The organism is Candidatus Clostridium eludens (genome assembly GCF_045310515.1).
In the GTDB taxonomy this organism is placed as follows: domain Bacteria; phylum Bacillota; class Clostridia; order Clostridiales; family Clostridiaceae; genus Clostridium_B; species Clostridium_B eludens.
On record NZ_JBJHZX010000017.1, the window covers coordinates 57,672 to 104,729 of the forward strand.

Genomic DNA, 47,058 nt, shown 5'->3' on the forward strand with positions numbered 1-47,058 from the left:
CATTACAAAGGCCTTTTATTATGTCAGAATTACTGTATCCCATTTGCTGTTTGTGTATCATATCTGATTCTGCAAATACGGCACATCTTCCAGCTATTCGGGCAGGGCAGGTAGATTTCAAAGCATAATTTCCGAATTCTTCAATAGGAATATCCAGTCTTTCTGCTTGCCTATCAAGAAAAGAACCTGTTCCGGCGGCGCATACTGTATTCATTGCAAAATCTAAAACAATACCATTTCTCAAAATTATTATTTTAGAATCCTGGCCGCCTATTTCTATTATAGTTTTTACACGGTTGTTCAGATTTAAAGCTGCTATAGCATGAGAAGTTATTTCATTTTTTGTTACGTCAGCTCCTATAATGGAAGATGCAATTTGTCTACCGCTGCCAGTAGTACCTACAGCTTTTATATCTGTATTTTTATATTTATTTTTCAGTAGTCTAAAGCCTTCTTGAATTGCATTTATAGGCCTTCCTTTTGTTCTAAGATATAGAGAATCCAGTACAGCTATATTTTCATCTACTATTACAATATCTGTACTTACAGAACCTACATCAACTCCCATATAATACATTGTTTTTTCTCCTTTCAAGTAAATCTAAAAAAGCTTCTATTCTGGTAATATACCCAGCTTCCCCAGTCATTTCATCAACTATTAAGGTTAATATAGGAAAATTTTTATCTTTTGATATAGTGGGAAGTATAGACTTTGATACAATTTCAGGCATACATCCCATGGGAAAAATCTGAATTGCACCGTCAAAGCCTTTTTCATTTGCTAAAACAGCTTCTCCTATACATTCTCTGGCATGACCGCCTATATAAAAGGGCAGATATTCCTTAGAGGCTCTCCTTATATTCAGTGAATTTAAATTTAATGCAGAGAGAGCTGTATTTTTAATCCACCAACTTGGAGTGATACACCTTACTGTTGATACTCCATAATCCATGAGTTTATCTTCTATAAACAGGTTTGAAAAGGGTTCTATAATAGTATATATTTCACCGATTATAGAAATTTTTAAAGGAGTTTTATTTTTGCATATGGGAAGTTTATTTAGTTTCTCCATGTGTTCCTTTAATATATACAACATTTCTTTTGGGGAGGTGCTTTTAAAAGCTTTTTCTTTACATTGTTTTAGTATATTTTTGCATTCTCCTTTTTTTAATTCATAACCAGATAATAGCTTTGCTTTACTTTCAATGTTATCTATTAAATTTATTATCTTAATTCCCAGACTTGCTATTTTAAGTTTTTCTGCCGTGCTTTTTTTACTGTTTGAGGTAATTGAAATTATTCTGCGCATAAGTTCTTTTATACCTATGTCTTTGGGGTAATCTATAACTATGAAATTTAAATTGTATCCTAGTTTCTTTAGTAAATTTATTTGAAGTTCGCAATATTCTCCAAATCTACAAGGACCGCAGCTTCCAACTATTAAAATTGTATCTGCACCTTTTTCTATACTGTGAATATAATTTCCTATCATTATTTTAAAAGGAAGACAAATTTCTTCAGGTGAGTATAGTGCACCTATTTCTAATGCTTTCTTATTACTTAGAGGTGGTATTATGTAGTCAATTCCTAATCCATCAAACACAGCTTTTGCTGCAAGATATGTATTTCCCAGATGAGGAAAGGTTATCTTCATAAATTTTGACATCTCCTTTCAAGCATATCGGAAAAGGCTTCAATTCTAGTATCGAACCCTGCTTCTCCAGTTTGTTCATCTATCTTTAATACTAAGAATGGAAAGTTTTTTAATCTATCTTTGATAAGTTCTATTACTATAGAGTCTATGCCGCAAGCAAAAGAAGATATATATATAATTCCATCTATCTTCTTGGATTCTGCTAAATAAGTAGAAAAGCCATAGGAATTTTTAGCAAATGTCCAAAAGGGTTTTTTGAATAGGTGGCTGATTTCATTATCTATCTGGTGTTCATCTATAGTTTCTTCAGTAAGTATGCTGATCTTTAATTTATTTAATTTTTTCACTATATTCATATTTGTAAAACTATCATATAGATTATAAGGGTGCCCAACTAAGGCTACTTTCGTAGGAAATTTTATATTGCTTAATTCTGATTTATAAGTTTCCTGAGCCAATAAAGCTTTTTTACAAGCTTTATTTATTTCTAAAAGGTTTTTGCTAAATATTAAACCTGCGTTTAAGGCCCAATTCCTAAGTTTATTTTTAGAAAAAGCATACACAGGGTAAGTTAATGATTTTGGCATATTGGGAATATCATTTAATATCATTTCCGGCAGTCCACAAAATTTAGGACAGATGAATTCATTCTTTTTTAGCTGCATTATTCTTGGGATGAGAATTATATCACATTTATCTTTTATAGCAGCTACATGGCCATGGAATATTTTTATGGGAAGACATGCCTCATCCACACAATATTTTATTCCCATGTCTAGTATGTATCTATTAGTATCAGGAGAAGTTATTATTTCTGCCCCCAATTCCTGAAAAAAAGTTTCTGCAAAAATATGATATTTACAATATAATAATCCCTTTGGAATTCCTATTTTCATATATTTATATAAGCTGCTTTATTTTATATGAACTTTACCATTACTAACACCCCATCTTCTTTAAAGTAGGGGAGAAGAGCTTAATCTAAATAGAATATAATTTTAGCAGCATACCTCCAATCTTGAAAAATTCTATATTTGTAATACATTTCTATATTTTATCTCAAATATAGAAAAATATTCAATTGCATATGTAATAATTTTTATAGTTTATATAATAAATATTATGTAAACTATAAAAAAAGTAAACCTTCAACAAACCATATAAGCTCTGAAATAACCCAAAATCTATTTCTTGAAGTTTAAATCTAAAAAGTTTAAAATGCTCATAACCATATAAATTATATAATATAAGAGGAAGCTTAAAATAGAAGATGTCATTTTAATTTTTAAAATACTATAAAGTTTTAAACAGCTTAATCATCTATAAATAAATAATAGAGGGAGTTATGTTATTAGTAATTTCCTTATTGAACTAAATTATTTTAAGTATTTTAAAGGAATTTTACTGACTAATGTAGAATATATAACTTCGCTAAATCATTATTTAGCGAAGTTATATCTATTTTTAGAGAGGGGAAATTTTTATGCACTACAATTTAACACATATATACAATCCAGAGCTCCCAAAATACTTAAATGATTTTTTAAACTATCTTGGTACTATTAAAGGCAAGTCAAACAATACTCTAGATGGTTATAAAGTTGATTTAACAATGTTTTTTAGGTTTTTAAAATTATATAGAGGACTAGTAAAAAAAGGCTCAGAGTTTCAAGATATAAAGATAAATGACATAGATATTGAACTTATAAAACAAATAACTTTAAGTGATTTATTTGCGTTCATATCTTTTACAGAGAATTATAGAAATAATAAAAGCTATACTAGAGCTAGAAAAGTAGCTTCATTAAAATCTTTTTTTAAATATTTATACAGTAAAGCCAAAATAATAAACGAAAATCCTGCCTTAGAATTAGAATCCCCTCAAATAAATAAGAGAAATCCTATTTATTTGAGCTTAAAAGAAAGTAAGATTTTATTAAATGCCATAGATGGCAAATTTAAAGAACGAGATTATTGTATTATAACTTTTTTCTTAAATTGTGGAATGAGACTTTCTGAACTCTGCAGCATAAATATATCTAATATTAAAGACGATATTCTTACTGTAGTAGGAAAAGGAAATAAAGAAAGAACTATTTATTTAAACGAAGCCTGTTTAAAAGCATTAAAGAGCTATTTAAATTCAAGGGATGAGTATTATCTTAAAATAAAAGATAAAGATGCCCTTTTTATAAGTAAAAATTACACTAGAATAAACAAGAGATCTGTTGAGATTATGTTAAAAAAATATTTAAAAAAAGCCCAGTTAGATAGTGACAAATATACCCCTCATAAATTAAGACACACTGCAGCTACACTTATGTATAAGTATGGGAATGTAGATATAAGAAGTCTTCAAAAGATATTGGGCCATGAAAGTGTATCTACTACTCAAATATATACTCATGTGGATGATGAAAAACTCAGAGAAGCAATAAAGTCAAATCCTTTAAACCATGAAGAAGAAATAGATTCCTAAGTGTATACAGAAACAGAAATGTTTATGGTAATATTTCTGTTTCTGTATACATAAAACATATTTATTGTCTGCTTTTTATAATTCTTATTAGCCCTGGATATTCTTCACAGGCCATTTTTTCAAACTTATTCTTATCCTCTAGAATTTCTCTTAAACCATCTACATCATCTATAAATTCAATACATACCTCCTGTTCAGGTTGCTCACTGTTATTTTCATCATTTTTCATATGAGTATCATCATCAGATAGTATTACTTCGGGATTTTCTCTTTCGTAATCTTTTAGATCGTCTTCATCCTCTATAATTGTATCAATTTGTATAGCTTTCGTATCATAACCTTCTACTTCTAAACATTCTCCGCAGTTGTTACATTTTTTATTCGGATTTAAATCACATTTATAGCATTCGTTGCAATTATTACAAAGTTTTTTCTCATTAAATATACAGCAATTCATAGATATCTCAAAGCCCCTTTTTATTTCTTTTTTGGTTTACTTTTTTATTATTTACATAATATTTATTATATAAACATTGCCTATAAAACCAATAACCCTAGTATAGAACATAAGTTTGCTATTTGTCAACTTATATGATATAATTCACTCAAGTGATTCTTGGAATAAATAAATTAGAGGAGTGTTATTTTATGACGGAACGTAGTAGTAATAGACAATCTCAAATATATGAATTCATAAGATTCCAGATTAAAGAAAAAGGATATCCTCCTTCTGTTAGAGAAATATGTGCTGCCGTAGGTTTAAAATCTACCTCTACTGTACACAGTTATCTGGAAAAACTAGAAAAACGAGGATTTATAAAAAGAGATGCCACTAAATCTAGAACTATAGAAATTATTGAAAAATCTCATATAAAAAAAGAAATGATAGAAGTTCCTATTATAGGTACCATAACTGCTGGCTTACCTATTTTAGCTGTAGAAAATATAGAAGATTTTTTCCCCCTTCCCATAGACTATGTAAAAAATAATAAAGAAATATTTATGCTTAAGGTGAAGGGAGAAAGCATGGAAGATGCAGGTATACTAGACGGAGACTTATCTGTAATAGAAAGAATACATTCCGCAGAAAATGGAGACATAGTGGTAGCTCTTATTGAAAATGAAGCCACTTTAAAAAGATTTTTCAAAGAAAAAGATCATATAAGATTACAGCCAGAAAATAAAAATATGTCTCCTATTATAGTAGAACATTGCGAAATAATTGGAAAATTAATAGGTTTATATAGAAGATATTAACTGTGAACTAAGCTGCTATTAGACTATACTTGATAAAGCCATAAGTATCCCTATTTTAGCATGATCAAAAGTTAGTCCACCTTGAAGATATGCTATATAAGGTTCTCTTATAGGAGCATCAGCAGATAATTCGATAGAAGCTCCCTGTATAAATGCTCCTGCAGCCATTATAACCTGATCTGAATATCCTGGCATATCCCAAGGTTCGCATAATGCAAAAGAATCTATAGGGGATGATTTTTGAATAGCTCTACAAAAATCTATTAATTTTGTTTTATTATTAAATTTAATACACTGTATTATATCACTTCTTCTATCATTGTATTTAGGCAAAACTTCAAATCCTGCTAATTCCATAATTCTGGCACAAAAAATAGCGCCCTTTACTGCCTCTATAGAAACATGAGGAGCTAAAAATAACCCTTGATATAAAAGTCTCATTACTCCAAAAGTTGAACCACATTCCCCGCCTATTCCAGGTACTGTAAGCCTGTAGGATGCCTGCGTTACATATTCTTCTTTTCCTGCAATATATCCTCCTGTAGGTGCTATACCACCACCTATATTTTTTATAAGTGATCCTGCTACTAAATCGGCCCCTACATCTGTAGGTTCCATTATATCTACAAATTCCCCGTAGCAATTATCTACAAAACATATTAATTCTGGGTTTATTTGTTTTACAAAATTTATCATATCTCTAATTTCTGATATGGAAAAAGATTTCCTCCAGCCATAGCCGGTAGATCTCTGTATATGAATTAATTTTACCTTGTTATTTTTTATTAAATATTTTTCTATACTTTTAAAATCTATTTTATCATCTGAAGTTAAATCTATTTGATCATAATTTATACCATATTCTTTAAGAGAGCCGACTTTTTTATGGCTATGTGTACCTATTAGATTATGTAATGTATCGTAAGGAGTGCCGCAGATAGATAGCATAGTATCTCCTGGACGTAAATTACCAAAAATAGCACAACAAAGTGCATGAGTACCATTTACAAAATGAGGTCTCACCAGTGCACTTTCCGAATTGAATATTCTAGCATACACCCTATCCAATGTATCTCTACCTATATCCCCATATCCGTAACCAGATGAGTTAGTAAAATGAGACTCACTTATGCCCTCCTGTTGAAAGGCGTCTAAAACTTTTATTTGATTATATTCTCTTATTTCATCATAATATATAAATTCACTTTTGATATCTTCTAAAGCTTTCTCATATAGGAAAATTACTTTTTCATTTATTTTATATGTATTTTTAAGTTTGTCTTTGGTTATATCTAGCAAAATCATTACCTCCTAAATGTTTAATATAACACATAGAAAAGGAATAGGAAATTGCCTATTCCTTTTCTATATATGGCTTTTCAAAATAGCTTCTATATATTTTACCATAATAATTCTGGAACACAACTAGTTATTTATGATCTGTCATCTGTTCCAACAGGAGTATTAAATAGAATTGATTTTGATGGTGTAATAGTAGAAAGTGCATGTTTATATACCATCATTTGTTTGCCATCACACTCTAATATAACCGTAAAATTATCAAAACCTTTTACAATCCCTCTAATCTGAAAACCATTGGTTAGATATACAATAACCGGAATCTTATTTTTCCTGGCACCATTTAAGAAGATATCCTGTAAATTATTAGCTGGTTTACTCATAGTTTTCTCCCTCCGTAATTTTTATTTATATTGATTTTATAAATATTATAAAATTTCCTTAGTTTTATAAAGAAATTAATAGTACTGGTACTTATTTTTTATTTTAGAAAAAAATGTTTGATATAATATATATTATATCAATGTTTAGCATTTTAACAAGTTACTAAATCTATTAAGGATATAATTTACTATTTCTTTATTTGAATTAAAATCATCCTTATTTACCCATATAGCTCTTTCATCTTTTCTAAACCAGGTTAATTGCCTTTTTGCATAATTCCGGCTTCCTTTCTTAATTAAGTATATAGCTTCATCTAAAGATATTTCTCCATCTAGATATCCCATTACTTCTTTATATCCTATGCCCTTCATAGACTGCATATCACTTGTATATCCCATGGATTTCAATTTTTTAACTTCATCTATAAGTCCTTGTTCCATCATTATATCAACTCTTCTATTTATTCTTTCATATAATTCATTACGATTCATATTAAGTACAAAATAACCTATTTTATAGGGTATATCATACAGGTTAGCTCTATCACTAAATTCACCTATAGTTTTTCCTGTAAGCTTATATACTTCTAATGCCCGTATAATTCTTTTTAAATCATTAGGATACAGTCTCTCATAAGACTCACTATCTACATTTTTTAAAAGAGAATGTAAATGGCACTTTCCTTGCGTTTCAGCTAAATTTTGTAAGTAATTTCTATAACCTATATCTACCTTCGCATCGGTAAAATTATAGTTAAAAATAAGAGAGTTTATATAAAGTCCCGTACCTCCTACTACCATGGGAAATTTGTTCTTGTTATATACTTCTTCTATTGTTTTTTGAGCTAAACTCTTATATTTGGAAACATTAAAACTCTCATCCGGCTCAATAACGTCTATCAAATGATGGTGAATTCCCTGCATTTCCTCTTTTGTAATTTTTGCAGAACCTATATTCATATACCTATATATTTGCATAGAGTCTGCAGATATTATTTCTCCATTTAGGTTTTTAGCAAGTTCTATGGATATATCAGTTTTGCCCACTGCAGTAGGTCCTGTCAGTATAAATAAATTTTTCATGATTTCTCTCTCCTACTGTATTCTCTTAAATTTTTTTTCCAAGTCATTTAAGGTAAACTTTATTATAGTAGGTCTCCCATGAGGACAAGTAAAAGGTTCTTCTATAAATCTTAACTCCTGAAGTAAATGCTCCATTTCCAGTATTGATAAGTTATGTTTTGCTTTTATTGCAGCTTTACAGGCAAGAGCAGCTATGGAAAGATATTTTACCTCCCAGGTATCTCCAGAACCCATATTCTTTAAATTGTCTATCATATCCATAAATAAGTTTTTAATATCCGGTTTTCCAAGTATTACAGGAACTTCTCTTATATTTATAGTATTATTTCCAAATAACTCCACACTAAATCCAACCTTCTTAAATATATCTTCATTTTCTATATAATAAACATAATCTTTAACTGTAAGCTCCATAACTACTGGAGTAATTAATACTTGAGATACTACGTTCTCTCTTTGTATACTATTTTTATACCGTTCAAAAAGAATTTTTTCATGGGCTGCATGTTGGTCTATAATATATAAATTACTGCCAGCCTCTGCTATTATATAAGTATAGTTAAACTGTCCAATTATTTTAAAAGCCGGAAGCTTAGGAATTTTAGTTTCTTCTTCGGCTTCTTTTTTGGAAATATTTAACTTAATCTTTTCTTCTATATTATCATTAACATTTTCATAAAAACAGTCTTTTGTATCTTTTATAATATTATTCTTATTTAAATCATATTTGGATTCTAAAAAAATCCTGTTATCTTCACCAGAGTTATTGTACTGTTTTTTATTATTGCCATATTCCTCTTCTATTATATAGCTTTCGCTATTTGAAGGTTTAAAATCAATGGGAATTTGAATTTTTTCTATTTTTTGCTGTTCCTCTTTGAATTTCAGAACATCTTCTGTATCAATATTAAAAGAGTCTTTTAAGCTCTCTCTGAGAGCCATATGAACCGCATCAAATACAAACTTGAATATCATTCTTGAGTCACTGAATTTTATTTCCCATTTAGCCGGATGTACATTTATATCTACAAATTCCGGGAATATATCTAAAAACAATATAAAAAAAGGAAATTTATTAACAGTCAAAAATGATTTGAAAGCTTTTTCTACAGCAGCAGTTATAGATTTATCTTTAACATATCTTTTATTTACAAATATACTTTGATTATTCCTACTTCCCCTACTTACTTCTGAATTACCTATGTACCCATAAATTGAAACCACATCACTATGGCTTTCTATGGGTATTATATTTTCATATACATTTTTACCATATACACACCTTATAGCATCCATTACATTTCCACTACCATAGGTGACTAAAGACTTTTTACTATCTTTAAAAAATTTAAACATTATATTAGGATTAGCTAGAGAAAGCCTATTTACAATATCAGAAATATTAGCTCCTTCTCTACTTGGAGATTTTAAGAATTTTTGCCTGGCAGGTACGTTAAAAAACAGATCTTTTACTAAAACTGTAGTTCCTAAATTACTTCCTGCATCCTGTATATATTCTAAATTTCCGCCACTTATACAAATTTCCTTGCCGCAATTAAATTCCTCTACCCTGCTTTTAAGAATTACATTAGATACAGCTGCTATACTGGATAAAGCTTCTCCCCTAAATCCCATACTATATATCTTATTTATATCCTCCAAAGTGCTTATTTTACTGGTAGCATGGGGCATAAATGCTTTTTCTATATCTAAAGGATGTATTCCTGATCCATCATCTGTTATCTTTATAGATTTTTGACCTCCTTCTTCTATTTCCACAGTAATATTTTTAGCACCTGAATCTATACTATTTTCAATTAGCTCTTTTATCACAGAAGAAGGACCTTCAACTACTTCACCGGCAGCAATTTTATTAGAGGTATCTATATCTAAAAGATTTATTCTTTTCATTACAAATCAATCCTTTATATTGAAAAATATTTTTTTAAATAGACTTAACTCTCTTTATTATATCATAAAGTTTATTAAATCCATCCATAGGGGTCATATTCAGTATATCTATACCCTTAAGTTCATTTATTAAATTTTCTTTTTCAATATCTAAAAATTTTAACTGTTCACCTTGTTTAACAGTTTTTCTTTCTTTTAAATTTGTTTCTTTTACTTTTCCACTCTCCAGATTATTCAATATTTCCCTGGCTCTTTCTAAAACTTCTTCTGGAAGCCCTGCAAGTTTTGCTACTTCAATACCGTAGGATTGATCTGCCCCTCCTTCTATAATTTTTCTCAAAAAAACTATAGTATTTTCAACTTCTTTAACAGACACACAATAATTTTTTACCCCTTTTATTTTACCTTCCAATTTGGTCAATTCATGATAATGAGTTGCAAACAAAGTCTTACATCTGAGCTGATTTTTTTTACATATATATTCTATTACAGCCCAAGCTATACTTAATCCATCATAAGTGCTCGTTCCTCTACCTACTTCGTCTAATAATATTAAGCTTTTATTGGTGGCATTTTTTAATATATTTGAAACTTCCCACATTTCAACCATAAATGTGCTTTTTCCTGAAGCTAAATCATCTGATGCACCTATTCTCGTAAATATTTTATCACAAATGGATATTGAGGCATTTTTAGCCGGTACGAAACTACCTATTTGAGCCATAATAGTAATTAAAGCTACCTGCCGCATATAAGTAGATTTTCCTGCCATATTAGGTCCAGTTATTAAAAGAAGCTGGTTTTCAGAAGTATCAATATTTGTATCATTAGATATGAACTCTCCTGTAGGAATCATTTTCTCTACTACAGGATGTCTCCCTTCTTCTATAAATATCTTATCTGAAAGAGTTATTTCAGGCTTACAGTAATTATTTTCCACAGCAACCTTTGCAAGAGACGTTAAACAATCTAATTCTGAAATTATTCTGGCTGAATTCTGCATTCTATTAACTTCTTCTTCCACTTTATTCCTTACTTCTATAAAAGTATTATATTCCAGATATATTAGCTTTTCCTCTGCTCCTAAAATCTTATCTTCCATCTCTTTTAGTTCTGGAGTTATGTATCTTTCTGCATTTGCTAAGGTTTGCTTTCTTATATACCTATGTTCTGGCACCAGACTCAAATTACTTTTAGTTACTTCTATGTAGTATCCAAATACTTTATTGTAACCTATTTTTAGAGATTTTATATTAGTAAGTTCTCTTTCCCTACTTTCAAGTGAAGCTATCCAGTCCTTTCCCCTAATTTTTGCTACTTTTAACTTATCTATTTCACTATTATATCCTTCTTTTATTAAGTTACCTTCTTTAAGGGAAATAGATGGATTATCTATTATAGCTTTATCTAATAATGAATAAATATCTTTTAATTCATCCAGATTTTCATACATATTTTTTAATAAGTCTGTTTTAAAATTAACCAATATAGATTTTACATCAGGTATTTTTTCTATAGAATTTTTTAAAAAATTTAATTCCTTTGCATTTACACTTTTTGAGGATATTTTTCCTACTAATCTCTCAATATCATATATGTTCTTTAAAGCCTCACTTAAATCTTCCTGATAACATATATTGTTTGAAATTTCCTCTACTGAATTCAATCTTTCAATTATTCTATTTTTATCTATCAAGGGCTGTTCCAACCATTTCCTAAGCTGTCTTCCTCCCATAGAAGTATTAGTTTTATCTATAACCCCTAATAAGGAACCCTTTTTTTTATTTTCCCGGAGATTTTCTGCAATCTCCAAATTTCTTCTAGAATTGCTGTCTATAGTTAAATAATCTACTATATTATAATATTGAAATTTATTTATATGTGAAAGATCTGTCTTTTGAGTCTCCTGCACATACTTTAAAAGAGAACCACAGCATTTTATAGCTTCAGGCGTATATTCTTTTAAATTCAAATCTTTAAACTGTTTGCTTAATATTTCTTCTTCATTTTTTGAGAAATAACATTCATTTAATTTACTAAATGATTCGTTAAAAACTTCCTCTATGCCCTTTAGTATAGTAGAATCTATATCCTGTTGAATCAATATTTCTTTCGGATAATATTTACATATTTCATCTAAAATTACGGATAAATTAAAAGGAGTGTCTGTACAATTAAACTCTCCCGTAGATATATCCGCAAAACATAGTGCGCAATTAGTATGTTCATCATTTATGTACAAACACATTATATAATTGTTTTTATTTTCCTCTAAAAAAGTAGCATCCGTATAGGTTCCTGGAGTTATTACTTTAATAATTCCTCTTTTTACAATACCCTTAGCTTGTGTAGGATCTTCCAGTTGCTCACATATGGCTATCTTATATCCTTTACTTACTAACCTTCCTATATATGAATTTGCAGCATGATAAGGTATACCACACATAGGAGCTTTTTCCTTAAATCCACATTCTCTTCCTGTAAGAACTAGTTCTAATTCTGAAGCTGCTATTTTAGCATCATCAAAAAACATTTCATAAAAATCACCTAATCTAAAAAACAGTATACAGTCTTTATGATTTTCTTTTATTTCCATATACTGTTTCATCATTGGAGTTAGCCCCACCTTATTTCCTCCTTTTCATCATATCTGCTTACCTAAAAGCGAAAAAGAAGTTGCTTTGGTTATTTCAACTTTTACTAATTTTCCTATAAAAGCTTTATCTCCTTGAAAATTAACCAGTTTTCCAGTTCGGGTCCTTCCCATAAGTTTTGTATTGTCATTTTTACTAGGACCCTCTACTAATATTTCTTCTATTCTTCCTTCATAAACTTTATTCTTTTTTGCAGCAGATTCATTTATTACATCTACAAGCCTGTTAAATCTTTCATGCTTTACATCATCAGAAATTTGATCTTCTATTTTATAGGCAGGAGTACCTTCCCTTTTGGAATATATAAATGTAAATGCGGAATCAAACTCTACTTCTTTTGCCAAGTTTAGTGTCCCTTGAAAATCTTCCTCTGTCTCCCCAGGAAAACCTACAATTATATCCGTAGTTATAGACACTCCTGGAATTTTATCTCTTATTCTACTTACAAGATTTAAATACTGTTCCTTGGAATAATTTCTGTTCATTTTCTTAAGTATGCTGGTAGAACCTGATTGTACCGGCAGATGTATATGTTCACATATTTTATCACACTCTGAAATCACATCTATTACGTCTTCAGTTAAATCTTTAGGATGAGAAGTCATGAATCTGATTCTTTCAATTCCATCTATATTATTAATTCTTTTTAAAAGTTCACTGAATTTTAGATTTGGATTTAAGTTCTTTCCATAAGAATTTACGTTTTGACCTAACAGGGTAATTTCTTTATATCCTTTGGAAACCAACCCTTTTATCTCATTTTCAATATCTTCGGGGTTTCTGCTTCTCTCACGTCCCCTTACATAAGGTACTATGCAGTAAGCACAAAAATTATTGCAGCCATACATTATAGTTACAAAAGCTTTTACATTGCTTTCTCTGTCTATTGGAACTCCTTCTACAATTCCATCCTCTTTATCCTGTATTTCTATTACAGATGTATTTTGCTGCTTTACTGTATTCAAATATTCGGGGAACTTATAAGCATTATGAGTTCCAAATATTATATCTACAAATGGAAATCTTTTAATTATTTTTTCTGCCATATCTTTTTGCTGCATCATACAGCCGCATAGAGCTATTATAAGTTCTGATTTTTGCAGCTTTAATTTTTTTAAAGCACCTAAATTTCCATATACTTTAAGCTCTGCATTTTCCCTTACACAACAGGTATTAAATATAATTAAATCTGCAGAAAATTTGTCTTCTGCTTTTTTATATCCCATTTTTTTTAACATTCCAGATAATTTCTCTGAATCCTCTTCATTCATCTGACACCCATGGGTCTGTATAAAAAAAGCTTTTTCATTTTGGATATTATCTGTATGACTCTTTTGTCCATTCATTCTTTCATTCTCCACTTTATAATTTTAGTTATCTAAAAGTAAATACCAGACTAAATACTCATTTAGTGGCATTTATTTTTAGATGCCATAATACCCTACAATTATATCGTTAATATTTACATATGTAAATATATTATAATTTTAGCTACAATCCCACTTCCTTTTTTAGTTTTTCTCTATTGCCGCTGCAGCGAATTAACTTAAGCATATAAGCTTGCCTTTCTATAGTTTCAAATTTATGAAATATATTAATTTTATCTGTATAAATATTAATATATTCTATAATACTATCTATTAGGTTTTCTTTTGCAATCTCCAGGCTATCACCTTCACCATATACATTAACTTCATTTAAAATTATATTATAAAATCCTTCTCCTGAGTGTATAACTGGCTTAAATCTAAAAAACCCCATTAAAAAATTTATATATGAGGTTTTTATATGATTTACTTCCTCATTTTTCTTTTCATTTTCACCTATGTCTTTTTCTAATATATTATTCAGTTTACTACTGTAGATTTTTGCATCTTTAATATTAAATTTTTCTTCAAGTAAAGCTTTCATATTCTTCCACCTTTTATAATAAAATATTTTTAAATAAATAACAAGTCAACCAAATTTCATATTTTTATTCATTATAATTTATGCAACTACTACAGTCAATGTAAACTATTACGTCTCCAAACGAAGTAATTTTCAGGTTCAGGCGGTGGGATAAACAGCAAGGCTATATTTTTACTATTTTTTATAAATATAGCCTCTAATTTTTCTATTTATACGTCTCTAATATATTTCCATATATATCCTCGATTAATCTAAGTCCTCCGTTATATCCTAAATATCCACAATTTAATACAAGCCTGTGCATAACAGGAAGAGTTATATTTATTCCAAAAGCATTTAATTCTTTAACTATATCTCTATCCCATGAACTTCCTAAAATTAATGGAATATGAGTACCATGGTTATATTTTCTAAGTCTATGGTGTATCCTGCCGTCATCTTCTTCGAAAAACACTTCAAATTTTCTGGTAGAAGATATTTTATTAAATTGATCTTTTATATTGTTTTGATATTTTTCTGGTGTATTGTCCGTTATATACTGTTCACCTGGAAGAATGCCTAGCTCGTTTAGCAGGAATTGACTTATACCAAGTGCATAAAAAGAATCTGTTATATTAAAAAATCTGCCAGGTATACTATATCTAAACTCAAGAAAAAAATCAGTGGATCTTTCCAAATAATAATAGAAATTATCTTCTTGCTTTTTAATAAAATTTTCTACCTTTACAGAATCCAACTTAGCAAAGCTGGCTACTGACCTTAAAAATTTGCTTGTTTCTCTGGCACCTATAGGTGGTGTGGGATAATGCAAATACGGCGTACCATATTTTTTTCTTAATAATTCTGCAGTTTCAATGCCAACCCAGGGAGAAACTACAAGATTGAATTCAGCATCTGGTATTGTACTCCATTCTTTTACCCCGCCTGAATCTGGTCCAAATAATATATTTACTTCAAGTCCTATGCTTTCTAAAAGATACTTTATTTGATTCAAATTTCCTGCCCAGAAACTATCTTGATAAGGAACTGATGCCCACACATTCACAAGTCCACTTTTAATCTTCGGAGTCTTTTCTCCTATAAATTGATCAATTATAGCTTTGATTACCATTTCATGTCCAATAAAATTTGTGCCTTTAAATCCACCTGTTTCAGCATAGACTATGGGAACTCCTTGATCTTTATAATCCTTTGCTACCTGCCCTACGTCATCTCCAACTATATCTGACGTACAGCCAGTGAGTATTACAAATAATTCCCCTTTTAATACTTTAAGGGTACCATCAATAACTTCTCTCAGCCTACTTTCTCCACCAAATACAATTTCTCTTTCCGTGGAATTAGTACATGGAATACTTCCTCCTCCAGAATATCCTGTTCCCTGATATCCAGAATCAGTACTAAGTCCTCTAAAAAGTTTCACACCACACCCAGGACCAGAATGAAGTATAGGTATTCCTCCTTTTATTGCAATTACAGATTGTTGGGCTCCAAGAGTACAATAATGTCTAGGCCCTTCTATCAATTTAACCATAGTTATTTCCCCCCCAAAAAAGCGTCAGGTTTTTGATTAAGCCACCAATCTGTGTACACAAGCTTAGAATGGGCAGCAATATTTTTAACGAATTCTGGAGTTTCAAGTACATCCAAAATTTTATTACCATAATTAATCAGTCCCTGATAACCTAGTGCAAATTGTTCATCACCCATTAAAAATGTTGGTATTCCCAGTTTAGCACCCCATATAGACATACCTCCATGCCGTGCTACAAATATATCTGGTTTTAGCCTATTAAGAGAATTCACCAACTCATATGCCTGTTTATTACATATATTAAAGTGTTTTATATCACCATAAGTTTTAACCGCATGATCTAAACTTTTTCCACTTTCAAGTTTATTATCATAACAAGGATCGTGATGGAATATGGATGAGCCTATAACCTCCATTTTAAGATCTCTTAAAAGAGAAATTAGACTGTGTCCATGGGCTGCACCAGCTGTAATATAGGCTCTTTTTCCACTTAATTTTTCCCTTAACCTTTCAAGTTCCGGATATATCCTATCTTTTTCTGATTTAATTAAATCCTCTACCTCTTTCTCTCTTTTTGTTATTCTTCCAAGTTCTCTAAACCATTTATCTGCTCCTTCTATTCCATAAGCAGGCGGTGCCTTAACTTCTGGTACCCCGTATTCCTGTTCAAGTGATGCGGCTAGATAAGTCCCAAGTGTAGGACAAATCTGTACAGTAGCTGCTGCTTCAGATATTTTCTCCAATTGTGCAATTGTAGAAAATGGAACTATATAATTGGGTTTTAAGCCTATTTTCCCGAACAATTCAGTAAAAATATCACTTCCCCAAAAATTAATTACATTTACCACATCTTCTCTCTTTCTAACCGGTGGTTTTACTATTTTTCTCACTATTCCATGGTATGCAGCATCAAAACCTGTCGTCCAAATTTTAGATTTGAAACCTTCACAAGAAATATACACAACAGGAATTTTAAATTGTTCCTGAGCTTCCTCAGCTACTCTATCTACATCATCACCTATAATGCCGGAGGCACAGGAAGTTGTTATAAAAATTGCATTAGGCTTAAATCTGTCATACGCTTCTTTTATGGCAGCCTTTAATTTTTCTCCTCCTCCATATATAGTGTCATTTTCAGTTAAATTGGTACTTAATATCCTAGCGTTTCTAAGGGGAATATTTCTTTCTATCTGGCCCACCCTATTTGTAAAATTAAAATCCGAAAAATCAGCAGAACACCCCACTGGAGCATGGTTTATAACAACTGCATCTTGTATCATAACTAATTGACACAATGCATTACCTGAACTACAGCCTAGACATTGACTGAAAAAATGTTTTCTGTCACAAAGTCTGCCTTCTTTTGCCATACTACAAAGTTCAGATGCATCCCCATAAAATCCTGTAATGGAGCCAAGTCTTGACTCTCTAATTTCAACCTCTGGTGACTGTAATTTTATATTAATACTCAACATTATTACCTCCTATAGAATTTTAACAAAAAAGACTATGCACAGCCTCAACAAGTGAGGCATGGTACATAGTCTCCAGTCTATCTGGTCAACTAAATATTATTTAAAAACGAAAACTTCCTACAGAGAAACCATAAGAAGTTTGATTACTTTTTACCTTCTCATCTTTCAGGATTTATCCTGCTGGAATTAGCACCATGAAACAAATTCAGGTTGCTGGGCATCATAGGGCCAGTCCCTTAACCACTCTTGATAAGAATATTATTTTATTAAAGACTAAATTAACACTTATTATATTATACATATATTGTTTTGTCAACAATATGCAAATGATTCAAAGGCAATAATATCTTTTTAATATCTAATTTAAATGTCTCTACCTAAAACTGCATATGTTATATTGTTATAATGTAGAATGTATACTCAAATTGTAGCTATAATACTCAAATTGTAGCTATAATATGTTCTTATTTTTTAAGTGTTTTATAACTTTAACAATAGAATGTTTTATTGTGCCATATAATAAAAACATAACTAAAAAAATCACTAGCAAAGAACAAAATATAGTTGGTAGATAGCTTTTCATTACAAATACCTACTTTCTAAATTAATAATAACCCATTTTATATGATATCATATTAACTTAAATTTAAATTATCACTCATCCTTAATCTGCAGCTGTCTTTAATATTTAAAATATTAGCCATTGACAAAAACTTAAATTGGGTATTATAATTACATTAATTTAGTAAAATCTTATCAAGAGAGGTGGAGGGGACTGGCCCTATGATACCCGGCAACCCAAATTTATTTTATTTAACGGTGCCAATTCCAGCAGGTGAATCCTGAAAGATAAGAAAAATAATTTTTAAATTTTCAAGTTGTTTTTCTTATAAAACAACTTTTTTATATTTATAAAAATAATGAATAGATTAGCTGACCAGTAAACTGGAGGTTGGATCCTATTTAGGATGCAACCTCTTATTTTTATACAAATAATTATTTAAGGAGGTCTTATGATGTCAAATGAAGGTTTAAAATTCGACACAATAAAAATAAGAGGAGGTTATAATTCTGAAGAACACAATCATTCCGTGTCAGTACCTATATATGAGACAGCAGCTTTCGACTTGGGTGGAACCGATAGAGCACAAAAATTACTGTCATTTACCGAATTAGGATTCATATATAGTAGATTGAGTAATCCCACTATATAGATATATTAGAAAAGCGCTTAGCTGCTTTAGATGGTGCTGCGGCAGCTATTGCATTAAGTTCAGGAATGGCCGCCATAACCTATACACTCCTCAATGTAGCAGAAGATGGTGGTAGAATACTTACCACCCCTTATTTATATGGAGGAACATTAGATGGACTAAAAAAAATATATCCAAAGCTAGGTATTAAAATAGACAAATTTCATGACATAAATAATGCTGAAGCACTTTCAAAACAGATAAAGCCAGATACAAAAGCCATATTTGTAGAAAGTATCAGCAACCCTAATGCCATTGTAGCTGATATAGAAACTATTGCAAAAGTAGCTCATGATCATAATATACCACTGATTGTTGACAACACACTGGCTACTCCATATCTTCTAAATCCAATAAAATACGGTGCCGATATTGTTATATACTCAGCTACTAAAGCACTTAATGGACATGGAAATGTAATTGCAGGTTTAATCCTTGAAAGTGGAAAATTTAATTGGGGCAATGGAAAATTCCCTCAATTTTTGGAACCTTATTATACTTTAAGAGGTACCGGCAATACTCCAAGAAATTTTATCGAGGTATTTCCTGAATTTCCGTTTATTTCAAGGATAAGACTAAATTATTTAAATTATTTTGGTGCAGCCTTAAGCCCCTTTGATGCATATCTTGTACTTTTAGGACTTGAGACCTTATCTGAAAGGATAGAAAAACAGTTATCAAACACTAAAAAAATAATAGCCTATCTCCAAGAAAATGACAATGTGGAGTGGATAAAATATCCTTCTTTAGTCACCAGCACTTATAAAAAACTCTCAGAAAAATATTTACCGAAAGGTGCCGGATCGGTCTTTTCATTTGGTATTAGAGGTACAGATAGTCAAATAGATGAATTCTTAGACTCAATAAAACTTTTCAGCTACCATACTAATATAGGTGATGCCAGATCTTTAATTATAAATTCACCTAAGACTACACATGGCGAGCTTACACCTAAAGAAAAAGAAATTTCAGACATACCTTATAATACAATAAGACTTTCTATAGGTCTTGAAGATCCAGAAGATCTAATCAATGATTTAGATCAGGCATTTGAAAAAACTTTTATAAAAAAATTTCCAAAAGCATTATAGATATAAGAATGTAAAGGAGTCATTATGAAAAAATTCAAAAAGATATCAATAGTTATATTTATGCTTATAACAGTATTCACCTTTTCTTCATGTGGGGAAAAAAGCAATTCTTCTTCTACGGGAACGGAAAAATATAAATACGGTAAGCTGGAAATCCAGGCTCTTGGAGGTGGAGTGTGCGGTGCTCCAGCTTACATAGCCAAAGAAAAAGGATTTTTTGCTAAGGAAGGATTTGATGTAACTCTTGTAAGTGGAACTTTTGAAGAACAAAAAACTGGACTTGCAAGTGGAAAATTTACTGTTACCAATGGTGACTTTCAATTTTTCCCTTCGGTTCAACAGGGTCTTGATATTAAAGTTATAGGCGGACTGCATAAAGGTTGTATTAAATTAGTTGTACCTCCTAATTCACCAATAAAAACTGCAAAAGATTTAAAGGGAAAGAAAATAGGTGTAGATGAAATAGGTGGAACACCTATGGCTATCACTAGCGTTGTACTGGCTAATGCAGGCATCAATCCAACCTCAGATGTCCAATGGGTACCTTACCCACTTGACCAATTAACAAAAGCTGTAGATAAGGGTGACGTTGATGCTTTTGCAGCATGGGATCCATTTGCTACACTAGCTGAACGAGATAGCAACTACCGAGTAATAACGGATATTGCAGAAGATCCATTATTCAAAGGAAAATCATGTTGTTTCTTATATGCTTCTAATAAAGAAATTAAAGATAACCCAGAGAAAATTGCTGCTCTTGTGAGAGCCTATAAAGCAGCAGATGATTGGATTGCAAAAAATCCTGAAGAAGCTGCTAAAATTGAAGTGGATAAGAAATACGTATCAACTACTGATGTAAAATTAGTCACTCAGCTTATCAAGAACTATGATTTCGAATATACTACGGATGCTGCCAAAGATGATGTTAAATATTTCGTGAAGCAATTAAATAAAACTGGATTCTTAAAAAAGGATACAGATCCTGATAAATTTGCTGATGATGTATACTATGATGTATCAGCCAAATAAAAATTAATGTAGGGAGGCTTAAAATGAGTATTTTAAGTGAATCTGTAGATTCAAAAACTATGCTTAAATCAGAAGCTTCATCAATCAACACTGATAATGTAGTTCCAATTAAAGTACCTGACACAATAAATTGGAAACCCAAATCAAATACATGGCAAATTCTGCAGATTATAGCTTTCATTATAGCTTTAATCGTGAGTTTTTCTATACCTACAGTTCAAGTTGTTAATGTTATTCCTTATAGAATAATGCTGATACTATTTATACTATTTTTAGGAATACGCTATATTATTTCATTTTTTAATGAAAAACTAAAAGCAAAAATTAATCACAAATCTCAATTTTATTTTACCATAGGAATTGGATTTTCAGTATGGGATATGTTATCTACTAAAACCAATATTTTACCGCTTCCATTTTTTCCGGGTCCAGACCAGATAGTTCAGGTACTTGTTGATGATCGAATTACACTTTTAATAAGTACGGCCTATTCCATAAGACTTTTAATTCTAGGATTTATAATAGGCACAATTCTAGGATTGGTAACAGGAATTCTAATGGGATGGTTTAGGCAGTGGTATTACTGGTTTTTCCCTGTACTTAAAATTATAGGAGTAGTTCCTGCAGTTGCATGGATACCAGTGGTAATGATAATATTTCCATCTACACTATGGTCAGAAGTATTTTTGATTGTGCTTTGTGTATGGTTCCCTGTAGCTTTTATGGCTTGTGGGGGCGTAGAAAATATACCAAAGTCTTATTTTGAAGCAGCTAAAACTTTAGGAGCAGATGAGAAGTTTTTAATATTTAAAATAGCCATACCAGGTGCCATGCCATCCATATTTACAGGCATTTATACTGCTACAGGACTCTCCTTTACTACACTTGTAGTTTCTGAAATGGTAGGTGCAAAAGCAGGCTTAGGATGGTATATAAATTGGGCCAAAGGGTGGTCAAATTATGCAAAAGTTTATGCAGCCATAGTTGTAATGGCAGTAGTTTTTTCCATTGTGCTCGCAATTATATTTAAAATCAGAGATAGGATACTTATATGGCAAAGGGGGCTATTAAAATGATACCAGTTGAAAATATCCAAGCCCAAAATAATGCTTCTATTGAAATAAATAATGTAACCAGAATTTATATAGATGCAAACAAAAATCTAGTTGAAGCTTTAAGAAATATATCTCTCAGTATTAAAGCTGGAAAGTTTATCTCATTTATAGGCCCCTCCGGGTGCGGAAAAACGACTCTTCTGAGACTTATAGCAGGGCTTGATAAACCCCAATCTGGAGAATTATTTTTAAATGATAAAAAAATAGAAAATACTAATTTTGAAAGATGCTATGTATTCCAACAGGCAAATCTTTTTCCTTGGGAAACTATTGAGAATAATATTGCCTCAGGACTGAAGGCCAGAAAAATTTATAAGGAACGTAAAAATGAAATTAAAGAATATATAAACCTTACTGGACTTGACGGATTTGAAAATTCATATCCTCATCAAGTTTCTGGCGGTATGGCCCAGAGAGCTTCTCTTGCACGTGCACTTATTAATGAGCCTAAGGTATTACTGCTGGATGAGCCCCTGGGGGCATTAGATGCCTTTACAAGAATGGACTTACAGGATAAATTAATTGAATTATGGCAAAGGAGGGGAACTACTATTTTACTGGTTACACACGATGTAGATGAGGCTATATACCTAAGCAATAGAATAGTAATTATGACTCCGCGTCCTGGAAAAATAGAAGAAATTGTAGAAGTAAAAATTAAAAGGCCAAGAAATAGAAACAGCTTGGAGTTTATTAAACTTAGAAAAGAAATATTAGATAAACTTCACATAGCTACATCACACTAAAATACACCAACTTAGCTCAAATACACTAAGTTTAGTTTTAATTTTCCCCAAAAGAGCAAAAATACCTATTTTAATAAAGGAATTTTTGCTCTTTTTAAAAACTACCCTTTTTAATAATTTTTAGAAGTATCTTTTTTTAAAATTATAAACTTTGATATAATATGTAAACACCACAGAATAGCCACTACAACCATAACATCATAACATAAATTTAATAGAAACAAATGTTTACCGAAATCGCCATAACCAGAACCTATAACCGGTAAAATAAGCTGTGAGGCTCCTGATAACAGTATAAATAATAATAGTAACATAAAGAGTCGTAAAATTTTATCCTTATTTCTCATAAAACAAATGATTATTATACAAAAATAACTAATTGAAAATAAAATAAAAATATAAATATTACGGTGTAATCCGGGATATTCATTTATAAGATTTGTCCTGAATGTATTTGCTAATTTATGTGAACTATATTGTCCCTTAATGAAGTTCCATCTTCCTAGTTCCGAAAAGTCATAAGCATTATTTGCTGAATCAACAATTCTTTTCCAAAGCCTGAGGGGATGCTTTAAATAAAAACCCAATATCTTTACAGGTGAAATATTAGGATAGAATTCCCTTAACATTTCTTCTCCCAGCGGATCATTTTTAGAATGTCTATTATAAAAAGATTTTCCATTAAAGACCACAAACTTCTTATTTAATCCAAGCTCCTGTAAATCCTTTTCTGGATTTTGGGAATCTGTTAAAATACCTAAAAAAACTGCCTGATACATATTATTTTGATTCATTCTGTCTGTCAATGAAATATAGGCAGCACTGCAAAGTATAAATACAAGTAGTGAAGATATTATAATACACTTTCTATAGGTCTTCTCTTTATAACAAATGAATAATCCTATATAAACTATAAACATAAAAATAAATAATGGAATCTCCTGTGCTTTAGATGTCAAGAAGCCTGCAGATGCTATAAAAAAATATATAAAATGTTTTGTTGATGGTTTTTCTTTTGTTATTAAATTTAAATAAGTACCTATACTCAAAAAAAAGAATACAATAGTTCCTGCTTCTCCATAGAAAGAATTAAAATAAGATATATATGATATATCTGTAAAAAATAAAATGATAATTATACCTGCTGCTACCTTTAATAAATAAGACAATTTGTTGAAATTAATTATTAAAAATATTGCCAGTAAAAATATTATTGAATAAACAAATGCCAAATATCTTATATCAAATAATCTATTTTTAAAGCCATGTAAAAATAATGAGATAAATACAGCCAATTTTAGCAGTACGCTTCCTGATACCCAATTCTTACCAAACAATAAGAATATACCTGGGCTTGATATCAGATAATTCAAATGTACAAATTTATCATAAATTTTATGATAACTATTAGATAAATTGATAAGTCCCCCATATAAAAGCAGCCTTCCAAAATCCCCATTATCACATTTACCTACAATAGGATATAAAAAAAGAGTATTTGCTAATATTACAGCTATAACTACTAAAACTATTACTTCAATAATATAGTTATTTTTAATATAAATTATTTTTCTTGTTAACCATTTCATTTGATTTAGACCTCTTTATTTTTTAATAAGTATTAAAACAACATTATTAATACATTTCTTCAAAATGACAAAAAAATCCTTCTAAAAAGAAAAAATTTAATAACTTTTTAATAATACTCAATAATTTACCAAATGCTGTGCATTAAAATTACTGTTGAAAAAATTCTTTGAAAACTATATTATTGTATATAGACACTCTATTGTATACAATATAATTAGAATTTAAGAGAGGATGGACATTTATGAAATTATCAAACAGAATTTTAAATATGCAGTTTTCACCTATTCGTAAACTGGCACCTTATGCTGCAGAAGCTAAGAAAAAAGGCATGAAAGTTTATCATTTGAATATTGGACAACCCGATGTACTAACTCCAGATACATTTTTTAAGGCAATTGAAAACTTTAAAGAAAATGTACTTCAATATACAGACTCACAAGGTATGGACGCACTACAGGAAAGCTTTATAGAATATTATAAAAAGTGGGGAACAGAGTTTACTAAAAAAGAACTGGTAATAACTAATGGCGGCAGTGAAGCCATACTTCTAACCTTTATGACAATATGTGATCCGGGAGATGAAATAATTTCTCCTGAACCTTTTTATACAAATTACAATGGCTTTGCAGAAGCAGCATCTGCAAAAATGGTTCCATACTTAACGAAAGCCGAAGATGGATTCCATTTGCCAGATAAAAAGTTAATAGAAAGCAAAATAACTCATAAGACAAAAGCACTTATGATTTCAAATCCGGGTAATCCAACCGGAACCGTATATACAGCTGAAGAACTCAGAATGCTTGCTGATATAGTTAAAGAACATGATTTATATTTAATAGCAGATGAAGTTTATAGAGAATTTGTATATGATGGATTAAAATATACTTCTACTCTCACCCTAAAAGATATTGCTGATAGAGTAATTATTGTAGATAGTATATCTAAACGTTATAGTGCCTGTGGTGCTAGAATTGGACTGGTAGCCTCTAAGAACCAGGAATTTATGCACAATATAATGAAACTATGCCAAACTAGACTATGTGTACCTACAGTAGAACAAGTTGGGGCAGCAGCACTAAAAGATACTCCTGACAGCTATTTTACTGAAACAAGAAAAGAATATGAAAAAAGAAGAAATATATTAATGGAAGGTCTTGAAAAGATTCCAGGTGTAATATGCCAAAAACCTAGTGGTGCTTTCTACATAGTTGCAAAATTACCTATCTCAGATGCAGAGGATTTTGCAAAATTCTTATTAACTGATTTTAATAAAGATGGTAAAACTGTAATGGTTGCACCTGCTGATGGTTTTTATGCTACTAAAGGTTTTGGCAAAGATGAAATAAGAATATCATATTGCATAAATTGTGATGATTTAAAAGATGCCATGAATTTATTGAAGATAGCACTAGAAGAATATAAAAAGGTTAAGAATTAATTTAAAATGCAATTTGATTAAATAAAAAAGTTTCCATACTGTTTATGGAAACTTTTTTATTTAATTATAGTTTTAAACACTACCTCTTTAACTCCCAATTGAATCTTTTCTTTTTAATCTTGAATCCAACATTCCTATATAAATTTAATGCCACATAATTAGAACTTTTTACTTTTATCATTATTCTATTAAAATCATTAGCATATACTATATTTAAAAGATAATTTAAAAGATATTTACTGTAACCTTTTCCTCTATATTTTTCTATTATACCAAAATTAACTATAACAGGAATATTGTTTTCTATTATAATCTGGCCATAGCCTATGTGTTCATTATTTCTTTTTAAAAAAGCTGACCCCTTTTCAAAATAGTAATTCTGTAGTTCCTCCATGTATATATCATCTAAAGTAAGTGGTATCCTATTGTGTTCTTGAAATATTTGATTTTGTATTTCACATCTTCTCTGTTCATCTTTTCCTTTTTTAAATACCTCAAACTCTAATTCTTTATGAAGATTTAAAGGTGTACTTTCATATAATTCTCTAAAGAGAACTAATGTACCCTCTTTTTTTTCAAATCCCATATTTTTTAGTAATGTGCAATTATAGCTATTATCTTCACATAAATATTTTACGACACAATTTTTTTTTATAGTATCTATTAAGTATATATAAGGTATCTTACTGTCTATATTTTCATCATAGGTACATGATACATTCATAGCGTTTATATTACAAACATTTTTATGCACTATATCAGTCCAAATATAGCCTATATATCTAAAATTACTTTTAACCAGCTTTACTGCTCTTCTTAAGAATATCTGTTGAGCAAAATTACATCTATCATAAACTTCAAAAAAATCCTTATTTAAAGGATTAAACAACTTTCTTTTAAAATTTAATTCTTTAAAATTATTAAAATTTTTTTTTGTCAGTCCCACACACTCATACATATAATTTTTCCCCTAAATTTATTGTTCAGAACAATAAATAAAATTTAAAATAAGAGACCATCCTCCGGCGATGATCTCCTATATATTCGAGGCTTTTACTTCTACAGCCTGTTCAAATATCCCTCTTTTTATTTCAGTGGCTGTCATATTTTTTGCATTAAATTTTTCAGTCATATAGTTACAAGCATCCCAAGGATTTATTCTATCTCCGCAAGTAAATACATCCACAGCTGCATAGCCGAGCTCTGGCCATGTGTGAATGGTCAAATGAGATTCAGATATTATAACTACCCCACTTATTCCCTGCGGGCTGAATTTATGAAATGCAACTTCTCTTACTTCTGCTCCTGCCTTTAATGCGGAGTCAACCATTATTTTTTCTATGAAATCTTTATTATTTAATACTTCGGCATCGCATCCATAAATTTCTGCCAAGATATGTCGCCCTAATTCGTTCATTTTTCACATTTACCCCCTTAGAAAAAAATATAACAATTAAATTTTATCAAAAATAATAGAAAAGTCAATATATAATGGTAATATTAAAAATTTACTTTTAAAATCTCTAATTACTTAAAGATTTCTCTGATTTCCTATGTATATCGCATAAATTAAAGTAAGTATATCTTAAAAAACACTATATATTTTATCCTTAGGTATTAAATTTTTAATGATAAATGTGAAAATTTGCATATTAAATTTCATCTACTTCTTTTACACTTAAAGCTATCTTTTCATTTTCCTTATTCACTTCTAAAATTTTTGCTTTTATCTCCTGACCTATTTCCAGTATATCTCCAGGTTTATCTATTCTCTTATGGCTTATTTGAGATATATGAACTAATGCATCTACCCCTGGTTCCAATTCTATAAATGCACCGAAGTTTGCAAATCTGACTACCTTTCCAAGAACTACACTTCCCACTGGGTATTTTATATCTACATTATTCCAAGGATCTTCCATAAGCTTCTTTAAGGACAAGGATAATTTTTTCTTTTCTCTATTTACATCCAGTATATAAACTTTAATTTTATCTCCTATTTTTAAAACATCACCTGGTTTATTTACTCTTCCCCAGGACAGTTCTGATACATGAAGAAGTCCATCAACTCCCTGCACATCCACAAATGCACCAAAATCAGTTAATCTTCTAATCTCGCCTTCTACCACTATATCTTTTTCTAGTGTATTCCATGTTTCCTCTTCCCTTTGTTCTCTTTCAATTCTTAAAATTTCTCTTCTTGAAGCTACTACTCTAGTTCCCTTTCTTTCTTGTTTAAACTCAATTATGTTAACATTTAGTTCTTTACCTACATATTGAGAAAGATCATTTACATGATATAATTCCACATGGGAGGCAGGTATAAAGACTCTAGCACCTTTGTAGTTTGCTACTAATCCTCCATTTACATCTTCTTTTACTGTAACTTTTAATGTTGTATTATTTCCACTAGCATCTTCTAATTCTCTATAAGCATTTTCCCTGTCTAATTCTAGTTTGGACAATACCACATATCCATCTTCATTTTGTCTTCTTATTACTTTAACATTTAGTTCATCTCCAGCATGAATCAATTCTTCCAAATTATCACTTTCATTTTTTGTTATTTCAGACTTTGGAAGTATACCATCTGATTTATATCCTATATTTAAAAAAGCTTCTTTTGAATTTACAGATATTACTGTGCCTTTAATTTTTTCCCCTAATATTATCTGTGTATCATTTTTATCCATATAAGATAATTGCTCATTTAACTCCAAACTTTTGTCATCACTCATTTTTAAAACTGCCTCCTTTATTATCCAATCTGGTGTTGAAGCTCCTGCTGTAACACCTATAGTTTTAATTTTATTAGCTTTAATTATATTATCAGGTATTTCTCCTGAATTTTCAACATGAATTGTATTATTGCAATTACTTTTACATATTTCATAAAGTTTAGTAGTGTTAGAACTGTTCTTCCCACCTATTACTACCATCATATCAACCTTTTTTGATATATCTTCTGCAGATTTTTGACGGAATTCTGTAGCACTACATATAGTATTAAAAGCAATAAATTCCTTACACTTCTTAGTTACTATATTCAATACCTTTTCCCAGTTGGACTGTTTTTCTGTAGTCTGTGAAACTATACACATTTTCAACGGTAAATTGTCTAAATTCAGACCATTTTTTGATATAATAGCAGTATTTTTACACCATCCATTTATACCTAATACTTCTGGATGACTACTATCACCTACTATTAATATAGAATACCCTAATTTATAATATTTTTGTACTTTTTTTTGTATATTCAAAACATATGGACAAGTAGCATCAATTATATTCACTTTTTTATTTTTTAAAATATTAAATATATTTTCTGATATACCATGAGAACGTATTACAACTACATCATCTTCTTTAAGATTATCTATACCATCCATTTTCAGAGAATATATGCCTTTTTTTTCCAGGTCATTTACTACATCATTATTATGAATCAAAGGACCTAAAGTATATATTTTCTTTTTAAATTTTTTCTGGGCATTTATAGCTTCAGTAACAGCTCTTTTTACACCAAAGCAAAATCCAGATTTATCTGCCAGCATAATCTTCATAATCTTCACCTTTATTTATGTTATTCAATGTATTTTCTTATGTAAATTGAAATAATTTCTACAACTTCATCAATAGAAAGTTTAGATGAATCTATCTCTATAGCATCTTCTGCTTTTATAAAAGGAGAGGATTTCCTATGAGAATCTGCATAATCCCTTTTAATTATTTCATCTAATATTTTATTATATTCCACAGCTATGTTTTTTTTCCTTAATTCTTTATATCTTCTATCAGCTCTCTCACTGGCACTAGCTGTAAGAAAAAATTTCAAAGGTGCATTCTTTAAAACCACAGTACCTATATCCCGTCCATCCATAACTACATTAAATTCTCCTGCCATATCTTGCTGTAACTTTACAAGCAATTTTCGTAGTTCAAAAATAGCAGCGTAATTGGATACATTATTAGTTACATTAGGATGTTTTATACTATCTGTCAAATCTTCACCATTTACAATAAGCCTATCCCCCTCAAAGTACATTTTAAGTGATTTTGTAATTTCACATACTCTTTCCACATCTTTATAACCTACTTCTTCTCTCATACACGCAAGGGTAGCAGCCCTATACATAGAACCTGTATTTATATACATAAGATTAAATCTACGAGCTACAATGCTTGCTATTGTACTTTTGCCTGCAGCTGCAGGTCCATCGATGGCTACAGATATATTCAAAATGTCATTCCGCCTTTCTTTACCTGAAAACATACTCTAAAATTTACATTATAATTTTTTGCTTATATTCCAATCCTAATTATATATTCTATAAAAAAATATAAAATCCTTTATTTATATTATTATTGATTTAATTAAATTTGTAATGTATTTTAGATTTTACTTCCTGCCAAAAATCCAGTTGATAGTGCAATCTGTATATTAAATCCTCCAGTACTCGCATCTACGTCTATTATTTCTCCTGCAAAATATAGATTTGAAACTATTTTAGATTTCATAGTGGAAGGATGGATTTCTTTAACACTTACTCCTCCTGATGTTACTATTGCCTCTTCTATAGGACGTAAGCCTTTTATATGTATAGTAAAGTTTTGTAACAAACCAGCCAAATTTTGTCTTTCTTCTTTAGTTATAGAATTGCATTTCTTATCTGGTTTTATGTTACATAAATCTAAAATTACACTGATAATCTTTTTAGGAAGTAATTCACCTAAGGAGTTTTTAAAATCTTTGTTTGAATAACTTAAAAATTCTCTCTGCAGCCTCTTATCCAGTTCCTCAAATTTAAGTGCAGGTTTTAAATTTATAACTACTTTTAGGTTTTTGTTGTTTTTTACCACCCTACTGGCACTTAACACAATAGGACCGGAAATTCCAAAATGAGTAAATAACATCTCTCCAAATTCTTTATACAAGATATTATTATTAGAATCTATTATAGATAGTTCTATATTTTTCAAAGAAAGCCCCTGTAATATTTTTATCCAATTTTCTTCAATCTCTATGGGAACAAGGGCAGGGGTAATTTTTGTTATAGTATGGCCTAAATCTGCAGCCATTTTGTAGCCATCCCCCGTAGAACCAGTTTGTGGATATGACATGCCACCTGTACAGAGTATAAAATAATCTCCATCTATCGTTGAATTATCGTCTAGTTGAATTGATTTTATAAAATTATTTTTACAAATAAATTTTTTAACTTTAGAATTAAACTTTAATATTACATTTTTTCTTAACAGTTCTTTCTCCATAGCTCCAATTAAATCAGAAGATTTATCGGATTGAGGAAAAACTCTTCCACCCCTTTCAACTTTTAGATTTACTCCAAGATTATGAAAAAATTTAAAAGTATCCTGGTTTGTAAATGAATAAAGAGAACTGTACAGAAAATGAGGATTTACAGGAATGTAATCAAAAAATTCACTTATATCCTTTGAATTAGTTATATTACATCTTCCTTTTCCTGATATGAACATCTTTTTACCTAGTCTTTCATTTTTTTCAATTAAAATGGTATGACATCCCTTATTTGCAGCAGCTATTGCTGCCATCATACCAGATGGTCCTCCGCCAATTACTACTATTTTTGTCATTAATTCATACACCTTATTTCCAACTAATTTTGATCTTTTAATGAATATACTTGATATTCTTTCCAAATTGTTTCTAAATCAGAAAAAGTAGAGGAAATTTTTTCTTTTTCTTGCAATCCTACAGCAATAATTAATGCATTAATTACACTTAATGGTGCTACTAAAGAATCTACAAAAGAAGTCATGTTACTTTGGGCAATTAAAGTGTAATCAGCTCTGGCTGCCAGAGGAGATAACAAACTATCTGTAATAGCTACCACTTTGGCATTTCTGCTTTTAGCAAAAGCTAAAGCTTCAATAGTTCTTACAGCATATCTTGGCGATCCTATACCTATTACCAGATCATCACTAGTCAAATTTATCATTTGTTCAAAAATATCACTTATTCCGTATCCTACAACTTTTACATTATCTAATATTAAATTTAAATAAAATCCTAAAAAATCTGCAATGGCAGTGGAACTTCTGAGTCCTATTATATATATCTTATCTGCCTTAAATATATTATTTACTACATCATCAAATGTCTTATGATTTATTTTTTCCAAGGTAGCCCTTATATTTTCCATATCAGATTTTAAAACACTTTTTAGTGGACTTTCTTGACTTACAAAATCATTTGATAATTCAATTCTCTGTACAGTAGTAAGCTTGTTTTTTATGAGTTCTTGAAGAGATTTTTGCAATTTAGGATATCCCGAAAATCCAAGTTCATTTGCAAATCTTACTACAGTTGATTCACTTACCCCTACATTTATACCTAATTTTGCAGCCGTCATAAAAGCAGCTTTATCATAATGTTTTAAAATATATTCAGCTATTAATTTTTGACCTTTACTCAACCTTGGAAATTTAATTTGAATTATTCTTATCAAGTCCTGATTATTAGTGCCTTCCATTTACTTCATTCCTTTCTCTCTATCCATACCAATTTTGCAATATTTATTTCATTTTAACATCTATTGAGTAAATTATCAATATAATATTCAATTGTTTATTCAATTGCTTATTTAGTAATTTTTATAAATATTTATAACATCTTTATTGTCTTCTTGGTGTACTCCAAAAGTTAAACCATAACTATTTAAATTTTTATTCAAAAAATCTACAATTTTATACATATCTTCGTAATGACTAAATTCTTTTGATGAAATTAATTTCAATTCATTCTTCATAATAAATTTCCACCTTCTTTAATTTTATTTATCCTAACGCTGTATAGCTAATATTTCCTTAACTTTTTATATATTGTATTTCTGTTTCAGTTAAATATCTCCATTGACCTTCTTTAAGATCTCCTAGCTTTATATCTCCTATAGCTATTCGTGTTAAAGCTATCACAGAATGCCCTATAGCATCACACATTTTTCTAATCTGCCTATTTTTTCCCTCATGTATTCCTATTCTGACTTTGGAACTGTTTTTACTTGTACTAATTATCTTAAACTCTGCTTTAGCTGTTATATACCCCCCTATATCTATTCCATTTTCAAATCGTTTTATATTGTCACTAGAAGGTACCCCTTTTATTGTAGCAATATATACTTTGCATTTATTTCTTCCTGGATGGGCTATATTGTTATATACTTCTCCATCATTAGTAAGTATAATAATACCGGACGTATTATAATCTAATCTTCCTATAGGATAAATTCTATCATTTACCTTTACAATATCAAGTAGTGTTTTTCTTCCCCTATCATCTTTAACAGAAGAAATGCAGCCTTTAGGCTTATTTAGTAATATATATTTTTTTTCATTTTTTTTATTTATTTTTTTATCATCTACCAAGACTTCATCTATTTTATCGTCAATTGTTGAACCCAAGTTATTTATAGTTACTCCGTTTACTTTTACTCTTCCTTCTAATATTATACTCTCACATTTTCTTCTTGAAGCTACTCCGCAAGAAGCCATATATTTATGTAACCTTTCTATCATTTTATCACCTACAATTTTAAATAATAATCACAAAATAATAAAATTAATCCTCAATAATATATCTGAGGATTAATTTTATTATTCTACTTCCTGTATACTTATCTGCCTTATATGTTTAGTGTGATTCCATTCTTTGTTATTCTTGTCCAATATTCCCTGTACCGTTATCGGTATCCAAGTTAAAGTATATATACCATAAAGTAAATACCATATGAATATCCTAAGAGAATTCTTACCGTCTAATAAAGATATACCTACTACAAATATTAGAAGATATATAATATTTCCAAGTAACATCTCAAAAAAAGTAGGGGAACCAAATATATAGGAGAGTACTACTATATTAAAAGAATACAGGATAAATATATAAAACATTTTTTTCGAAAGTTTATTTTCTAACATCATTATCAAAGGAGTAACTAAAAACTGAACTATACTAAATACCTTCCACAATATAGGCATAAATAATGAATTTACAACAAAAATATTTAACCCATGTTCATTGTTATTCTGTAAAATAGTTATAAATGCAGAAAGTCCAATCAGTAGAGTTACAAAGGGTTGTATTGTATATATAGCACAGTCTAAGGAAGTAAGATTTTTATCTCTTATGGCCTTTTTTAGAAGTTTAAAGAAAAATCTAGAAGCAACGTCTGTAAATCCTTTCATCCACCTTTTTCTCTGATGCCAGGATTGTTTTAATGTTAAAGGTTTTTCATCATATACTATTGCATTATGAGCCCACCCTACTTTGTGGCCATTTAACACTAACTTACAGGTAAATTCCAAATCTTCAGTTAAACAAGTAGCACCCCATCCCAGTTTTCTTAGTATATCTGTATTCATACAAAAACCAGTACCGCCAATTTGGTTTGATAATCCGAGATTTGATCTAGAAAGTTGAAAAAGCCTGTTTGCGGTCCAAAAAGAAATTGAATAAGACCCTGTTATCCACGAATCATTGGGATTTTTACTATCTATGTAACCTTGAACAACTTTATATCCCTGACATAATTTATAGTTCATTTCCATTAAAAAATTTTTTGAAACTAAATTGTCTGCATCAAAAATAGCTATAGAATCGTACTTCTTATCCATTTCAAATATTTTACCAAACATCCATTCCAGAGCATATCCTTTTCCCTTTTTGTCTGGAACTTTTCTTTCAAATACATTCACATTATATTTTTTGGCTATAGCTGCCGTATTATCATCACAATTATCTGCAATGACAAAAATGTCATACATATTTTTAGGATAATCGATATCCTGTAAGCTCTCTATTATTTTTGCAATAACCATTTCTTCATTATGAGCTGCCACCAACAATGCAAAAGTGTTTTTAGGAACACATTTTTCAGCACCATTATCTTTTTTCTTATAGAGTCCAAATAAAGAAAGTACTAGATAATACATTGTGATTGTAAAAACTGATATTTGAAAAATAGCTGTAAAATTAAAAATAAATTCTTTCATCACAAAAATCCTTCCTTTAATATATTTATTCTATTGTCCTCTAACAAATAGACATAAAATACCGTATATCATAATACCACAAATTTTTAATTATGTAGTATATGTCGAAATATTCTGACTAAAAAAATTTATACACACAAAATTTCTAGATTCATAAAAATCAAAATACTTTTCCAAATTGAGTATATATATTTTTTAAAATTTATACCAGAGTGAGCTTATACAAGTCATCTCTCCTATGCTTCAGGAGAGGCAGAGATTCTCTCACCTCATTTATATAATCTAAATCTATCTCTGATAATAGTATTCCCTCTTTTTCGTCTAATATATTTACTATATTGCCCCATGGATCTGCTACAAGAGAATTTCCATAAGCTATATAAGAATAATTTACATTTCGTGCAGGTGATATTCCCACCATATAAAGTTGATTTTCTACTGCAGAACTTCTAAATAATATTTCCCAGTGAGAAGGTCCCGTAGTAGTATTAAAAGCTGCAGGAATAAATATAATTTTTGCACCCTTAAGTGCCATAATTCTTATAAGTTCCGGAAACCTTATATCATAGCATATAGCTACACCTATTTTGCCCCATTTTGTATCTAATATAGTAACTTTATTGCCAGCAGTTAAAACTTCTGATTCTTTAAATGTTATTTTATCTTTTATATCTATATCAAATAAGTGTACTTTTCTATGCTTGCCTATTACTACTCCTTTATCATCAAATACGAAAGAAGTATTATATATATTACCTCTTTCGTCAACCTCTGGTATAGAACCTCCTACCAAATATATTCCCATTTCTTTTGCTGTAGATGACATCATATTTAAAGTTTCTTCTTTACAATTGTCCATCTCTGCATATTCTCTAAAATGCTTAATATTATATGGGCAATTAAACATTTCAGGCAGTGCTACTATATTGGCCCCTTTCTTAGCAGCCTCATATATCATTTTTTTTGCTTTCTTTACATTGTCACTTTTAGAAGATTTTAAAACCATCATTTGGCATAAGCCTATTTTTATCACAAAAACACCTCTTTTAAATTAGCTTTATATATTTATCTGAGCGCTGTCTATAGTATTACATATATATACTACCATTAATTATAATTTATTATTATAGACTATTCAACGATGGATAAAAATTTAATACTTAAGATACAATTTTATAATTAATTTTATAATACAATTTATTTTATATACTATAAAAACTATTGATTAAAGATAATGTACATTATATAATTTTTATATTGTTAGATATAACCTAAACTATTATGAACAGGAGAACAATTAATGAAACAACATTTCCTTTCTAGAACCGAACTATTGTTCGGAAAAGAAGCTATAGAAAAATTGAAACATAGTACCGTAGTAATATTTGGATTAGGTGGTGTGGGCAGCTTTGCACTGGAAGCTCTAGCAAGAGGAGGCATAGGTCATATTGTTATAGTAGATGATGATACTGTTTGTTTAACAAATATAAATAGACAGATACAAGCAAATTTACATACAATAGGAAAGTATAAAGCAGACCTTTTAAAGGATAGAATCTTAGATATAAACCCTAATTGCAAAGTAGAGTCTTATAAAATATTTGTAGAAGAAAATAATATAGATCATATTATACCAGATAATGCCGATTATGTGATAGATGCTATTGATACTATATCTTCAAAAATATCTCTAGTAGTATGGTGTAAAAATCACAATATAAATATAATTAGTTGTATGGGTACTGGAAATAAACTAGATCCTACTAAATTTAAAATATCCGATATTTATGATACAAAGATATGTCCTCTAGCTAAAGTAATGCGACATGAGCTTAGAAAGCGAGAAATAACAAACTTAAAAGTATTGTATTCAGAAGAGATTCCCAGAAAGCCTAAAATAGAAGAGGTAATAACTTGCAAAGAAGGTTGTGTTTGCACCGGTGGTTCAAAAAAATGTTTGGTGAAACGCCAAATACCTGCAAGTAATTCTTTTGTACCTCCTGTTGCGGGAATGATAATAGGCGGTGAGGTAATTAAGGATATACTGTCATTAAATTAATTTTTAATATATCTTAATTAAGCTATTATAAGGTTCAGATGAATAAAAACATTCCTTATGAGTAAAAACCCTACCTGAACCTTATAAGGACTTACAAAAGCACCAAATAGAGTGCTTATCCCCCACTTTGAAGAAGCTGGGTGCAGCTTCCTAAACATATTTATTCAGGATAATTAAGATTTTTTTCACTAATGTTATTTAGCACATCTTCTAAATATTTTTTTGCCAAATATTTAGCCATTGGTAAATTCATGTCAAGATAGTTTCCACAATCTCTTGCTGACGCACCTGGAACTTCACCATTATATTCTGCAATAAATTGAAACATCTCTTTAACCAAGTCTATAATTTCCCTTGATTCAAATTCCTTATTATCCCCTAGTAATAAATATAACCCTGTTCTGCAACCCATAGGTCCGAAATAAACTATTTTATTGCCATATTCACTATGATTTCTCAAAAAGGTTGCCCCCAAATGTTCAATAGCATGCAATTCAGCAGTATTTATTACCGGTTCAAAGTTTGGTCTTGTCATCCTAATATCAAATGTAGTTATTACTGCCCCATTAATATTATCTATGCGTGAAACATATATTCCAGGCAGCAGCTTCAAGTGATTAATTGTAAAACTAGTTATCTTCTCCATATTTATTCTCCATTCTATTTTTATTGTTATAATTTCTAATATTTCTTCTCTTTAGTTTCTTTTATAATTATATTATATATTTTTGTGTTTTTCTAATTTTTTTGGTTTACTTTCTTTTTAATTTACATAATAGTTATAATGTAAATTAAATTGTCTATAAAAAATAAATATCATTAGTTTATAAAATACTAACAATATTTATACTCTGAGGTTCATTTTTTTTCCCAAAATAAACAAGATACAAACATTCCTATTATCATTACACCTAGTATGGTTTCTGTCATAACTAAAACCCGTACAATCATAGAATTAGGTAAAATATCGCCATATCCCAGTGTAGTCATAGTAACAGCGCTAAAATACATGAAATTCCATATAGGGTATTTAAAATTTCCGTTCACTATAGCCCTCAGTACTAAAGGACTATCATCTAGAAAAGATATAGAATTCTCCATAAGTTTTGGAAAATAAAAATTTAAAGGATAATAAAAATAATCTTTTCTAAAAAGTTCATTATGTAGTAATGGATAATCATTTACCCAAAGGTATTTAATATCTACCCTTTCAAATTTATTCTTATCATTCTTTTTATAACTTTTAAACTCTTTATATTTCTCCTCTTCATTTATTTTATAAAAACATATTTTTAACTTATAACTATTGAATTTACTGCTTACTTTATCTTCTCCTAAATTTTCTACACTAATATGTGTAATACCTTTACTTTGAAGCAGCATGTAATAATAATTGGCCCAATTTTCCCCTAAAATTTTGTCAAAAGCAAATATATTTACAGAAAAAGAGGAATTCAAAGTTTCTAATTTTGCAATAGGCCTCTTATATTCATTAGAAGCTATTAAATACTCTATGGTATTTTTAAATTCTTTACTATACATGGGAATATTCAAGCTTTTTCTGAAAACTTCCACTTTTGTATTCATATTTATATCATTTTGAAATATAAAGAATTCTCCATGAGAGTCATTTGCAATATGCCAGTAAATAAATCCAAATGAAAACAATATACTTATATAGGATAATGCCAGTATAAATAAAATAGTTTTCTTTTCAAGTTTATGTAAACCAATAAACCATCTCATAACATACCTCTACTAAAATAGATATATATATTTATACTGGCATAAACAGTTTATTATCACATTTAAACAATAATTTTTTATACTTAGCCATAATATTTTTTATTGTAACCTTGTCAATTTGCTAACACTTTCAATTTCTGCAAAGCGAAGGTGTTAGCAAATTACTACACTTTTAAATGCTTTTAATTTTCTATTTAATTACAATAATCCCTTATATAATCATTAAAATCCCACAGATGCAAGAAACGTTCTGCACTGTTATAACCTGAGGTAAATAGTTTTAATCTTATTTCTTTAGATATACTAAACTCTGTAGCCTTAACCCCAAGAGTTGGAATAAAAACAGTTCTAACTGCATATTTGTCTTTTACATATATATCCTCATTCTTATCTAGCATAGTTTCCATTATATCAAATAAATATGAAATGAAATCAGTTCTTTTAGATTCCTTGTAGCTTACATCATTCTTTACCAGTTTAAAGCCTATAGTAGGCCATGCCGGAACTTTTTCTTTTTCTGTATCAAATATCCAAATAGGGAAATTACTAAGTATACCCCCATCAACTACATAACTGCAGCCTTCTTTATGGTAAAATTTTACTGGTTTAAAATATAAGGGTATACTAATGCTCATTCTCACTGCCTCGGATATTTCAAATTTCATAGGGTCTATCCCATAATTCTTTATATCATCTGGCAATATCAACATAGTTTTTTTTGTTATATCTGAAGCTATTATTTTAAGAGGGGATTTTCCATCTACACTTATATCTCCAAAAGTTAGCTTACCTTTTTTAAGAATTAATTCTCTTATATATTTTTCTACAGCATCTGAGGAATATATACCCTTGTCTTTAAAAAATGAAATAGATTTTCTAAGCATAGGAAGTTCCCATATTTTTTTCTTTTTAAAAAACATTTTTTCGTCTAAATTTATCATTATATCTTTCAATTCTTCTCCTGTATATCCTACTGCTAAAAGCGCAGCTATTATTGCCCCCGCAGAAGTTCCTGCAAACCTATTCCATTTGTATCCCATCTTTTCAAAATAGCATACTGCTCCTATAAGACCTATTCCTTTCATTCCCCCGCCTTCAAATACAGCATCTGCTATCAATAAAATCACCTCAATAATATAAATATGTAAATGGACAAAAATAAGCTACTAAAAAAAACTGAATATTATTTAAAATAAGTGGAAAAATATATTTATATCTTAAATAAGGAGGATGGTAGAATGAGAATTGAACTCCACTATAGGGGTATAAAAAATGCCAATATAGCCATAAAAGAACTTAAACTTAACGGTTTTACTAATACTGCTCTGGATTTAAGTGACAATTATATAGATATGGATACTATTGATAATTATAATTCAGAAATAAATTTTTCGAATATAATAAATTCTGGAGGTTTCCCGTATAATTCACATCCTGGAAGTCCCATATTGGGTGGTTTCGGCAGTTTCAGAGAACTTGAAAATACATGTTATAAAGTAATAATTGATTCTGATTTTATTACTACCGATGATATCAGCAAGTTAAATCAGATTGTAAAAGAAACTGGTGGGGAAATTAAGGGATCCATTTCACCTTCGCCGTCCAGCGAAATAACTGAACCTGAATTTTTACTTTAGCCGTCTGTTTTAATGATTTTTAGTTTACTTTAAGTTTTATATACATAATATTTATTATTTATACTAATTGTATATACTTCAAACAACAAAATATCCTGTTAATTATCAAGTGATTCTTAGGTTTAGATGGAGTTTACTTATAAGGATGACTCTCTCCAGCTGAACCTTATTAACAGTATTCTTAGTGTCTTCAGCACTTAGAATACGTTATCCTTTAGGGGAAGAACTTATCCAGGCGCGTAGCAGTGCTTATCCCCCACTTTGATAGAAAAGCAGAGAACCAAAATTTTTAATTTTGTGTGAATCGCTTTCACAGAGTGCGATGGGGGTGTTAGCAATGGTAGCGATCGGATAAAAAGGAACTAGAATCCTCAATGATATTCTAGTTCCTTTCCTCTCTTGAAATTACAAGGGCTGCTGCTCCTATAACACCCGCATCTGTTTTCAAAAATGCTGGAAGTATTTTTGTATTATCGCTTACAACTTTAAAACATCTCTTTCTTACCACTTCTTTTATCTTTTCAAAAACAATTTCCCCTGCTTTTGAAACTCCCCCGCCTATTACTACTACTTCTGGATCTAAACAAGTGATTACATTAGCTACACATATACCCAGGTAATTTAAAGCTGTATTTAGTATATCTTCTGCTATACTGTCCCCTAAGTTAGCTTCCTTAAAAACTTCTTTTGAAGTTATGTGTTTATATAGGGAAAGTGAAGTATTATATCCTTTCTTTACAGCCAGTCTTGCTTCTCTTGCTATAGCAGTTCCCGAAGCAAGTACTTCTGCACATCCAAAATTACCACAATTGCAGAGAGGTCCGTCTCTTTCCAGCGTCATATGACCTATTTCCAGTGCATTTTTTGTATTTCCCCTATATATATGTCCATTTAGTATGGCTCCTCCCCCTATTCCTGTGGAAACAGTTATAAATACCATATTTTCAGTTCCCTTTCCAGCACCAAACATGTATTCACCCATAGCTGCAGCATTTCCATCATTATCTAAGAATACAGGAATTTTAAAACGATTCTTTAGAGGTGTTACAATATCAAAATTTTTAAAAGGTAAATTAGGAGTATATATAATCTGTCCTTTATCTATATCAAGTGGTCCTGGAGCACCTATTCCCATACACACTATTTTTTCGCCGCTGACTCCACAATAAATTACCTTTTCTACAGCTTCTATTATGCTGCTTAATATATGTTTTTCTCCCAATTCTGCTTTTGTAGGCAAAGTATGCTTACATATTATTTTCCCTTGAAAATTCACTAATGCAGTACATATTTTAGTGCCGCCTAAATCAACTCCTATTACATATCTTTCTTTTAAATCTTTCAAATTAAATTTCCTCCAGACAATCTAATTTATAAATTCTAGTCTCATAAGGCTTTAGTATAAATTCTGTTATGCAGCTCTCTTCATTTACATCATAATTTCCTAATAATAAATTTGAAAGTTTTAGTTTTATTTTATCATATTTATATAATACCTCTTCTCTACTTAAATTACATATTACAATAGCTTTTTCACTTTCTAAACTTCTAATATATGCATATACTTTGTCATCGTCTTTTAAAATCAGTTCATAGCCCCCGTAAATAAACACCTTATGCTCCTTCCTGATACGAATCATTCTTTTATAAAAATTCAGTATAGAATCGGGCTCTCTTAGTTCATTTTCTACATTAATTTTCCTGTGATTTTCATTTACCGAAAACCACGGCACACCTGAAGTAAACCCTGCATTTTTAGTATTATTCCACTGCATAGGGCTTCTAGAGTTATCTCTAGAAGATGCCCATAATATTTTAAGTATTTCTTCTTTTGACATTCCTTCTTTTAATTTGTCATAATAAAAATTTCTACTTTTTATATCATCATATTCTTCAATATTTTTTAATTTTATATTAGTCATACCTATTTCCTGTCCTTGATATATAAAAGGAGTACCTTTCATGAAAAAATACATAGCGGCAATACAGGTAGCACTCTCTCTTAGATGCTGTCCTTCATCCCCTAGGATAGAAACAATACGAGGTAAGTCATGATTTTCTATAAATAGTGCATTCCATCCTTTGTTCTCCAGTACCTTCTGCCATTTAGATAGAATTTTTTTTATATCTAATATGTTCATTTTACAGTATGACTTCAATTCAAATAAATTCAAAAGTTCAAACTGAAATATCATATTAAATATTCCATCTTCTTCATTTACCCAAAGGGGTGCTTGTTCTGCAGTAACCCCATTTGCCTCTCCTACAGTAACAATACTGTATCTATCAAAGGTCCTTTCTTTAAGTTCCTTTAAATAATAAAAAATCCCCTGAACGTTAGTATACTTTTCAAAAGCATCTGCATATCTCTCCCCTTTAACATCTGGTATCCTTTTATCCAGCATATCTTTTTTAATATGGCTTATAGCATCTATCCTAAAACCATCCACTCCTCTTTCAAGCCACCAATTTATCATATCATATATTTTCTCACGCATTTTACTGTTTTCCCAATTTAAATCTGGCTGATTTTTAGAAAACAAGTGAAAATAGTACTCTTCAGTATTTCTATCATATTCCCAAACAGAACCTCCAAATATACTCTTCCAGTTACTAGGTTCTGCATTTTTCACCCCCTGTTTCCATATGTAAAAATTTCTCTTTGAATTATTCTTACACTTTCTTGATTCAATAAACCATGGGTGCAAATCACTAGTATGATTTATAACTAAATCAATTATAAGTTTCATATCACGTACATGAACCTGCCTTAAAAGCTCATAAAAATCATCCAGCGTTCCAAATTCTCTAGAAATATCCATATAATCGCTAATATCATAGCCATTATCACAATTAGGGGATTTATACATGGGAGAAATCCATATTGCATCAATGCCTAAATCCCTTAAGTAATCCAATTTTGAAATTATACCTTTTAAATCTCCTATGCCATCTCCTGTAGAATCCATAAAACTTCTTATATATATTTCATAAAAAACTGCTTCTTTCCACCAAAATCGTTCCATTATAATACACCTCTTATAATATTATAGTATGACATATTATATACTTCTTTAGTATATCCATTTTTTATTATGTTAAAAAGTAAAATGAATCTTCAAATGAAGGCATTAAAAAAAGGTATCCCAATAACTTAGATATCTTTTTTTAAAAAATTTTCGTTTAACTTGTCTTTTAAAAACAATAAAATTATTATGTAATAATATTGAATTTTATTATCAATTATATATCTATAAAAAAGTTCATCAGCTAATTATCTACTTTATACTTCCCTAACTATAACCTTTTGTGCCATTCCCCTTCCAAGTGCAAGTCTCGTTTCCCCTATTTTTATGATTAGAGGCCCTTCATCATTTCTAACCATTTGTATAACTATCCCCTTATTCAATCCCATCTCTATTATTTTTTTGCATATACGTTCACTGCCTTGTATATTATTAATTTCAGCATATCTCCCTATAGCCACGCCATTTAATGGCATCATAACATAGCACCTCTTTCATTTACATTTTTATTTAATAATTTAAATTACAGTTTTAAAATACAAAAACAACTAGGTAAACACCACCCAGCTGTTTTTGTATTTTAATGTTGATGATTTTCAGATTTATTGCAGCCAGAGCAACCGCAGCCACAACCACTGCCCCCTTTACGGGACTTATAAGTCTTATATCCAGCAAATCCTATTATGCCAAATAAAATTACTCCAACTATAACTGTAGACATATCATACCACCGCTTCCTGTTTTTTAGAATCACTAACCTTATTATTAACCTTAACAGGTTTTCTAACCAAGAGGTAAATCAATACACCAACTAGAACAATAGCAACAGCTGTACCTACGCCAAACCTACCACCTGTAAATAATGAACCTAGCTGATATACAATCAATGCAATAACATAGGCAAATCCAGTCTGATAACCAATAGTAGCCCATGTCCATTTTGCTGAGGCCATTTCGTTACGAACTGCACCAATAGCAGCAAAACAAGGAGCACATAATAAGTTGAATATAAGGAATGTGTAAGCCGAAAGAGGAGTAAATGCCGTTCGAAGAGTACCCCAAACCTGTGCACCATTTTCGCCTGCATCAGCAAAACCATATAGAATACCAAAAGTTCCCACAACATTTTCTTTAGCTATTAATCCAGTTATTGAAGCCACAGAAGCTTTCCAGTTATCCCACCCAAGTGGAGCAAATAAAGGTGCAAGTACATGTCCAATACTAGCAAGTATGGATTGTTCTATATCCACCATTTTAAAAGTCCAGCTAAATGAGCTTAATAACCAAACACCAATAGTAGCAAGGAGTATTACAGTTCCTGCCTTCTTAACAAATGCTTTTGAACGCTCCCAAGTATGAATGAGAACACCTTTAGCACCCGGTACATGATATACTGGGAGTTCCATTACAAAAGGAGCCGGATCTCCTGAAAAAATCTTTGTCTTCTTTAGAATAATACCTGAAATAATAATAGCGGCAATTCCTAAAAAATATGCAGAAGGCGCAACCCACGCAGAGCCTGGAAACAAAGCTCCTGCAATTAAAGCAATAATAGGTATCTTTGCACTACAAGGTATAAAAGTGGTAACCATAATTGTCATTCTCCTATCAAGCTCATTTTCAATGGTTCTACTTGCCATAATACCAGGAACGCCACAGCCTGTCCCGATAAGAATTGGAATAAAAGATTTTCCTGACAATCCAAATTTTCTAAACAATCTATCCATAATAAATGCAATACGTGCCATATACCCGCAATCCTCAAGTAATGCAAGACATAAGAATAATACCATCATTTGGGGAATAAAACCAAGTACAGCGCCTACACCGGCAACAATACCATCTAGGATAAGAGAATTAAGCCAGTGAGCAGTACCTATAGATGTTAAGAAATTTGCCACTGCATTAGGTACAATATCAGTAAACAAAACATCATTTACCCAATCTGTCATCCATGATCCTATTGTGGAAATAGAAAGATAATAAACAAGGAACATAATTCCAGCAAAAATAGGTAAAGCTAGAATACGATTGGTTACAATTTTATCAATCCTATCGGAAATTGTTAGTTTAGTTCTATTCTTCTTATGAACAGTTTGTTTTACAACTTTGCTTATATAAGAATATCTCTCATCTGTAATAATACTTTCACTATCATCATCAAATTTTCTTTCACATTCATCTATAATACCCTCTATGCGTTCTTTTAAATCATCTGGAAGAGTTACCTGCTCCTCTACTTTCTCATCCCGTTCGAATAATTTTATAGCAAACCAACGGGCATTTAGACCATTTAAATTACCTTTCACAATATCTTCAATTTCCCATAGAGCACTTTCTACTGTCTTTGAAAAAGTATGGCCTGGAGAAGAAACAGCTTTTACTTTGGCAAGCTCTATTGCTTTTTCCGCTACTTCTTTAGAACCAACACCCTTTAATGCAGATGTTTCAATAACTTCACAGCCAATAGCTTCTCCTAATTTCTTTATATTTATAGTATCTCCATTTTTACGAACCATATCAATCATATTTATAGCCATAACTACAGGTACACCAATTTCCATAAGCTGCGTAGTAAGATATAAGTTTCTCTCAATATTGGTACCATCAACAATATTAATAATACAGTCTGGCTTTTCATTAATTAAATAATTTCTTGAAACTACTTCCTCCAGAGTATAAGGAGAAAGAGAATATATACCAGGTAAATCTTGAATAATAACATCTTTGCGGCCTTTAAGTTTACCTTCTTTCTTTTCCACAGTAACACCAGGCCAATTGCCCACGTACTGGGAACTGCCTGTTAAATTATTGAACATAGTTGTCTTACCGCTATTTGGATTACCAGCAAGAGCAATTTTAATTGACATTTACATCCCTCCTAATTGGTGTCAATTGTTTCAAACTTATAGTTTTTAATTAAGTATTAATCTAACTGACCTCCACTATTAAGGCTTCTTCTTTTCTGAGACTGAGCTCATAACCTTTTACATTAATTTCTACCGGATCTCCAAGAGGAGCTACCTTACGCACATAAACTTCAGTACCCTTAGTCAAGCCCATATCCATAAACCTTCGTTTAATGGCACCTTTTCCATGCACTTTAACAATAGTGACTGTTTCACCACATTTGATGTCCTTTAATGTTTTCATGTGTCTACCTCCTTTCCTGTTACTAATATGCTATACAATAATCCTCTTTGCCATAGATTTATTTAAGGCAATACGGGCATCTTTGACGTTTACAATAAGATTTCCGTACATCTCAGCTACTACAGTTACATTCTCCCCAAGAACAAATCCAAGATGCTCCAGATGGCGACGAGTATCATCATTACCTAAAATATTTTTAATACTGCTTGTTTCTCCTACTTTTGTCATTGTAATTGGCATCATAATATACTTCCTCCTCTTTTACAAATTTTACAAAAACCATAATAAATCTTATTTATTTTCTAAGCCATTTTTCATTAGCTAAAGTTATGATAATGACATTCAATATCACCTATTATTATTTATTATAATACACTATTTTTTTTTTGTAAACATTGTATATAAAATTGTTATTTTTTTTTCAAAAAAATCATCACCACCCGTAAAACGGGTGGTTTGCTCAGCCCTATAAGGGCATGTTACTGGCTGTGCTACTCGCAC

42 protein-coding genes, 2 pseudogenes and 2 riboswitches (1 of these 46 cut by a window edge) are annotated in these 47,058 nt (G+C 30.2%); of the genes and pseudogenes, 10 read left to right on the forward strand and 34 right to left on the reverse strand.

What is annotated here, in order from left to right; translation table 11 throughout:
- The 3 genes in view from ACJDU8_RS12505 to ACJDU8_RS12515 are tightly spaced (each overlapping or abutting the next) and all read right to left on the reverse strand, a layout consistent with a single transcriptional unit that may run on beyond the window.
- Positions 1-577 carry the 5' portion of an acyl-CoA dehydratase activase gene (locus tag ACJDU8_RS12505; RefSeq protein WP_406792482.1) on the reverse strand. The gene continues 383 nt to the left of window position 1, outside the view, so only the first 577 of its 960 coding nucleotides appear in the window; the start codon lies at positions 575-577; the stop codon falls past the left edge of the window.
- The gene (locus ACJDU8_RS12510) at positions 558-1,655 is read right to left on the reverse strand and encodes a 2-hydroxyglutaryl-CoA dehydratase (RefSeq protein ID WP_406792483.1); all 1,098 of its coding nucleotides are present in this window, start codon (positions 1,653-1,655) and stop codon (positions 558-560) included. Before ACJDU8_RS12510 ends, ACJDU8_RS12505 begins: the two co-directional genes overlap by 20 nt.
- Positions 1,652-2,551, reverse strand: a complete 900-nt coding sequence (locus tag ACJDU8_RS12515; protein WP_406792484.1) for an acyl-CoA dehydratase activase-related protein — start codon at positions 2,549-2,551, stop codon at positions 1,652-1,654. The genes ACJDU8_RS12510 and ACJDU8_RS12515 overlap by 4 nt, the downstream gene beginning before the upstream one ends.
- 692 nt (positions 2,552-3,243) lie before the next feature.
- On the opposite strand from ACJDU8_RS12515, the pseudogene ACJDU8_RS12520 reads away from it, so the two are divergent.
- A pseudogene (locus ACJDU8_RS12520) lies at positions 3,244-3,342 on the forward strand (recombinase XerC); the annotation flags it as partial.
- A 222-nt stretch (positions 3,343-3,564) separates the two neighbouring features.
- A complete protein-coding gene (locus ACJDU8_RS12525) occupies positions 3,565-4,134 on the forward strand; it encodes a tyrosine-type recombinase/integrase (protein ID WP_406792522.1) in 570 nt (189 codons plus the stop codon).
- A gap of 61 nt (positions 4,135-4,195) precedes the next feature.
- Here the strand turns inward: ACJDU8_RS12525 and ACJDU8_RS12530 are convergent, their stop codons facing one another.
- Positions 4,196-4,591 carry a hypothetical protein gene (locus tag ACJDU8_RS12530; protein ID WP_406792485.1) on the reverse strand — a complete coding sequence of 132 codons (396 nt, stop codon included), beginning with the start codon at positions 4,589-4,591 and terminating at the stop codon, positions 4,196-4,198.
- Between the two features lie 191 nt (positions 4,592-4,782).
- Between ACJDU8_RS12530 and lexA the strand changes: the two genes are divergently transcribed.
- Positions 4,783-5,391 carry a transcriptional repressor LexA gene (gene lexA / locus ACJDU8_RS12535; protein ID WP_406792486.1) on the forward strand — a complete coding sequence of 203 codons (609 nt, stop codon included), beginning with the start codon at positions 4,783-4,785 and terminating at the stop codon, positions 5,389-5,391.
- Positions 5,392-5,409: 18 nt separating this feature from the next.
- On the opposite strand, the gene ACJDU8_RS12540 is transcribed toward lexA, so the two are convergent.
- From ACJDU8_RS12540 to ACJDU8_RS12580, 9 genes are all read right to left on the reverse strand, one after another.
- Positions 5,410-6,690: a methionine gamma-lyase family protein gene (locus ACJDU8_RS12540; RefSeq protein ID WP_406792487.1), complete on the reverse strand. Its 1,281-nt coding sequence runs from the start codon at positions 6,688-6,690 to the stop codon at positions 5,410-5,412.
- Positions 6,691-6,824: 134 nt separating this feature from the next.
- On the reverse strand, positions 6,825-7,073 hold the full coding sequence (gene hfq / locus ACJDU8_RS12545) for an RNA chaperone Hfq (protein ID WP_406792488.1): 249 nt from the start codon (positions 7,071-7,073) through the stop codon (positions 6,825-6,827).
- 144 nt (positions 7,074-7,217) lie between these two features.
- Complete coding sequence (miaA, locus tag ACJDU8_RS12550) at positions 7,218-8,156, reverse strand: tRNA (adenosine(37)-N6)-dimethylallyltransferase MiaA (RefSeq protein WP_406792489.1); 939 nt, start codon at positions 8,154-8,156, stop codon at positions 7,218-7,220.
- 12 nt (positions 8,157-8,168) lie between these two features.
- Positions 8,169-10,067: a DNA mismatch repair endonuclease MutL gene (mutL, locus tag ACJDU8_RS12555; RefSeq protein ID WP_406792490.1), complete on the reverse strand. Its 1,899-nt coding sequence runs from the start codon at positions 10,065-10,067 to the stop codon at positions 8,169-8,171.
- Positions 10,068-10,101: 34 nt separating this feature from the next.
- Positions 10,102-12,693 carry a DNA mismatch repair protein MutS gene (gene mutS / locus ACJDU8_RS12560; RefSeq protein ID WP_406792491.1) on the reverse strand — a complete coding sequence of 864 codons (2,592 nt, stop codon included), beginning with the start codon at positions 12,691-12,693 and terminating at the stop codon, positions 10,102-10,104.
- Positions 12,694-12,711: 18 nt separating this feature from the next.
- Positions 12,712-14,067 (reverse strand): tRNA (N6-isopentenyl adenosine(37)-C2)-methylthiotransferase MiaB, encoded by a 1,356-nt coding sequence (gene miaB, locus ACJDU8_RS12565; RefSeq protein ID WP_406792492.1) that lies wholly within the window; start codon positions 14,065-14,067, stop codon positions 12,712-12,714.
- Positions 14,068-14,212: 145 nt separating this feature from the next.
- A complete protein-coding gene (locus ACJDU8_RS12570; RefSeq protein ID WP_406792493.1) occupies positions 14,213-14,632 on the reverse strand; it encodes a hypothetical protein in 420 nt (139 codons plus the stop codon).
- Positions 14,633-14,837: 205 nt separating this feature from the next.
- The gene (locus ACJDU8_RS12575) at positions 14,838-16,166 is read right to left on the reverse strand and encodes a nitrogenase component 1 (protein WP_406792494.1); all 1,329 of its coding nucleotides are present in this window, start codon (positions 16,164-16,166) and stop codon (positions 14,838-14,840) included.
- A gap of 2 nt (positions 16,167-16,168) precedes the next feature.
- On the reverse strand, positions 16,169-17,641 hold the full coding sequence (locus tag ACJDU8_RS12580; RefSeq protein ID WP_406792495.1) for a nitrogenase component 1: 1,473 nt from the start codon (positions 17,639-17,641) through the stop codon (positions 16,169-16,171).
- Positions 17,642-17,796: 155 nt separating this feature from the next.
- A riboswitch (SAM riboswitch) is annotated at positions 17,797-17,897 on the reverse strand.
- Positions 17,898-18,391: 494 nt separating this feature from the next.
- Positions 18,392-18,497: riboswitch (SAM riboswitch) on the forward strand.
- Between the two features lie 160 nt (positions 18,498-18,657).
- Between ACJDU8_RS12580 and ACJDU8_RS12585 the strand changes: the two are divergent.
- The 4 genes and pseudogenes from ACJDU8_RS12585 to ACJDU8_RS12600 all read left to right on the forward strand — a co-directional run bounded on the left by ACJDU8_RS12585 (position 18,658) and on the right by ACJDU8_RS12600 (position 22,875).
- Positions 18,658-19,985: pseudogene (locus tag ACJDU8_RS12585) on the forward strand (O-acetylhomoserine aminocarboxypropyltransferase/cysteine synthase family protein).
- Between the two features lie 24 nt (positions 19,986-20,009).
- Complete coding sequence (locus ACJDU8_RS12590) at positions 20,010-21,014, forward strand: ABC transporter substrate-binding protein (RefSeq protein WP_406792496.1); 1,005 nt, start codon at positions 20,010-20,012, stop codon at positions 21,012-21,014.
- Positions 21,015-21,037: 23 nt separating this feature from the next.
- A complete protein-coding gene (locus tag ACJDU8_RS12595; protein WP_406792497.1) occupies positions 21,038-22,090 on the forward strand; it encodes an ABC transporter permease in 1,053 nt (350 codons plus the stop codon).
- On the forward strand, positions 22,087-22,875 hold the full coding sequence (locus tag ACJDU8_RS12600; protein WP_406792498.1) for an ABC transporter ATP-binding protein: 789 nt from the start codon (positions 22,087-22,089) through the stop codon (positions 22,873-22,875). The genes ACJDU8_RS12595 and ACJDU8_RS12600 overlap by 4 nt, the downstream gene beginning before the upstream one ends.
- Before the next feature lie 110 nt (positions 22,876-22,985).
- Here the strand turns inward: ACJDU8_RS12600 and wsfD are convergent, their stop codons facing one another.
- A complete protein-coding gene (gene wsfD / locus ACJDU8_RS12605; protein ID WP_406792499.1) occupies positions 22,986-24,464 on the reverse strand; it encodes a glycan biosynthesis hexose transferase WsfD in 1,479 nt (492 codons plus the stop codon).
- A 242-nt stretch (positions 24,465-24,706) separates the two neighbouring features.
- Between wsfD and ACJDU8_RS12610 the strand changes: the two genes are divergently transcribed.
- Positions 24,707-25,903, forward strand: a complete 1,197-nt coding sequence (locus tag ACJDU8_RS12610) for a pyridoxal phosphate-dependent aminotransferase (RefSeq protein ID WP_406792500.1) — start codon at positions 24,707-24,709, stop codon at positions 25,901-25,903.
- A gap of 79 nt (positions 25,904-25,982) precedes the next feature.
- On the opposite strand, the gene ACJDU8_RS12615 is transcribed toward ACJDU8_RS12610, so the two are convergent.
- The 10 genes from ACJDU8_RS12615 to ACJDU8_RS12660 form a co-directional block, all read right to left on the reverse strand.
- Positions 25,983-26,861, reverse strand: coding sequence for a GNAT family N-acetyltransferase (locus ACJDU8_RS12615; protein ID WP_406792501.1), 879 nt, complete (start codon positions 26,859-26,861; stop codon positions 25,983-25,985).
- 78 nt (positions 26,862-26,939) lie between these two features.
- The gene (gene speD, locus ACJDU8_RS12620; protein WP_406792502.1) at positions 26,940-27,320 is read right to left on the reverse strand and encodes an adenosylmethionine decarboxylase; all 381 of its coding nucleotides are present in this window, start codon (positions 27,318-27,320) and stop codon (positions 26,940-26,942) included.
- A 235-nt stretch (positions 27,321-27,555) separates the two neighbouring features.
- Positions 27,556-29,469 carry a bifunctional 4-hydroxy-3-methylbut-2-enyl diphosphate reductase/30S ribosomal protein S1 gene (locus ACJDU8_RS12625; protein ID WP_406792503.1) on the reverse strand — a complete coding sequence of 638 codons (1,914 nt, stop codon included), beginning with the start codon at positions 29,467-29,469 and terminating at the stop codon, positions 27,556-27,558.
- Between the two features lie 20 nt (positions 29,470-29,489).
- Complete coding sequence (gene cmk / locus ACJDU8_RS12630; RefSeq protein WP_406792504.1) at positions 29,490-30,146, reverse strand: (d)CMP kinase; 657 nt, start codon at positions 30,144-30,146, stop codon at positions 29,490-29,492.
- A gap of 152 nt (positions 30,147-30,298) precedes the next feature.
- Positions 30,299-31,519: a BaiN/RdsA family NAD(P)/FAD-dependent oxidoreductase gene (locus ACJDU8_RS12635; protein WP_406792505.1), complete on the reverse strand. Its 1,221-nt coding sequence runs from the start codon at positions 31,517-31,519 to the stop codon at positions 30,299-30,301.
- Between the two features lie 23 nt (positions 31,520-31,542).
- Positions 31,543-32,418 carry a MurR/RpiR family transcriptional regulator gene (locus ACJDU8_RS12640; protein ID WP_406792506.1) on the reverse strand — a complete coding sequence of 292 codons (876 nt, stop codon included), beginning with the start codon at positions 32,416-32,418 and terminating at the stop codon, positions 31,543-31,545.
- Between the two features lie 111 nt (positions 32,419-32,529).
- Entirely contained in the window at positions 32,530-32,694 is a 165-nt protein-coding gene (locus tag ACJDU8_RS12645; RefSeq protein ID WP_406792507.1) for a DUF4264 family protein, read from the reverse strand.
- A gap of 58 nt (positions 32,695-32,752) precedes the next feature.
- Positions 32,753-33,460 carry a pseudouridine synthase gene (locus ACJDU8_RS12650; protein WP_406792508.1) on the reverse strand — a complete coding sequence of 236 codons (708 nt, stop codon included), beginning with the start codon at positions 33,458-33,460 and terminating at the stop codon, positions 32,753-32,755.
- A 78-nt stretch (positions 33,461-33,538) separates the two neighbouring features.
- The gene (locus ACJDU8_RS12655; RefSeq protein WP_406792523.1) at positions 33,539-34,936 is read right to left on the reverse strand and encodes a glycosyltransferase family 2 protein; all 1,398 of its coding nucleotides are present in this window, start codon (positions 34,934-34,936) and stop codon (positions 33,539-33,541) included.
- Positions 34,937-35,138: 202 nt separating this feature from the next.
- Positions 35,139-35,966, reverse strand: coding sequence for a carbon-nitrogen hydrolase family protein (locus ACJDU8_RS12660; RefSeq protein WP_406792524.1), 828 nt, complete (start codon positions 35,964-35,966; stop codon positions 35,139-35,141).
- A gap of 270 nt (positions 35,967-36,236) precedes the next feature.
- Here ACJDU8_RS12660 and ACJDU8_RS12665 point away from each other — a divergent pair, with 270 nt between their 5' ends.
- Positions 36,237-36,995, forward strand: coding sequence for a tRNA threonylcarbamoyladenosine dehydratase (locus tag ACJDU8_RS12665; RefSeq protein ID WP_406792509.1), 759 nt, complete (start codon positions 36,237-36,239; stop codon positions 36,993-36,995).
- A 160-nt stretch (positions 36,996-37,155) separates the two neighbouring features.
- On the opposite strand, the gene ACJDU8_RS12670 is transcribed toward ACJDU8_RS12665, so the two are convergent.
- From ACJDU8_RS12670 to ACJDU8_RS12680, 3 genes are all read right to left on the reverse strand, one after another.
- On the reverse strand, positions 37,156-37,641 hold the full coding sequence (locus tag ACJDU8_RS12670) for an S-ribosylhomocysteine lyase (RefSeq protein ID WP_406792510.1): 486 nt from the start codon (positions 37,639-37,641) through the stop codon (positions 37,156-37,158).
- 212 nt (positions 37,642-37,853) lie between these two features.
- Entirely contained in the window at positions 37,854-38,741 is an 888-nt protein-coding gene (locus ACJDU8_RS12675) for a potassium channel family protein (protein ID WP_406792511.1), read from the reverse strand.
- A gap of 194 nt (positions 38,742-38,935) precedes the next feature.
- Positions 38,936-39,859, reverse strand: coding sequence for a patatin-like phospholipase family protein (locus tag ACJDU8_RS12680; protein ID WP_406792512.1), 924 nt, complete (start codon positions 39,857-39,859; stop codon positions 38,936-38,938).
- 120 nt (positions 39,860-39,979) lie between these two features.
- Between ACJDU8_RS12680 and ACJDU8_RS12685 the strand changes: the two genes are divergently transcribed.
- Positions 39,980-40,378: a hypothetical protein gene (locus ACJDU8_RS12685; RefSeq protein ID WP_406792513.1), complete on the forward strand. Its 399-nt coding sequence runs from the start codon at positions 39,980-39,982 to the stop codon at positions 40,376-40,378.
- A 382-nt stretch (positions 40,379-40,760) separates the two neighbouring features.
- Here ACJDU8_RS12685 and ACJDU8_RS12690 read toward each other — a convergent pair whose 3' ends face one another.
- From ACJDU8_RS12690 to ACJDU8_RS12720, 7 genes are all read right to left on the reverse strand, one after another.
- A complete protein-coding gene (locus tag ACJDU8_RS12690; RefSeq protein WP_406792514.1) occupies positions 40,761-41,723 on the reverse strand; it encodes an ROK family protein in 963 nt (320 codons plus the stop codon).
- 1 nt (position 41,724) lies between these two features.
- The gene (locus tag ACJDU8_RS12695) at positions 41,725-43,404 is read right to left on the reverse strand and encodes a glycoside hydrolase family 13 protein (RefSeq protein ID WP_406792515.1); all 1,680 of its coding nucleotides are present in this window, start codon (positions 43,402-43,404) and stop codon (positions 41,725-41,727) included.
- 257 nt (positions 43,405-43,661) lie between these two features.
- Positions 43,662-43,883: a FeoA family protein gene (locus ACJDU8_RS12700; protein ID WP_406792516.1), complete on the reverse strand. Its 222-nt coding sequence runs from the start codon at positions 43,881-43,883 to the stop codon at positions 43,662-43,664.
- A gap of 101 nt (positions 43,884-43,984) precedes the next feature.
- Complete coding sequence (locus tag ACJDU8_RS12705; RefSeq protein WP_406792517.1) at positions 43,985-44,125, reverse strand: FeoB-associated Cys-rich membrane protein; 141 nt, start codon at positions 44,123-44,125, stop codon at positions 43,985-43,987.
- A gap of 1 nt (position 44,126) precedes the next feature.
- Complete coding sequence (gene feoB, locus ACJDU8_RS12710) at positions 44,127-46,274, reverse strand: ferrous iron transport protein B (RefSeq protein WP_406792518.1); 2,148 nt, start codon at positions 46,272-46,274, stop codon at positions 44,127-44,129.
- Between the two features lie 61 nt (positions 46,275-46,335).
- On the reverse strand, positions 46,336-46,557 hold the full coding sequence (locus ACJDU8_RS12715; protein WP_406792519.1) for a FeoA family protein: 222 nt from the start codon (positions 46,555-46,557) through the stop codon (positions 46,336-46,338).
- A 30-nt stretch (positions 46,558-46,587) separates the two neighbouring features.
- The gene (locus tag ACJDU8_RS12720; RefSeq protein WP_406792525.1) at positions 46,588-46,797 is read right to left on the reverse strand and encodes a FeoA family protein; all 210 of its coding nucleotides are present in this window, start codon (positions 46,795-46,797) and stop codon (positions 46,588-46,590) included.
- Between the last annotated feature and the right edge of the window lie 261 nt (positions 46,798-47,058).

Coding starts and splice junctions, on each gene's coding strand:
- ACJDU8_RS12510 (WP_406792483.1), bottom strand. CDS start 1,655: ATGAAGATAACCTTTCCTCATCTGGGAAATACATATCTTGCAGCAAAA.
- ACJDU8_RS12515 (WP_406792484.1), bottom strand. CDS start 2,551: ATGAAAATAGGAATTCCAAAGGGATTATTATATTGTAAATATCATATT.
- ACJDU8_RS12530 (WP_406792485.1), bottom strand. CDS start 4,591: ATGAATTGCTGTATATTTAATGAGAAAAAACTTTGTAATAATTGCAAC.
- lexA (WP_406792486.1), top strand. CDS start 4,783: ATGACGGAACGTAGTAGTAATAGACAATCTCAAATATATGAATTCATA.
- hfq (WP_406792488.1), bottom strand. CDS start 7,073: ATGAGTAAACCAGCTAATAATTTACAGGATATCTTCTTAAATGGTGCC.
- miaA (WP_406792489.1), bottom strand. CDS start 8,156: ATGAAAAATTTATTTATACTGACAGGACCTACTGCAGTGGGCAAAACT.
- mutL (WP_406792490.1), bottom strand. CDS start 10,067: ATGAAAAGAATAAATCTTTTAGATATAGATACCTCTAATAAAATTGCT.
- miaB (WP_406792492.1), bottom strand. CDS start 14,067: ATGAATGGACAAAAGAGTCATACAGATAATATCCAAAATGAAAAAGCT.
- ACJDU8_RS12570 (WP_406792493.1), bottom strand. CDS start 14,632: ATGAAAGCTTTACTTGAAGAAAAATTTAATATTAAAGATGCAAAAATC.
- ACJDU8_RS12575 (WP_406792494.1), bottom strand. CDS start 16,166: ATGGTTAAATTGATAGAAGGGCCTAGACATTATTGTACTCTTGGAGCC.
- ACJDU8_RS12580 (WP_406792495.1), bottom strand. CDS start 17,641: ATGTTGAGTATTAATATAAAATTACAGTCACCAGAGGTTGAAATTAGA.
- ACJDU8_RS12590 (WP_406792496.1), top strand. CDS start 20,010: ATGAAAAAATTCAAAAAGATATCAATAGTTATATTTATGCTTATAACA.
- ACJDU8_RS12595 (WP_406792497.1), top strand. CDS start 21,038: ATGAGTATTTTAAGTGAATCTGTAGATTCAAAAACTATGCTTAAATCA.
- ACJDU8_RS12600 (WP_406792498.1), top strand. CDS start 22,087: ATGATACCAGTTGAAAATATCCAAGCCCAAAATAATGCTTCTATTGAA.
- wsfD (WP_406792499.1), bottom strand. CDS start 24,464: ATGAAATGGTTAACAAGAAAAATAATTTATATTAAAAATAACTATATT.
- ACJDU8_RS12610 (WP_406792500.1), top strand. CDS start 24,707: ATGAAATTATCAAACAGAATTTTAAATATGCAGTTTTCACCTATTCGT.
- ACJDU8_RS12615 (WP_406792501.1), bottom strand. CDS start 26,861: ATGTATGAGTGTGTGGGACTGACAAAAAAAAATTTTAATAATTTTAAA.
- speD (WP_406792502.1), bottom strand. CDS start 27,320: ATGAACGAATTAGGGCGACATATCTTGGCAGAAATTTATGGATGCGAT.
- ACJDU8_RS12625 (WP_406792503.1), bottom strand. CDS start 29,469: ATGAAGATTATGCTGGCAGATAAATCTGGATTTTGCTTTGGTGTAAAA.
- ACJDU8_RS12635 (WP_406792505.1), bottom strand. CDS start 31,519: ATGACAAAAATAGTAGTAATTGGCGGAGGACCATCTGGTATGATGGCA.
- ACJDU8_RS12640 (WP_406792506.1), bottom strand. CDS start 32,418: ATGGAAGGCACTAATAATCAGGACTTGATAAGAATAATTCAAATTAAA.
- ACJDU8_RS12645 (WP_406792507.1), bottom strand. CDS start 32,694: ATGAAGAATGAATTGAAATTAATTTCATCAAAAGAATTTAGTCATTAC.
- ACJDU8_RS12650 (WP_406792508.1), bottom strand. CDS start 33,460: ATGATAGAAAGGTTACATAAATATATGGCTTCTTGCGGAGTAGCTTCA.
- ACJDU8_RS12655 (WP_406792523.1), bottom strand. CDS start 34,936: ATGAAAGAATTTATTTTTAATTTTACAGCTATTTTTCAAATATCAGTT.
- ACJDU8_RS12665 (WP_406792509.1), top strand. CDS start 36,237: ATGAAACAACATTTCCTTTCTAGAACCGAACTATTGTTCGGAAAAGAA.
- ACJDU8_RS12670 (WP_406792510.1), bottom strand. CDS start 37,641: ATGGAGAAGATAACTAGTTTTACAATTAATCACTTGAAGCTGCTGCCT.
- ACJDU8_RS12675 (WP_406792511.1), bottom strand. CDS start 38,741: ATGAGATGGTTTATTGGTTTACATAAACTTGAAAAGAAAACTATTTTA.
- ACJDU8_RS12685 (WP_406792513.1), top strand. CDS start 39,980: ATGAGAATTGAACTCCACTATAGGGGTATAAAAAATGCCAATATAGCC.
- ACJDU8_RS12695 (WP_406792515.1), bottom strand. CDS start 43,404: ATGGAACGATTTTGGTGGAAAGAAGCAGTTTTTTATGAAATATATATA.
- ACJDU8_RS12700 (WP_406792516.1), bottom strand. CDS start 43,883: ATGATGCCATTAAATGGCGTGGCTATAGGGAGATATGCTGAAATTAAT.
- ACJDU8_RS12705 (WP_406792517.1), bottom strand. CDS start 44,125: ATGTCTACAGTTATAGTTGGAGTAATTTTATTTGGCATAATAGGATTT.
- feoB (WP_406792518.1), bottom strand. CDS start 46,274: ATGTCAATTAAAATTGCTCTTGCTGGTAATCCAAATAGCGGTAAGACA.
- ACJDU8_RS12715 (WP_406792519.1), bottom strand. CDS start 46,557: ATGAAAACATTAAAGGACATCAAATGTGGTGAAACAGTCACTATTGTT.
- ACJDU8_RS12720 (WP_406792525.1), bottom strand. CDS start 46,797: ATGCCAATTACAATGACAAAAGTAGGAGAAACAAGCAGTATTAAAAAT.